Origin of the sequence: Paraglaciecola sp., assembly GCF_039943935.1 — a bacterium.
Taxonomy (GTDB): domain Bacteria; phylum Pseudomonadota; class Gammaproteobacteria; order Enterobacterales; family Alteromonadaceae; genus Paraglaciecola.
Genome location: NZ_JBDUZQ010000020.1, coordinates 230,687 through 288,357, shown reverse-complemented (window position 1 = coordinate 288,357; position 57,671 = coordinate 230,687). Strand labels below are relative to the sequence as shown.

At 38.5% G+C, this 57,671-nt stretch carries 52 protein-coding genes and 5 tRNA genes (2 of these 57 running past the window's edge); 30 read left to right on the top strand and 27 right to left on the bottom strand.

The annotated features are described in order from the left end of the window. The 5 genes from ABJD71_RS11805 to hemA all read right to left on the bottom strand — a co-directional run. Nucleotide 1: a 1-nt sliver of a SirB2 family protein gene (locus tag ABJD71_RS11805; RefSeq protein WP_348169239.1), read on the bottom strand. It extends 374 nt beyond the left edge of the window; just 1 of its 375 coding nucleotides falls inside the window; its start codon straddles the left edge of the window (only 1 of its three bases is visible, at nt 1); the stop codon falls past the left edge of the window. A 75-nt stretch (nt 2-76) separates the two neighbouring features. Continuing rightward, nucleotides 77-1,624 carry a DUF3369 domain-containing protein gene (locus ABJD71_RS11800; protein ID WP_348169237.1) on the bottom strand — a complete coding sequence of 516 codons (1,548 nt, stop codon included), beginning with the start codon at nt 1,622-1,624 and terminating at the stop codon, nt 77-79. A gap of 104 nt (nt 1,625-1,728) precedes the next feature. Beyond that, complete coding sequence (prmC, locus tag ABJD71_RS11795) at nt 1,729-2,613, bottom strand: peptide chain release factor N(5)-glutamine methyltransferase (protein ID WP_348169234.1); 885 nt, start codon at nt 2,611-2,613, stop codon at nt 1,729-1,731. A 3-nt stretch (nt 2,614-2,616) separates the two neighbouring features. Further along, nucleotides 2,617-3,702 carry a peptide chain release factor 1 gene (gene prfA, locus ABJD71_RS11790; protein WP_348169230.1) on the bottom strand — a complete coding sequence of 362 codons (1,086 nt, stop codon included), beginning with the start codon at nt 3,700-3,702 and terminating at the stop codon, nt 2,617-2,619. A gap of 34 nt (nt 3,703-3,736) precedes the next feature. Next, a complete protein-coding gene (hemA, locus tag ABJD71_RS11785) occupies nt 3,737-4,996 on the bottom strand; it encodes a glutamyl-tRNA reductase (protein WP_348169227.1) in 1,260 nt (419 codons plus the stop codon). 246 nt (nt 4,997-5,242) lie between these two features. Here hemA and lolB point away from each other — a divergent pair, with 246 nt between their 5' ends. The 7 genes from lolB to ychF all read left to right on the top strand — a co-directional run bounded on the left by lolB (nt 5,243) and on the right by ychF (nt 10,411). Then, complete coding sequence (lolB, locus tag ABJD71_RS11780) at nt 5,243-5,761, top strand: lipoprotein insertase outer membrane protein LolB (RefSeq protein WP_348169224.1); 519 nt, start codon at nt 5,243-5,245, stop codon at nt 5,759-5,761. After that, nucleotides 5,746-6,633 carry a 4-(cytidine 5'-diphospho)-2-C-methyl-D-erythritol kinase gene (gene ispE, locus ABJD71_RS11775; protein ID WP_348169221.1) on the top strand — a complete coding sequence of 296 codons (888 nt, stop codon included), beginning with the start codon at nt 5,746-5,748 and terminating at the stop codon, nt 6,631-6,633. The genes lolB and ispE overlap by 16 nt, the downstream gene beginning before the upstream one ends. Nucleotide 6,634: 1 nt before the next feature. Next, nucleotides 6,635-6,709: transfer RNA gene (locus ABJD71_RS11770), tRNA-Gln, on the top strand. Between the two features lie 52 nt (nt 6,710-6,761). Further along, nucleotides 6,762-7,709, top strand: coding sequence for a ribose-phosphate pyrophosphokinase (locus ABJD71_RS11765; protein WP_348169218.1), 948 nt, complete (start codon nt 6,762-6,764; stop codon nt 7,707-7,709). Between the two features lie 284 nt (nt 7,710-7,993). Continuing rightward, a complete protein-coding gene (locus tag ABJD71_RS11760) occupies nt 7,994-8,626 on the top strand; it encodes a 50S ribosomal protein L25/general stress protein Ctc (protein WP_348169215.1) in 633 nt (210 codons plus the stop codon). A gap of 6 nt (nt 8,627-8,632) precedes the next feature. Next, nucleotides 8,633-9,232, top strand: a complete 600-nt coding sequence (gene pth, locus ABJD71_RS11755) for an aminoacyl-tRNA hydrolase (RefSeq protein ID WP_348169212.1) — start codon at nt 8,633-8,635, stop codon at nt 9,230-9,232. Nucleotides 9,233-9,319: 87 nt separating this feature from the next. Next, on the top strand, nt 9,320-10,411 hold the full coding sequence (gene ychF, locus ABJD71_RS11750; protein ID WP_348169209.1) for a redox-regulated ATPase YchF: 1,092 nt from the start codon (nt 9,320-9,322) through the stop codon (nt 10,409-10,411). Between the two features lie 60 nt (nt 10,412-10,471). On the opposite strand, the gene ABJD71_RS11745 is transcribed toward ychF, so the two are convergent. Further along, entirely contained in the window at nt 10,472-11,482 is a 1,011-nt protein-coding gene (locus ABJD71_RS11745) for an alpha/beta hydrolase (protein ID WP_348169206.1), read from the bottom strand. A 254-nt stretch (nt 11,483-11,736) separates the two neighbouring features. On the opposite strand from ABJD71_RS11745, the gene ABJD71_RS11740 reads away from it, so the two are divergent. The 5 genes from ABJD71_RS11740 (at nt 11,737) to ABJD71_RS11720 (ending at nt 13,746) form a co-directional block, all read left to right on the top strand. After that, nucleotides 11,737-11,813: transfer RNA gene (locus ABJD71_RS11740), tRNA-Met, on the top strand. Between the two features lie 27 nt (nt 11,814-11,840). Continuing rightward, a tRNA-Leu gene (locus ABJD71_RS11735) sits at nt 11,841-11,925 on the top strand. A gap of 16 nt (nt 11,926-11,941) precedes the next feature. After that, nucleotides 11,942-12,016 (top strand) — tRNA-Gln (locus ABJD71_RS11730). A gap of 41 nt (nt 12,017-12,057) precedes the next feature. Continuing rightward, nucleotides 12,058-12,132, top strand: a tRNA-Gln gene (locus ABJD71_RS11725). Nucleotides 12,133-12,339: 207 nt separating this feature from the next. Then, nucleotides 12,340-13,746: an alanine/glycine:cation symporter family protein gene (locus ABJD71_RS11720; protein ID WP_348112377.1), complete on the top strand. Its 1,407-nt coding sequence runs from the start codon at nt 12,340-12,342 to the stop codon at nt 13,744-13,746. Nucleotides 13,747-13,765: 19 nt separating this feature from the next. Here the strand turns inward: ABJD71_RS11720 and ABJD71_RS11715 are convergent, their stop codons facing one another. From ABJD71_RS11715 to ABJD71_RS11700, 4 genes are read right to left on the bottom strand one after another with little or no spacing between them, the layout of a single operon-like run. After that, nucleotides 13,766-14,164, bottom strand: a complete 399-nt coding sequence (locus ABJD71_RS11715; RefSeq protein WP_348112376.1) for a YkgJ family cysteine cluster protein — start codon at nt 14,162-14,164, stop codon at nt 13,766-13,768. 40 nt (nt 14,165-14,204) lie between these two features. Next, a complete protein-coding gene (ylqF, locus tag ABJD71_RS11710) occupies nt 14,205-15,215 on the bottom strand; it encodes a ribosome biogenesis GTPase YlqF (RefSeq protein WP_348169203.1) in 1,011 nt (336 codons plus the stop codon). Nucleotides 15,216-15,243: 28 nt separating this feature from the next. After that, the gene (locus ABJD71_RS11705) at nt 15,244-15,420 is read right to left on the bottom strand and encodes a hypothetical protein (protein ID WP_166638760.1); all 177 of its coding nucleotides are present in this window, start codon (nt 15,418-15,420) and stop codon (nt 15,244-15,246) included. A gap of 50 nt (nt 15,421-15,470) precedes the next feature. Continuing rightward, nucleotides 15,471-16,646: an FAD-dependent monooxygenase gene (locus tag ABJD71_RS11700; protein WP_348169200.1), complete on the bottom strand. Its 1,176-nt coding sequence runs from the start codon at nt 16,644-16,646 to the stop codon at nt 15,471-15,473. 185 nt (nt 16,647-16,831) lie between these two features. Here ABJD71_RS11700 and ABJD71_RS11695 point away from each other — a divergent pair, with 185 nt between their 5' ends. Further along, nucleotides 16,832-17,815: an ATP-dependent 6-phosphofructokinase gene (locus ABJD71_RS11695; RefSeq protein ID WP_348169197.1), complete on the top strand. Its 984-nt coding sequence runs from the start codon at nt 16,832-16,834 to the stop codon at nt 17,813-17,815. On the opposite strand, the gene ABJD71_RS11690 is transcribed toward ABJD71_RS11695, so the two are convergent. From ABJD71_RS11690 to ABJD71_RS11675, 4 genes are all read right to left on the bottom strand, one after another. Further along, nucleotides 17,816-18,634, bottom strand: coding sequence for a LytTR family DNA-binding domain-containing protein (locus ABJD71_RS11690; protein WP_348169194.1), 819 nt, complete (start codon nt 18,632-18,634; stop codon nt 17,816-17,818). Beyond that, nucleotides 18,624-19,727 (bottom strand): histidine kinase, encoded by a 1,104-nt coding sequence (locus ABJD71_RS11685; protein ID WP_348169191.1) that lies wholly within the window; start codon nt 19,725-19,727, stop codon nt 18,624-18,626. The genes ABJD71_RS11690 and ABJD71_RS11685 overlap by 11 nt, the downstream gene beginning before the upstream one ends. A 99-nt stretch (nt 19,728-19,826) precedes the next feature. After that, entirely contained in the window at nt 19,827-20,288 is a 462-nt protein-coding gene (locus tag ABJD71_RS11680; protein ID WP_348169188.1) for an Mpo1-like protein, read from the bottom strand. A gap of 104 nt (nt 20,289-20,392) precedes the next feature. Further along, entirely contained in the window at nt 20,393-21,079 is a 687-nt protein-coding gene (locus tag ABJD71_RS11675; RefSeq protein WP_348169185.1) for a flagellar brake protein, read from the bottom strand. A 107-nt stretch (nt 21,080-21,186) separates the two neighbouring features. On the opposite strand from ABJD71_RS11675, the gene ABJD71_RS11670 reads away from it, so the two are divergent. After that, complete coding sequence (locus ABJD71_RS11670; RefSeq protein ID WP_348169182.1) at nt 21,187-22,989, top strand: PDZ domain-containing protein; 1,803 nt, start codon at nt 21,187-21,189, stop codon at nt 22,987-22,989. 87 nt (nt 22,990-23,076) lie between these two features. Here ABJD71_RS11670 and ABJD71_RS11665 read toward each other — a convergent pair whose 3' ends face one another. From ABJD71_RS11665 to ABJD71_RS11640, 6 genes are all read right to left on the bottom strand, one after another. Next, nucleotides 23,077-23,802 carry a DUF6445 family protein gene (locus ABJD71_RS11665; protein ID WP_348169179.1) on the bottom strand — a complete coding sequence of 242 codons (726 nt, stop codon included), beginning with the start codon at nt 23,800-23,802 and terminating at the stop codon, nt 23,077-23,079. Nucleotides 23,803-23,819: 17 nt separating this feature from the next. Beyond that, nucleotides 23,820-25,319 (bottom strand): tryptophan halogenase family protein, encoded by a 1,500-nt coding sequence (locus ABJD71_RS11660; RefSeq protein ID WP_348169176.1) that lies wholly within the window; start codon nt 25,317-25,319, stop codon nt 23,820-23,822. Nucleotides 25,320-25,338: 19 nt separating this feature from the next. Continuing rightward, entirely contained in the window at nt 25,339-26,343 is a 1,005-nt protein-coding gene (locus ABJD71_RS11655) for a cupin-like domain-containing protein (protein ID WP_348169173.1), read from the bottom strand. Between the two features lie 39 nt (nt 26,344-26,382). Next, a complete protein-coding gene (locus tag ABJD71_RS11650) occupies nt 26,383-27,117 on the bottom strand; it encodes a SapC family protein (RefSeq protein WP_348169169.1) in 735 nt (244 codons plus the stop codon). A gap of 37 nt (nt 27,118-27,154) precedes the next feature. Then, nucleotides 27,155-28,702, bottom strand: a complete 1,548-nt coding sequence (locus ABJD71_RS11645; RefSeq protein ID WP_348169382.1) for a tryptophan halogenase family protein — start codon at nt 28,700-28,702, stop codon at nt 27,155-27,157. Nucleotides 28,703-28,884: 182 nt separating this feature from the next. Continuing rightward, complete coding sequence (locus ABJD71_RS11640) at nt 28,885-31,875, bottom strand: TonB-dependent receptor (protein ID WP_348169166.1); 2,991 nt, start codon at nt 31,873-31,875, stop codon at nt 28,885-28,887. 706 nt (nt 31,876-32,581) lie between these two features. Here ABJD71_RS11640 and ABJD71_RS11635 point away from each other — a divergent pair. The 3 genes from ABJD71_RS11635 (at nt 32,582) to ABJD71_RS11625 (ending at nt 37,782) form a co-directional block, all read left to right on the top strand. Further along, nucleotides 32,582-34,135, top strand: coding sequence for an MFS transporter (locus tag ABJD71_RS11635; RefSeq protein ID WP_348169163.1), 1,554 nt, complete (start codon nt 32,582-32,584; stop codon nt 34,133-34,135). A gap of 71 nt (nt 34,136-34,206) precedes the next feature. Then, complete coding sequence (locus ABJD71_RS11630) at nt 34,207-36,672, top strand: glycosyl transferase (protein ID WP_348169160.1); 2,466 nt, start codon at nt 34,207-34,209, stop codon at nt 36,670-36,672. 15 nt (nt 36,673-36,687) lie between these two features. Further along, the gene (locus ABJD71_RS11625; RefSeq protein ID WP_348169157.1) at nt 36,688-37,782 is read left to right on the top strand and encodes a glycoside hydrolase family 5 protein; all 1,095 of its coding nucleotides are present in this window, start codon (nt 36,688-36,690) and stop codon (nt 37,780-37,782) included. A gap of 91 nt (nt 37,783-37,873) precedes the next feature. Here ABJD71_RS11625 and ABJD71_RS11620 read toward each other — a convergent pair whose 3' ends face one another. The 3 genes from ABJD71_RS11620 to ABJD71_RS11610 all read right to left on the bottom strand — a co-directional run bounded on the left by ABJD71_RS11620 (nt 37,874) and on the right by ABJD71_RS11610 (nt 42,096). Continuing rightward, a complete protein-coding gene (locus tag ABJD71_RS11620) occupies nt 37,874-38,890 on the bottom strand; it encodes a LacI family DNA-binding transcriptional regulator (RefSeq protein ID WP_348169154.1) in 1,017 nt (338 codons plus the stop codon). Between the two features lie 136 nt (nt 38,891-39,026). Continuing rightward, entirely contained in the window at nt 39,027-40,496 is a 1,470-nt protein-coding gene (gene rmuC / locus ABJD71_RS11615) for a DNA recombination protein RmuC (protein ID WP_348169151.1), read from the bottom strand. Between the two features lie 82 nt (nt 40,497-40,578). Continuing rightward, on the bottom strand, nt 40,579-42,096 hold the full coding sequence (locus ABJD71_RS11610) for a fumarate hydratase (protein ID WP_348169148.1): 1,518 nt from the start codon (nt 42,094-42,096) through the stop codon (nt 40,579-40,581). Between the two features lie 123 nt (nt 42,097-42,219). Here ABJD71_RS11610 and pabB point away from each other — a divergent pair, with 123 nt between their 5' ends. The 3 genes from pabB (at nt 42,220) to ABJD71_RS11595 (ending at nt 45,753) form a co-directional block, all read left to right on the top strand. After that, nucleotides 42,220-43,632 carry an aminodeoxychorismate synthase component I gene (pabB, locus tag ABJD71_RS11605; protein WP_348169145.1) on the top strand — a complete coding sequence of 471 codons (1,413 nt, stop codon included), beginning with the start codon at nt 42,220-42,222 and terminating at the stop codon, nt 43,630-43,632. Between the two features lie 17 nt (nt 43,633-43,649). Then, nucleotides 43,650-44,219 (top strand): CoA pyrophosphatase, encoded by a 570-nt coding sequence (locus ABJD71_RS11600; RefSeq protein ID WP_348169142.1) that lies wholly within the window; start codon nt 43,650-43,652, stop codon nt 44,217-44,219. Nucleotides 44,220-44,379: 160 nt separating this feature from the next. Next, nucleotides 44,380-45,753, top strand: coding sequence for an L-serine ammonia-lyase (locus ABJD71_RS11595; RefSeq protein WP_348169139.1), 1,374 nt, complete (start codon nt 44,380-44,382; stop codon nt 45,751-45,753). 59 nt (nt 45,754-45,812) lie between these two features. Here ABJD71_RS11595 and cysB read toward each other — a convergent pair whose 3' ends face one another. Further along, nucleotides 45,813-46,787 (bottom strand): HTH-type transcriptional regulator CysB, encoded by a 975-nt coding sequence (gene cysB / locus ABJD71_RS11590; RefSeq protein ID WP_348169136.1) that lies wholly within the window; start codon nt 46,785-46,787, stop codon nt 45,813-45,815. Between the two features lie 240 nt (nt 46,788-47,027). On the opposite strand from cysB, the gene ABJD71_RS11585 reads away from it, so the two are divergent. Together ABJD71_RS11585 and ABJD71_RS11580 are read left to right on the top strand one after the other, a co-directional pair. Beyond that, nucleotides 47,028-47,720, top strand: a complete 693-nt coding sequence (locus ABJD71_RS11585; RefSeq protein WP_348169133.1) for an ATP-binding protein — start codon at nt 47,028-47,030, stop codon at nt 47,718-47,720. Between the two features lie 51 nt (nt 47,721-47,771). Continuing rightward, nucleotides 47,772-48,539, top strand: a complete 768-nt coding sequence (locus ABJD71_RS11580; RefSeq protein WP_348169130.1) for a hypothetical protein — start codon at nt 47,772-47,774, stop codon at nt 48,537-48,539. 30 nt (nt 48,540-48,569) lie between these two features. On the opposite strand, the gene ABJD71_RS11575 is transcribed toward ABJD71_RS11580, so the two are convergent. Next, nucleotides 48,570-49,481, bottom strand: a complete 912-nt coding sequence (locus ABJD71_RS11575; protein ID WP_348169127.1) for a LysR family transcriptional regulator — start codon at nt 49,479-49,481, stop codon at nt 48,570-48,572. 108 nt (nt 49,482-49,589) lie between these two features. Between ABJD71_RS11575 and ABJD71_RS11570 the strand changes: the two genes are divergently transcribed. The 4 genes from ABJD71_RS11570 to ABJD71_RS11555 all read left to right on the top strand — a co-directional run bounded on the left by ABJD71_RS11570 (nt 49,590) and on the right by ABJD71_RS11555 (nt 53,587). Next, nucleotides 49,590-50,303, top strand: a complete 714-nt coding sequence (locus ABJD71_RS11570) for a CoA transferase subunit A (protein WP_348169125.1) — start codon at nt 49,590-49,592, stop codon at nt 50,301-50,303. 9 nt (nt 50,304-50,312) lie between these two features. After that, nucleotides 50,313-50,969, top strand: coding sequence for a 3-oxoacid CoA-transferase subunit B (locus tag ABJD71_RS11565; RefSeq protein ID WP_348169122.1), 657 nt, complete (start codon nt 50,313-50,315; stop codon nt 50,967-50,969). Nucleotides 50,970-51,082: 113 nt separating this feature from the next. Then, complete coding sequence (locus tag ABJD71_RS11560) at nt 51,083-52,417, top strand: DEAD/DEAH box helicase (protein ID WP_348169119.1); 1,335 nt, start codon at nt 51,083-51,085, stop codon at nt 52,415-52,417. A gap of 138 nt (nt 52,418-52,555) precedes the next feature. Continuing rightward, on the top strand, nt 52,556-53,587 hold the full coding sequence (locus tag ABJD71_RS11555) for a GGDEF domain-containing protein (protein ID WP_348169116.1): 1,032 nt from the start codon (nt 52,556-52,558) through the stop codon (nt 53,585-53,587). A 15-nt stretch (nt 53,588-53,602) separates the two neighbouring features. Here ABJD71_RS11555 and ABJD71_RS11550 read toward each other — a convergent pair whose 3' ends face one another. Beyond that, nucleotides 53,603-54,154 (bottom strand): NAD(P)H nitroreductase, encoded by a 552-nt coding sequence (locus ABJD71_RS11550; protein WP_348169113.1) that lies wholly within the window; start codon nt 54,152-54,154, stop codon nt 53,603-53,605. Nucleotides 54,155-54,375: 221 nt separating this feature from the next. On the opposite strand from ABJD71_RS11550, the gene ABJD71_RS11545 reads away from it, so the two are divergent. Then, nucleotides 54,376-54,972 carry a FlgO family outer membrane protein gene (locus ABJD71_RS11545; RefSeq protein ID WP_348169110.1) on the top strand — a complete coding sequence of 199 codons (597 nt, stop codon included), beginning with the start codon at nt 54,376-54,378 and terminating at the stop codon, nt 54,970-54,972. Nucleotides 54,973-54,982: 10 nt separating this feature from the next. Then, on the top strand, nt 54,983-55,747 hold the full coding sequence (locus ABJD71_RS11540; RefSeq protein WP_348169107.1) for a FlgO family outer membrane protein: 765 nt from the start codon (nt 54,983-54,985) through the stop codon (nt 55,745-55,747). Between the two features lie 13 nt (nt 55,748-55,760). Here ABJD71_RS11540 and miaE read toward each other — a convergent pair whose 3' ends face one another. Continuing rightward, nucleotides 55,761-56,525 carry a tRNA isopentenyl-2-thiomethyl-A-37 hydroxylase MiaE gene (gene miaE, locus ABJD71_RS11535; RefSeq protein WP_348169104.1) on the bottom strand — a complete coding sequence of 255 codons (765 nt, stop codon included), beginning with the start codon at nt 56,523-56,525 and terminating at the stop codon, nt 55,761-55,763. A 559-nt stretch (nt 56,526-57,084) separates the two neighbouring features. Between miaE and ABJD71_RS11530 the strand changes: the two genes are divergently transcribed. Both ABJD71_RS11530 and ABJD71_RS11525 read left to right on the top strand, forming a co-directional pair. Beyond that, nucleotides 57,085-57,384, top strand: a complete 300-nt coding sequence (locus tag ABJD71_RS11530) for a hypothetical protein (protein WP_348169101.1) — start codon at nt 57,085-57,087, stop codon at nt 57,382-57,384. A 22-nt stretch (nt 57,385-57,406) separates the two neighbouring features. After that, on the top strand, nt 57,407-57,671 hold the beginning of the coding sequence (locus ABJD71_RS11525) for a response regulator (protein WP_348169098.1). 2,933 nt of this gene lie beyond the right edge of the window; 265 of the gene's 3,198 nt are visible here — the first part of the coding sequence; the start codon lies at nt 57,407-57,409; its stop codon lies off the right edge, out of view.

Sequence of the window (57,671 nt, the reverse complement as noted above, 5' to 3'; positions counted from 1 at the left end):
TAGTGGAACCTTTTTAGGTATTGAATGACTGTGTTAAATCAAACACAGTCAATAGTTTTAATTATGTTGGAGTAGGTTATTCGAAATCAGGGTAGGAAGTAATAATTTCTTCTATTTTTCTAATGTTTTCTTGAAAAATATCTACTAAGTGAGGATCGAATTGCTTCCCTTTTTGTTGTAAAACTACTTCCATAGATTGCTCAGTAGTCCAAGCATTCTTATAGCTATGCTTATGCCTCATAACATCATAAGCATCAACTAAAGCTGTTATACGGCAATAGATATGAATGCTTTCACCAGATTTACCTCTAGGATATCCCCTTCCATCCCAAAACTCGTGGTGATCCCGCGCAATGATAGCTGCTGCTTTTATTAGTGGACGCTTTGAGTCTTTCAGTAAATTGTAGCCGAAGTCTGCATGCCTTCTAATCAGTTGAATGTCGTCAGTACTTAACTGTTCCTTCTTGAAGATAACTGCATCAGGGATCTTTATTTTACCTATATCATGCAATGGTACAGATAAACCCAATGTGTCAACTTCTTGTTGAGATAGTCCTAACTCTTTTGCCAGTAATTGAGAAATTTTTACCATTCTCAAAATATGCCGACCATGCTCATTCTGCTGTTCCATAGCTTGGCCAAGTCGCTCAATAATCTCTCTTTGTGTATCTTCAAGCTCCTTTGTCAAAAGTACATTATCAAAAGCAATTTGCACATTCCGAGCAAAGATTTCAACTAGCTTTTTATCATTTTCGTTTAATTTCTTAGGTAAGCCAGACAAGTATAATAATGATCCCTTTTTAGATTTACTGTCGCAATAAGCAACTAAGTATTCGTCCTCGTAGATAAGTGATTTATTAGTATAGGCTAGCATACATGATTTTAATTGTGGCCCACTAAGAACCTGCTCTAGTTTTTTACCTGCTTTATTTTCATATTCACCCTTTCCTGTAAAAACAAATAGTTCATTAGAGTTATATTGATTAAGAGGTGTTGCCCCCATTACGGCTGACGTCAAATACGCGGCATCTTCAGTGCCACCTAATATAGAGGCCAACTGCTGCACAATACCTTCAATAAAGCATTCAAAAGATTGCAAACTAAAAATGTCTGCAGATGCAGCAATAATTTTTTCAAGGCCTTTTCTATTTTCTTCGATTGCAGATATGTCGCGATAAGAACGTAATGCAGAAATTAACACAGAGAATAATTTTTGAGCCGTGAGCTCTGTTTTTGATTTATAATCGTTAATATCATAGTTAACAATAACGTCTCGCTCAGGTGCTTGACCTGGCTGACCCGTACGCAAAATAATACGAGTAAAATGATTACTTAATTCATTTCTAATGAAGTCAGCTACAAGCAAACCTGCGTCATCAGTTTCCATCACAACATCAAGTAAAACTGCCGCTATATCATGATTATCTATAAACGCTTGTTTTGCTTCAGCCCCACTATATGCACTAAGAAACTCTATTTTCTTATCTTGAAAAACAAAATCACCAAGGGCAAGTTTAGTTACCGCATGGATTTCAGGTTCGTCATCTACGATTAAAACTTTCCATGATCCGTGAAACTGCACTTCTTCTTCGTCGTCTTCCGCGAAAAAAATTTCGTCTGACATTATATTTACTCTTAAAAACAGATGCTTAAATACAATAGTAAACTAAAGACTAATAAACAATGCCTGCTCTACAAATTGTTACATTTAACCAACTTTTCACAAAGTTAAATTAATTGGCCCATGGTAACTCTTGGGTGGTTATTTAAATCACACTCTGTTCGTATTTGGGAAAATCCATTTGCTTTAAACAACTCAGCTATAACTTCACCTTGTCGATTTCCATGCTCTATTAGCAACCAACCTCCACTCATTAAAAACCCCTCACTATTACCTATAATATAGCGAATATCGTCTAAGCCATCTTCACCAGACGTCAAAGCTGTCGACGGTTCAAAACGAACGTCTCCTTGGGTTAAATGGTGATTATTAATTTCAATATAAGGAGGGTTACTGATGATTAAGTCAAATCTTTGCTCTTCGATAGATGAAAACCAGTCACTTTGAATAAATTCAATATCTGATAGTTGATTATTCTTGGCGTTCTGCCTTGCCAAACTCACCGCTTCTGAATTTTTGTCTAAACCAATGATAGACCAATGCTTATTTTCGGTGGCTAATGACAATGCTATTGCGCCAGTGCCTGTACCTAAATCGAGCACTCGTGAGCTACTATGTAAAGATAATCCTAAAGCTAGCTCTACAAGAAGTTCTGTTTCGGGACGAGGAATAAGTGTCGCCTCAGACACAGCTAAACGTAATGACCAAAAATCCCGATAACCTATAATATATGCAACAGGATGCCCTAAAATCCGCTTTTCAACCATACTTTCAAAAGTATCAAGCTGCTTTTTAGTTAATTGTTTATCAGGCCATGTATGTAAATAAACTTGTTCGCAATGTAGACAACCGCAAAGCAAAGCTTTGCTATCAATGGCTGCAGAGTCGTATATACCGTCATCACTAATTTGGTTTTTAGCAAACCTATCATGTGCCCATTTCAGGGCCTGCTCAATAGTCGAATTAGGCTCTAACAAATCTAGTAAACTCAACACTTATTCGTCTGAAAGTGAGGCTAGTAAGTCAGCTTGATGCTCTTGTCTTATAGGTTCTAAAATTGCGCCAAGTTCACCAGCAATAACATCGTCTAAACGATACAAAGTAAGGTTTATTCTGTGGTCAGTAACACGACCTTGTGGGAAGTTATAGGTACGAATACGCTCAGAACGGTCACCACTTGCAACCAAGTTGCGGCGAGTAGAAGTTTCTTCAGCCATACGCTTTTCATCTTCTAACTGATTCAAACGAGACTGCAGTATCGCCATAGCCTGTGCTCTATTTTTATGTTGAGAGCGCTGATCCTGACACTCAACAACAAGACCTGTAGGATTGTGGGTAATACGTATAGCTGAATCCGTTTTGTTAACATGCTGACCACCTGCACCAGATGCTCTGAAAGTATCTATTTTTAGGTCCGCTTTATTAATTTCAATTGCTTCTGATTCAGGCACAACTGGCATTACTACCACTGTACAGGCAGAGGTATGAATTCTGCCTTGGGATTCGGTCTCGGGTACCCGTTGCACTCGATGACCACCTGACTCAAACTTCATAATTCCGTATGCGCCATCACCTAAAATATTAGCAATGACTTCTTTATAACCACCATGTTCACCTTCATTAGTTGTAACAAGTTCAACTTTCCAACCTTGTTTTTCAGCATAACGACTATACATACGAAATAAGTCTCCAGCAAAAATGGCAGCTTCATCTCCCCCCGCCCCTGCACGAATTTCCACAAAACAATTACTATCATCGTTTGGATCTTTTGGTAGCAACAATATTTGTAACGCTTGAGTGTATTCTTCTATATCCTGTTTTGCAGTCTTGTACTCTTCTTGAGCCATCTCTCGCATTTCAGCGTCGTCTTCTTGCATCATTTCTTGTGCAGATTCAAAATCTTGTTGTGCCTGCTGATAGTCACGAAAACACTTAACTACACCTTCTAGTTGTGAATATTCTTTTGTTAAACCACGATATCTGTCTTGATCTGCAATGACCTCTGCTTCACCAAGTAAAGCTTGAACTTCTTCAAAGCGTTCGATTAGAGATTCTAATTTTCGTTGTACCGATTCTTTCATTATTTTCCTGTGAGCGGGAATTTTCTACCGCTAATTATTCCAGCTTATTTAACGCCAAAGCGTCTTTTAAGAGAGAAAGTTGTTCTAAGTCCTGTTCGCTTGCCGCTTTCTGGATTGCTTTAGTAGGGGCATGAATAAGACTGTTCGTTAATTTGTTTGCTAGCTCTAGGACAACATCCTCAGAATTTTTACCATCCGCTAACTGATTTAAAGCCTTATCAACTAGAGTCTTTTTCTGTAACTCACTTTGCTGTCTAAAACTCTTTAATACATCAATAGAAGTTTGGCTTTGTTGCCAACGCATAAACTGCAGTGCTTGTTCTTCTACCATTTGGTGAGCCAGCTCTGCTGCATCCTGCCTATTCGCTAGATTTTGTTCTACAATTTGCTGCAAATCGTCAACTGTATATAAATATGCATCATCCAGTGATGAGACTTCAGACTCTACATCTCTTGGTACAGCTAAATCCACCAAAAACATAGGTTTATGCCTACGTTCTTTTAGCGCTCGTTGTACCAAGCCTTTGCCTAGGATAGGCAACTGACTGGCAGTTGAGCTAAATACAATATCGGCTTCTTTCAAATGCTGCGGAATTTGTGCCAACGTTAAAACAGAAGCCCCTAGAGGTTCAGCTACGGCTTGTGCTCTGGCTATAGTACGATTCGCCACAGTCAAGGATTTTACGTTTTGTTCGCTTAGATGTTTAGCGACTAACTCTATAGTTTCACCTGCCCCGATTAGCAATACCCGACTATTTTCTAAAGAAGAAAAAATATGCTTTGCCAATTGCACCGATGCATAGGCTACAGAGATTGCATTAGCACCAATTTCTGTTTCACTCCGCACTTTTTTTGCAACGGAAAAAGTATATTGGAAAAGCCGATCAAAACTGCTTTTTATAACGCCAATATTTTTAGAGTGAGTAACAGCCTGTTTAATCTGTCCCAAAATTTGCGGCTCACCCAGCATTAAAGAGTCGAGGCCACAAGCTACACGCATAATATGTACCGCAGCATCTTGGTCTATATAAAAATAACTATTATTATCTACATCTAATTCACTCACAGCATGGAATTCAGCTAACCATGTTGAGATAAGAGACTTATTAGGATCTTCAACTTGTGCATATATTTCGGTGCGATTACAAGTAGAGACTATAACCGATTCAGCCGTCCCACTTCGCACTCCCAATGAAGTTAAAGCCTGCACAATAGCGTCGGGAGAAAACGCAATTTTCTCCCGCAATTCAATGGGTGCTGTTTTGTGATTGATACCAAAAGCAATAAGGGTCATTAAGTGTTCAGATAAACTACAAGATAAATTCAATTAAATTAGGGCGGCATTGTACGCAAAAGGTAAATGTATTGAAAGGTGTGTACTTTGTATGTTCCTATTAGTTATCGTATACGCTAATCAAACCCAACTTAAATTGTGCAAATTTTATTAAATTCACCCCAATCTATTTTCAAATACAGTATTACTATCGTGTTTATCTTGATTATATCGAGTTGTGCCACTAGGCAAATTCCCGAGGAAAAATTGAAGATAGAAACCCACCAATTGAAGTTAGCAGAACAGCAAAGTTGGTCGATAAAAGGTAAAATTGGATTTAAAAGCAATAAAAAGAAACAGAGTGCAAACCTGCATTGGCAGCAAGATAGTAGCGAATACCAATTGAATTTGACCACAATTATAGGTACATCAATTCTAAAAATGTATGGTGATAAGCATTTTTCTACGCTCATTACTGAAAATGATACATACAAAGATAATAAGGCAAGTAGATTAATATCACGCATTACAGGGTGGGAGCTTCCGGTCGAGAATTTACAATTTTGGGTAAAAGGCCAATACAATGCAAACGACCAAACTGTTGTTAGTGAACAAGGTCTGGTAACGCAACTTACTCCAGAATGTAGTTATTGTGAAAATTGGACAATTGACTATAGCGATTACCAAAAAATACAGGATATTTGGCTACCCCATAGAATCATCTTAAACAATCATTCAAATAGCAGCCAACTGCTAATTAAGGTCAACACATGGTCACTAAACTAAAACCAAGCAATCTAACTTGGTGGTCAAGCCCAGCTAAATTAAACTTGTTCTTACATATTAATGGTCAATACGAGAATGGTTATCATCAATTACAAAGCTTATTTCAATTATTAGATTACGGAGATGAGTTAGCCTTTGAAATAAATGAGTCCGGTTTGATTACTTTGGCCGACCCAATTATGGGCGTTCCAGAAGAAGATAACTTGATAATTAAAGCTGCAAAATTATTACGTCAAAAAGCACACAACCCAAATTCAAACAAACTAGGGTGCACTATACATTTAAAGAAAAAACTGCCCATGGGGGGAGGAATTGGAGGTGGCTCATCTAACGCTGCCACTACTTTATTGATTTTAAATCACCTTTGGAAATGTGGACTGCCAAATGATGCGATTGCAGAGCTAGGCTTATCTCTTGGTGCAGACGTTCCTATATTTGTTCATGGTAATAGTGCATTTGCAGAGGGTGTTGGAGAAAAACTGACCTATACATCACTTCCAAGCACTTGTTATTTAGTTGTATTTCCTAATTGCCACATTTCAACGGCTGAAATATTCAAAGATCCAAAATTACCCAGGAACACACCCAAAATAGATTTTTCAGAATATCAATTTTCAAACACAAAAAATGATTGCGAAAAATTGGTTTGTGAAAGGCATGCGGATGTTGCAATGGTATTAAAGTGGTTGTTAGAATACGCGCCGTCGAGGATGACCGGTACTGGAGCATGTGTATTTGCCATGTTTGAACAAAGAAAGGAAGCATTAGATGTTCAAGCTTTGTTGCCAAATAATATGACAAGTTTCGTTGCAAATGGGGTGGATTCATCCCCTTTACATAACCAAATCCAAGCACAAAATTTAATCGTTTAATTGGGGTATAGCCAAGTGGTAAGGCAGCGGGTTTTGATCCCGCCATTCGTAGGTTCAAGTCCTGCTACCCCAGCCAATTTTAATATTAATAGGTAACTAACCTATTAATACGCACCGAGGGTTTTATCGTGCCGGATATGAAGATTTTCTCTGGAAATGCAGTACCTGAATTAGCTCAAAAAGTTGCTGACAGATTATATACTAAGCTAGGACATATGAGTGTTGGACGTTTTAGCGACGGAGAAATAAGCGTCGAAGTACATGAAAATGTGCGAGGTTCTGATGTATTTATCGTTCAGTCAACTTGTGCTCCTACTAATGACAATCTAATGGAACTGATTGTTATGATTGACGCGTTTCGCCGTGCATCTGCTGGACGTATCACAGCTGTAATTCCTTATTTTGGTTATGCCCGTCAAGATAGACGAGTTCGCTCTGCCCGGGTGCCAATTACTGCAAAGGTAGTCGCTGATTTTTTATCTAATGTAGGCGTTGACCGAGTGTTAACTATTGATTTACACGCAGAGCAGATACAAGGCTTCTTTGATGTTCCGGTAGACAATGCCTTTGGAACACCCATTTTATTAGACGACATGCGCCAACGAGATTTTCACAATCCAGTTGTTGTGTCTCCAGACATCGGTGGCGTAGTTCGAGCCCGAGCACTTGCCAAATTAATGAATGACACAGATTTAGCCATTATTGATAAACGTCGCCCTAAAGCAAACGTTGCTCAAGTAATGCACATTATTGGTGATGTTCAAGACAGAGACTGTATTATCGTTGACGACATGATTGATACCGGCGGGACGTTAGCAAAAGCTGCGGAAGCATTAAAGGCCCATGGTGCAAAAAACGTTTATGCTTATGCAACACACGCTATTTTCTCAGGTAATGCTGCGCAAAACCTCAGAGATTCTGTTATCGATGAAATTATCATCACTGACAGTATTCCTTTATGTGACGAAATTAAAGCTATACCCAAAGTAAAACAACTTACTTTATCAAACATGTTAGCAGAAGCTATCCGCCGCGTTAGTAATGAGGAGTCAATCTCTGCGATGTTTGAGTACTAACATTTTAGTAGGTATTACAGACAATCCAAAGCCACAGTTATTCTGCGGCTTTTTGCTTTTTAACAACGTAAGTTTGAGAAAATGCCCTATTCCGGACTAAATCAATTCAATCTATTGATAGTTGTTTTAATTTCTTGTCTGAGTTCTCCCCTAGTGGTAACATTCGCCGCCCTATTTTTAGGGGGTAGTAATTTTTTAACTGATTAAAGTTTTAAATTTGTTACATAAACGTAGATTTTGGTCGCAAAAATCTACACACATTTACTTATTTTGGAGTTATCACAATGTCTGATGGAATTTTTACACTAGACGCAGAAATCCGTACTGATCTAGGGAAAGGTGCGAGCCGCCGCCTACGTCACGCTGGTAAAGTACCTGCAGTCTTATACGGAGCGGATAAAGAAGCCGTTTCTTTAACACTTACTCATAACAAAGTATTTCAAGCTCAAGCATTTGAAGCGTTTTACTCTCATGTTCTTACCTTAAACATCGGTGACGAGAAAGTAGAAGTATTAGTTAAAGATATGCAACGTCACGCTTTCAAGCCTCTTGTTATGCACCTTGACTTTTTACGTGTTGATGCAAACAAAGAACTACATACTAATGTACCGCTTCATTTCATTAATGAAGCAACTGCAGAAGCAGTTAAAGTTCAAGGCGGTCACGCAGAAACGCACATGGCTGACGTAGAAATCACTTGTTTACCAGCTAATTTACCTGAGTTTATTGAAGTAGATTTACAAAACATAGAACTAGGTCAAACTCTTCACATTAGTGATTTAGTTTTCCCTGAAGGCGTTTCTTCAGTAGAACTTAACAAAGGTGAAGATCATGATTTAGCTGTTGTTACAGTTAAAATTGCTAAAGGTCCTAAAGTTGAAGATGATTCAGCTGAAGAAGAAGCACCTGCGGAATAACTAGATTTGACTGATAAACAATTAGCGCCTATTCGCCTAATTGTGGGCCTGGGTAATCCAGGCCCTGAATATCAGCATACTCGTCATAATGCTGGATCATGGTTCGTAGAATCTCTAGCAAAAATTTATAATTGCCCCCTAAAGCTTGAAAACAAGTTTTATGGTTACACAGGTCGAATCTCGATCGGTGGACAGGATATCCGTCTTCTCATTCCCACTACTTATATGAACAAAAGCGGTCAAGCTGTTGCAGCTATGGCTAAGTTTTATCGTGTTCCACTCTCAGAAATACTAGTAGCATTTGATGAGTTAGATATGCCGCCGGGTGTCGTTAAATTTAAAACTGGTGGTAGTTCAAGTCAAAACGGGATCCGTGATATCGTCAGTAAAATGGGAAATCAGAAAGATTTTTTACGGTTGCGTATTGGTATAGGCCATCCAGGTGACAAAAGCCGAGTTACAGGTCACGTATTAGGAAAAGCACCACAGAAAGAACAACAGCAAATTGAAGATGCTATTGACGAAGCTACACGTTGTCTAGACATATTAATAAAAGATGACTTAAAAAAGGCCATGAATCGTCTGCACTCTTTCAAAGCAGAATAGCGTTACCAATAATCGTTATACACAAACAAATTTTAATTAGTTGGTAGACCATCCCAGCTAAATCATACACTTTACGAGGAAATCAAAATGGGTTTTAAATGCGGCATAGTCGGTTTACCAAACGTTGGCAAGTCTACACTTTTTAACGCCTTAACTAAGGCTGGCATCGAAGCCGCTAACTTCCCATTTTGTACAATTGAACCAAATACTGGAGTCGTTCCAGTTCCTGATTTACGTTTAGATAAACTAGCGGCTATTGTTAACCCCAAACGTACAATCCCCACAACAATGGAATTTGTTGATATAGCAGGGTTAGTAGAAGGTGCATCTAAAGGGGAAGGCCTAGGTAATAAGTTCTTAGCCAATATTCGTGAAACTGACGCTATAGGGCATGTGGTGCGTTGTTTTGATAACGAAAATATCGTTCATGTGGCAGGAAAAGTAAGCCCTCAAGACGATATCGAAATCATCAACACAGAGCTCGCCTTATCAGACTTAGATACTACAGAAAAAGCGCTACATCGCGTTGCTAAGCGTGCTAAAGGTGGTGATGCAGATGCCAAAGCTGAGCTCAAAGTACTAGAAAAAATCAAACCTCACTTAGATGAGGGCGAGTTATTACGCTCTTTAGATCTAGATAAAGATGAACTAAAGCTCATTAGCTATATGAACTACCTCACACTAAAACCTACTATGTACATTGCCAATGTTAATGACGATGGTTTTGAAAATAACCCTTATCTAGATAAAGTACGTGAAATTGCTTCTGCTGAAGGTGCAGTGGTAGTGGCTGTATGTGCTGAAATTGAAGCCGAAATTGGCGAGCTAGACGAAGAAGAGAAAGCGGAATTTATGGCTGATATGGGTTTAGAAGAGCCAGGCTTAAATCGCGTAATTCGCAGTGGTTACGAACTCTTAGCACTAAACACCTACTTTACCGCTGGGGTCCAAGAAGTGCGAGCTTGGACGTATAAAGAGGGTTCTACTGCACCTCAAACTGCAGGTGTTATTCATACTGATTTCGAAAAAGGGTTTATCCGAGCAGAAATCATAGGCTATGAGCACTTTGTAGAGTTTAATGGCGAGCAAGGAGCGAAAGACGCTGGAAAATGGCGTTTAGAAGGTAAAGAATACATAGTTAAAGATGGTGATGTTATCCACTTTAGATTTAACGTTTAAGTAATATTTAGCCAAAACCCAATATGGGTTTTGGCTAAAATTTAATTATATAAATAGCGACTAAGTCTCTTTAAGCGCTTTATTCAATACTTTAATAAACCTTTCAAAATCCTCAATATGAGGTAAATGCCCTACCCCCTCCATTTCATATAACGTTCCATTTGGAATAACTTCCATAACCGTTTTACCCAACTTGTCGTAGCGACCTAGTTGATATTTGATACCTTGTTTCTTCCAATTTCGGCCCGGGCCAGTTCTGTCTCTTGTGCCCATAATTAAGCTAACGTGCATGCTAAAATCACCAAACTCAGTTACCACAGGCTGAGTAAAAATCATGTCATATGTCTTGGCATTTACCCAAGCAACATCTTTGTAATCATTATGATGGATTTGCCCTACTATAAAATCAGTTAATGACTCATATTGCTCATTCCACTGGTCATCATAATAAAACCTTTGCTGATAGCTCTTTACGCTCTGAGCTGTCTTTTTTAATTCATTTTGATAGAAAAAGTTTGTGTCTTTATATTCAACGTAGCGAAGATAATTCTCTAACCCTATAGGGTTAAGCAAGATTAGACTTTCAACAGTGTCTGAGAACATGAGAGCAAAACGGCTAGCTAACATGCCCCCCATAGAGTGACCTAAAATAATAGACTTTTTGATATCGAGAGAGTCAAGTAGGGTTTTAGTGTGGCGAGCTAGGCCAGGAAATGAATATTGATAATTTTTCGGCTTAGATGATTTACCAAACCCAATTTGATCTGGCATTAATACCCCGTAACCTAGCTTACTTAAATAATGTGCAGTGCTAGCCCAATAATTGGCAATAAAGTTTTTCCCATGCAGCAGTGTTACAACAGGTTTATCTCCTTTAGCGGGTATATAACTATATGACATTGACAAGGTAAGTCCTTGTGACTCTATCTCTATAGTTTTCACTGACAGTGTGTATTGATAATTGCTAAGAAAAGCGTCGTAGCTTTTAGGAGTGTCCAGATTCTTAGCTGCAGCAGAAAAATTAAATATGGCTAAACTCAGCCAAGTTGCTATTGCATATATTTTAAGCATTACATTTTACTAATTCTTAAAAATGTCTAAAAAATTATGTATGATTACCTCACTTTTAGTGTGTTACTTATTTCGAAAGTCATTTTAAATAATATTATTTTGATTTTTTTCACTGATTTTGAGCAACAAATACGCTTAAAACCACTTAGTTGCTTAGTATCTAGCCAAACAGACATTTTATTGCAATAAAACTGTTGACGACAAAAAGCTAGATCAGCATAATACGCGCCACTTCGGAGACGGAGTGATTAAGTGGCTACATAGCTCAGCTGGTTAGAGCACATCACTCATAATGATGGGGTCGCAGGTTCGAGTCCCGCTGTAGCCACCACTTTTACCTTGTTTAGGATAAAAGTATGCGGGAGTGGTGGAATTGGTAGACACGCTGGATTTAGGTTCCAGTGCTTCACGGCGTGAGAGTTCGAGTCTCTCCTTCCGCACCAATTTGTAAAGTATTGTTGGGGTATAGCCAAGTGGTAAGGCAGCGGGTTTTGATCCCGCCATTCGTAGGTTCAAGTCCTGCTACCCCAGCCATTTTTTAAGTAAATGGTATAATTTTTATTCATTTACTCTCTTGGGGTATAGCCAAGTGGTAAGGCAGCGGGTTTTGATCCCGCCATTCGTAGGTTCAAGTCCTGCTACCCCAGCCATATTTAAAAAGCCTGCGTATTATACGCAGGCTTTTTTGTTTCTATTTTCTGTATGCTATTTTACAACTCTTTACATCTATTTAACCCAAAGGTAATGACTTCACTTGTAAAGAGCTTTTTATTCATAGCTTCTTCAGTTCACCCTAGACATAAATGCTATTAAGCGGCAGACTTCTCATATAATTATAATAACCTGTGAGTATTATCTTGATTAACGAAATTGTCGCTTTTATTAATAACATCCTTTGGGGAAACGGGCAGATCCTGATTTATATGTTATTAGCAGCTGGGGTCTGGTTCTCAGTCAAGTTAGGTTTTATTCAAATTCGACACTTCGGTCACATGTTTTCTGTAATGAAAGGCAGTAATAAAAGTGATAAAGCGGGTATCAGCTCCTTTCAAGCATTATGTACTAGCCTTTCTGCCCGAGTGGGTACTGGTAATCTAGCGGGTGTCGCAGTAGCTATTTCCCTAGGAGGCTCTGGGGCAATATTTTGGATGTGGGTCATAGCAATCCTAGGAATGGCAACGGGATTTGCAGAGAGTGTTTTAGGTCAGTTATATAAAGTAAAAGATGCTAATGGCGAATTTCGTGGTGGGCCTGCATATTATATACAGCAAGGACTAAATAAGCGCTGGCTAGCTGTTATATTTTCATTATTTTTATTCTTAGGGTATGGATTCATATTTAGCGCCGTACAAGCAAACACTATAACCGACGCACTGAACCACGCATACGACATCCCCACCCTATACTCTGGATTGGTCATTATTGTACTAGCGGGTTTAATCGTTATCGGTGGCCTACGTGCCATAGCAAGGTTTGCTGAGTGGGTCGTGCCGTTTATGGCCGTGACCTACGTATTTGTGACGTTAGTTATTACTATTCTTAACCTTGATTTAGTGCCAGCAATGCTATGGGACATTGTATCGTCAGCTTTTGGATTACAAGAAGCTGGCGCAGGAGCATTAGGAGCTGCATTTAAGCACGGAGTGCAGAGAGGCCTTTATTCAAACGAAGCAGGCTCTGGTAGTGTGCCTCACGCTGCAGCAAGTGCCAGCCCTAATCCTGATCACCCCGTATCTCAAGGTTATGTACAAATGTTAGGGGTATTTATCGATACAATGATTTTATGTACCTGTTCTGCCGTTGTGATCTTATTGGCCGGAGGCGCATCAGGTGAAGGCATGGAAGGCATTCGTTTAACACAAAATGCCATGAGCACACATCTAGGAGCCGGTGGCGGAGACTTTGTTGCCGCGGCTATAAGTCTATTTGCGTTTACGTCAGTTGTCGCTAATTATGCCTATGGTGAAAGTAATCTACATATGTTCAAATTAGATAATAAAATTGGCCGAACGGTTTATACTACTGGTTATTTATTGATGATACTTTGGGGCTCAATGGCAGCATTACCAGAGGTTTGGGCCGCAGCAGATATGGCACTGGGTCTAATGACAGTAATCAATATTACAGCCATTGTATGGATGACTCCAACCATAGTGTCTATCAGTAAAGATTACTTTAGGAAGCGAGAAAATGGAGAAGAGATCACCTATAAATCTGGTGATTGCGAAATCCAAGGTAAATCTGAAAAAGGAATTTGGGACTAAAATCAGGATACATGTCGCTCTAATCGAAGCTAGGGCGACTATCTTCTAGTAATTTATCTAACGTTTTTTGCGCCTGCTTAGGATTGGCTAAGTCTTTAGCCTCTAGCATTTCGCATTCATCACTGATCATTTGCTTAACGGTGACCGGATAAAAACGGCAATCTTCAGGCCTGTCATAGTAAATATCACAAGTGTACATAACTTTATTTGATTGTTTAGGGTTTTGAGTTTTACGAAGAAATGGACACAAGTGAAGTTGCTTACCCGTTTGCGGTGAAAACCAAATCAAGCCATTTTTTACATACTCAGCAATATCAGGCTGAAATAAATTCCACATTTCTAGATCTTCATCTGACGCAGACAAATCACCATCACTATATTTAATGCAGCATTTACCGCAGGAGTTACACTCTTGCACAGGCTACTCCTTGTAAGTCACATTTAGTTAATTTATGTTATTACTTTCTACGGTTCTGCTTTTTCATTCGTGCAGATTGAGCAGCCCTATCAATTTCTCGCTTTTCCTTACGATCTTTCTTGTCAGGTGTTAACGAACCTGTTTTAAAACGCTCTTTACGCTTTTCTTTATCAGCCGCTTTCTTAGCTTCAACCTCAGCCATTTGTTGAACTTCTGCCGTAATCATTTTTGGTGTTTCAAGGCTAATTCGACCAATTTGTCCCGAACGTAGTTCATTAATTAGCACTTCACAAATTTTATGAAAATTAACCCGAGCACCTTTTCGTAAAGCTCCTCGACTTGCAGCTGCAAGCTCAAGAAATTCAATTTCAGTATCGGGTATATCATCTAACTTATAGCGCTCTTTAAGCAATTCTGGGTAGGCTTTTATCAAGTAATCTGCTGCGAAAAACCCCACATCATCATATTCCATTGCAGTATCTTTAATCGCGCCAGTAGAGGCTAAACGATACCCACTATTAGGGTTTTCTAGCTTGGGCCATAAGATACCAGGAGTATCAAATAAGGTAATTCCATTTCCAAGATTAATTCTTTGCTGATTTTTTGTAACGGCTGCCTCATTACCTGTTTTAGCAATAACTCTATCAGCCAAGATATTAATTAGAGTAGATTTACCTACATTTGGAATGCCCACTATCATAGTATTAATCGTTTTTACGCTGGCATCTTTTTCTGGCAACATTTTTCGGCATAGCTCGATAATTTGCTTCATCTTTGCTGGCTCATCGGTAGTAGACGCGAACGTTTTCACTGCCCTTTCTTTTTCTAAATGAACTTGCCAGTCTGCGGTTACACTAGGGTCAGCCAAATCTGTTTTACTTAACACTTTGATGCAAGGCTTATCACCACGGAGCTCCGCAATCATAGGGTTTTCACTAGAGTAAGGTATTCGAGCATCCAGTACTTCAATCAATACATCAACTTGAGGCAATACCTCTTTTATTTCTTTCTGGGCTTTGTGCATGTGCCCTGGATACCAATGAACTGCCATTAAATTTGCCTTTTTAAATATTTACTTTCTAATTCGCGTAGTACATCACTAGTTGAACAATCCCTAAAATTACCAATAAAGGTAAAACCCAGCGCCCCCACTGCCCCATTTGTTCTGAGCTCATTCTGAATCCTGAACGCTCAATTAGGGGAATGACAACCAACAAGGCAATAAACAAACAACCTAAAATAATGAGTATAGTCATACTGAACCTGTTACTTGATACACTTTATTTACAATAAAAATGAGATGCACTTAACGTAAACCCATTGCATATTTCATCGCTTGATTTTTCAATGGCCCAGACGCATTGGCTAACTTTAATCCAAGGTTCCGAAGCACTTTAAACGGCATATAACTATTGCTAAACGCGGCATAAAGTACATCCATGGCACTCATCATAACGAGGTTGTCTTTACGACGACATTTTTCATACTCTTTAAGCCAACTTTCAGGGCTTAAAAGCCATACGTCTGATGCTGCCTCTGCTTGCTGTTTTTCAATAATATCTAAAAGAACTGAGACATCTTTAAAACCTAAATTCACGCCTTGCCCAGCTAAAGGATTAATCGTGTGTGCCGCATCTCCAACAAGCACGGTATTCCCTTTAAAATATTGATTTGCATGCATACGGGTTAAACCAAAGCTTGCAACATCTAAAACTTCAAAATCGACTAAATCACTGGGAAAATGTTGTTGTATTTGTTGTTTTAACTTGGTTTTTGATAAGCCTTTTAATAACGTAATTTGCTCGACACTTTGATACCAAACTAGTGAGCCATATCCATCAAACAAAGGTAGATAAGCCATGGGGCCGTCTGGCGTGAACTGTTGCCATGTAATATCTTGTTGGGGTCCATTAGTTTTTATCTTGATACCCAAGGCTTGCTGCGTGTATTGCCAACCCTGAACACCAATATTTGCCGCTTCTCTAACCTTTGACTGGGCGCCATCGGCACCCACAATTAACTTTGCCTCTATGGTTTTACCACAGGACAGCGTTATTTTAGATTTTGAGCCTAACTGCACTGTAGTCGCGTCTTCATTAGCAAATACATGAATATTGGAATAATCAGATAATGTCTGTTGCAAGCCTAATTGCACAATACGGTTTTCAATAATATGTCCTAAATAGGGCTGCCCTAAGCTAGTACTTTCAAAGTCTGTTCGACATCTGGGATCATCCCAAACAGAGAGCCTAGCGTAAGGACACAAACGCATCGCTTCAATATTATCCCAAGCCCCAAGCTCTGTAATCAACTTACCAGAGGTCAAACTAATAGCCGAAACACGCATATCAGGTAACTGAGACTCATTAAAAGCTTTGGGCATATGAGGTTCAATCAAAGCAACGTTTAGGCCTAACTTCCCTAAACCAATAGCGAGGGCCGAACCTACCATTCCACCGCCTACCACACATATATCAAACAAAAGCTTTATCCTATGTCATCCTCTTAGGAATTTTACCAAATTTCGAACCTAGTTAATATTGATACTAGACAAGCAAGGTAATTTAATAGTTATTGATATAAATTAGGTTTTAATTAAATTTTACTTGAGAGAATAAAATCAACCCTCTACTTTTGCTAACAATAACTACTGAGTAGGTGTTGTAAATGAAAAAGCTTGCGATATTAACCTCTGGTGGCGATGCTCCAGGAATGAATGCATGTATACGTTCAATCGTTTTAACCGCTGAACACTATGATATTTACGTGATTGGATATAAGCACGGATATAATGGCTTAGTTGAACAAGACTACACACTAATTGAAGCTGAAGATGTGGTTAATATTATTCAAAGAGGCGGTACCATTTTAAAAAGTGGCCGCTGCGTGGAGTTTCATACTGAAACCACCGCACGTATTGCAGCTAAGAATCTTGAAGAATTACAAATAGATGCCTTAATAATCATCGGAGGTGACGGATCTTTTAAAGGTGCCGATCATTTGTCACAGTTTTACAAAGGGCAAGTGATTGGGTTACCTGGCACGATAGACAATGATATAGGAGGTACAGACGCCACTATAGGGTATTACACAGCCATAGAAACAGCATTAGAGTCTATAGACAAAGTACGTGATACCGCCGATGCTTTTGAGAGAATATTTTTAATAGAAGTGATGGGCAGACATGCTGGGTTCATCGCATTAAACGCAGCGATAGCCTCAGCCGCAGATAGAGTTTTACTGCCTGAGCTATGTGTAAATATCCAAGATGAAATCGACAAAACCATTGAGCACTTAAAACACGTTTATAACAACCGAGGCGTCTCAAGTTATATAATTGTTGCTTCTGAAAACTTAATCGCAGGCGGTGCGGTAACGTTAGCGAAAATGATTGCCGACCAAACTAAAATAGAATGTCGCCCAGTGATTTTAGGACATGTACAAAGAGGAGGCTCCCCTGTAAGCCAAGATAGAGTCTTAGCCACTAAGCTAGGTGCTTATGGGGTTGAACAAGCAATCAATGGCGAAAATGGCATCATGATTGGGGAGCAAAACAGCCAAGCTGTCAAACATAAACTAGCGGTTAGCTGGCAAGACAAGAAACCAGTTGACGAGTATTTACTTAAAATTCAACAGCAGCTGTTTAAATAATTAGAGCTTTATCATCTCTTTAACGGTATCTCTGTGACTGCGACTTACTTTTAACTCATCACCTGTACTTAGAATAAGATGATATTCGCCACTAATATGGCTCACTAACTTCTCTACATACCTGATATTTACAATAGCTGAACGATGCACTCTAACAAACTTTTTGGGATCTAATTCATTTTGTAACTCTTTCATGGTACGGCGCATAATATGAGTTTTTCCGCCCGTATGAACACACATATAATCACCGGCAGCATCAATCCATTGTATTTCAGAAATCGCTACACGAGTGACTTCTGAACCATCTTTAATAGCTAATACATCGGGATAAGAGGTAGTAGCAATACTTTCTCCATTTGCTAGTCGCTTTAAAATGACTTCACAATCATCACCCGTAAAATCAGCCACTAATTGTACTAATTTCTGGTTACTGCCACCAAGTTGTTGTTGTTTACGAGTCAACACAACCTTATCAATAGTTTCTTTCAGGCGTTTCTCGTCTACAGGTTTTAACATGTAATCCAGAGCATGAACTTCAAACGCTTTAATTGCATAGGAATCAAAGGCTGTAACAAACACAATCAAGGGAATAGCTTGCTTTAACTCTTGTAATTTATGAATGACTTGAAAGCCATTCAAGCCAGGCATTTGTATGTCTAAAAACACTAGGTCAGGCTGCAATTTGGGTATCATAGCAACGGCCTCAAGGCCATTTTTACATTCGCCAAGTAAATTTATATTTTCGAACTCAGCAAGGCGCATTGATAATCCTTTGCGAGCTAAAGGCTCGTCATCGATTATCATAGTATTAATCTTCATCTAATAAACCATCCGACTTTTGACTCAACTCATAGGGAATTCGAATATTAACTTTAACACCGGACGGATAGTTATGCGAAATAGCAAAAGCATAATTACTTAAGTAGAGTGCTTGAAGTCGCTCCTGAATATTTTGTAAACCCACTCCACCACCTTCACTAGGGGGCAAATTTCCATCAATAATTTCAGCACTGGGGCCATTATCACTCACGTTTAGCATGAGGTCTCGACCAAAACTCTTAGCTGAAATACATATTTGCCCGCCTTCCGACACTTTAGAAATTGCGTATTTAATAGAATTTTCAATCAATGGTTGTAATATCAAACTAGGCACCAAAGCGTCTTTAGTTTTCTCCTCAATATCCCAAACAACACTCAACCGGTCTTCAAATCGTACTTTTTCTATCTCTAAGTAAAGCTCGAGCACTTTCACTTCTTGCATCAAAGGGACTTTACGTATGGGATCTTTGTCTAATGAGTATCTCAAAAAATCACTTAATCTACTTACCATTGCATCAGCGGTTTTATTCTCTTTCATGAGAATAAGAGTGGAAATGGCGTTCAAGGTATTGAACAAAAAGTGAGGATTAAGTTGATACCTGAGCATTTTAATTTGTGCTTGGTGTGCCATGGTAGAGGCTCTCAATACGTTTTGCTTTTCTTTCAAAAGCATCTGATAATTCTTAATACCGAAGTAGCCCCCCGTCCAACAACTCACCATAATTAATGAATTGATAGTATTAGTGAAATACATGTACCACTCTTCAGGCCGATAACCCTTTTTGTATATCTCCCAATAATTAAGATTTTTAACGAATGCCCAAACCAGCGCTGTTAGGTACAAGCATATCCCCACCATAGCAATCATTTTTAAAGGACTAAATGCTAGAGCTTTTCGGTAGATGTATCTCAACGGAATAGTTAGCAACCAACCAGCGTAGGCGTTTAGCATAATAATTAACAGCCAAATACTGCGCATATCATGAAGAAATGAGCCGATGTAATAGATAATTGCAAAGCCTACCCACCCCGCAGTGTGCAATGTCCAAAAAAGTCGTTCACGACTATCTACTAGTTTTTCCCAATTAGGCACAATTTTTTCCGAGTAGTGAAATCACATGCAGTATACAAAAAGAAAGACCAAGTGTTTAAAACTTGGTCTTAGAATCAGGGGATTTTATCGCAATCAAGACTAATAATTAATATTTAGACGCTTCAACCAATGTACCCACCACCAAGCTGGACCCACTAACAAAAATTGTAAATCTTTAATAAAGCTGGGCTTTTTACCCTCAATATGATGTCCAACAAATTGTAAAATCCACATTATAATAAAAAGCGCCACACTAAACTGCCATACGACGACACCCAGCCCTTCTAATATTTGAATACCTAAAAATGACAAGATTGAAAGCAAAGTCATGGCAGCACCAATTGGGCCAGATAATTTAAAGTAGTAATACAAAGTAGGGACAAGTAACACATGCGCCCAGCTCACATTAAAATAAGCTAAAAACGCTGGAACCGGCGCCGACCAGAGTAACGCTATAGAGACAAAATATATTGCGGGTACCGCAACAGCATGAATACAGATATTCGTTCTATTGGTATGGCTTTCACCATATTCATTTAATAAAGTCTCTATTTGGCGCATTTCATTCTCCATCATTGAAATTAACAATAATTTAACAAGTTAATCTTTAACCATCAATTGAAAACTACTCTACGAACTCTATTGTTTTTTTATACAAACTTGTATTAGATTGTCGGTAACATTAAATTTTTAAGTAATTGATCGACAATATCTTCTTTTGTTTCAAACTTAACACCACAATAAAAGTTAACTTCGTCAAACTTAAAATTCATAATTGTCCCCATTAGCTGAACTTTATTATCAGCGGAAAGTGTGAACTCTAAGTTGATAGCTTCTTTTGACTTTAGCTTACTTGACAGATGTTTCTTATCAATTTTAATACGACAACCGTGAACTGAAATATCGATCACAATGGCCCCACAGATATCCTCACCTAGTTTAGAATCCGATAATTTAGTTGCAATTCTAGTTTGAGAACGAGCTTCTGAGCGCAAATCATGGCTTTGAATCGCCAATGGGAAACTAGTAAAAATTAAATGGCTGGGTTTAGTCAAAACCAAGACAATATTCACCTTAAACGCAATAATTTCTCCAGTTTCATCTTCCAGAATGTAACGCATAATTAAAGATTTATCTTTAAATATAGCATCTCCTAACCCACCCCATTTGGATTCATCAGGATACTTTATGATCAATGAGCGCGTCCCATCTATACCCACAAATTCTGTTCTCACGCGTTTTGTAGTACTTGCTGTCGTAACTTGTAAATCAATAGGTTCGCCAGGACGCATAGAACGGAGCTTTATAAGATCTTCGTTAGTTATTCCAACTTTTTCCGTTAATATTGCCATTAAATGCTAACTCCTTAAAACCTTTTGTTATTATCTATTTACAAGCATACACCTGCCAGATGCAATAAATAAAGTACATAAAAGCAATAACTTACTAGAGAAACATAATGCAAACGATAGCACCGCTACTTAATTACCAAGTTAAATTAACTTCAACTACTGGGCATTTACTTACTGTTAGCCTAACAATTGAGGACCCAGCCACAGAAGGCCAAGCTTTATCGCTCCCCGCATGGATACCAGGCAGTTATATGGTGCGTGATTTTGCCAAAAATATTATATGGCTAAAGGCTTCTAATAAACATAACAAAGAGCTAAAGGTTATAAAACTTGATAAACAAAGATGGCAAGTAGCACCATGTGAAGGTCCTTTATCTATCGAATACCAAATCTACGCTTTTGACCTTTCAGTTAGAGGGGCTTATGTTAATGATGAGATGGCTTTTTTTAACGGTACCAATGTATTTCTTGCTGTTGAAGGCCAGACTCAACAGCCTATTTCTGTCACATTAGAAAAGCCTAATGATAAAGTACTTTCACACTGGAAAGTGGCAACAACATTAGATAACGAACCAAACAGTAGACACAAATTTGGTGAATACACAGCGATTGATTATGACAACCTCATCGACCACCCAGTATTATTTGGTGAATTTGATATCATTCCATTTAAGGCCAGTGGTGTCGAGTTTGAACTGGTTCTTGCTGGCGGACATCAAGCAGATACAGATAGAATAGCAAGTGACTTAACTAAAATATGCGACCATCATTTAAAGTTTTTCAATGGACCTTCTCCAGTTTCACGCTACCTATTTATTACGTTGTTGACTGATAATGCCTTTGGAGGTTTAGAGCATATTAGTTCAACAGCTCTCATGTATAGTAGAAAAGACCTCCCTAGCCTTTCAGACAAAAACTCAATGACAGAAGGATACCAAGTTTTCTTAAGTCTATGTAGTCACGAGTTTTTCCATACATGGCATGTCAAACGCACTAAACCCATCGAGTTATTTGACGCTCTTTTAGATTCAGAAAAATACACCGAGCAATTGTGGATTTATGAGGGTTTTACTAGTTATTACGACGATTTAAGCTTACTAAAAGCAGGGCTGATCACCCAAGAAGCATACTTAAAAGTTGTTGCTCAAAACCTAACCCGATTATTACGAAATAAAGGGCGACTTAAGCAAAGTATTACAGAGTCAAGTTTTGATGCTTGGACAAAATTTTACAAGCAAGACGAAGGCTCAATTAATCATATTGTAAGTTACTATAATAAAGGCGCAGTGGTTGCACTTTGTTTAGATTTAATCATTAGAAAACAAAGCAGTAATATTTATAGTTTAGATCATGTTTTAAAAGAACTATGGACGCAGTATGGACAGGTAAACCAGCCTACAGAGCCGAATTGTGTGCATCAAATAATTGAAAAAAGCTTAGGTCTAGATGTATCAGCGTTTCTTAATTTAGCGCTTTATTCCACCGAAGAGCTCCCCACATTGGAATTATTAAATCAATTTGGAGTGAATGTGGAGAAATTTTCTCGAAACAGCCTACAAGACAAAGGAGGCATGCCAAGTGACGCCCCTTTTATCATTGAGTTTGGAGCAATGGCAAAACAGCGAGATATAGGTATTGAGCTAACTCAAGTGACAGAACATACAGCAGCGTATGACTCTGGTTTACAAGTTGGAGATGTGTTAATTGCTGTAGACAAGTGGCAAATATCAATGGGTAACTTAAAATCCCAATTAAATAATTTAGTGCTTGGCCAAAAAGTAACGCTGAGCATTTTGAGGGACAAAAAACTTAAACAATTAGACTTTGTCGCACAAGCTGCAGCAATGGATACACTAGCCCTAAGTATCGCAGAACAGGCATTATGTGACACTTGGTTGCTAAGCCGTTAAGCAGTTTACTTAACACGGCTCTGAAATGCTCTAAACTGTCATAGTTTTTCAATAAAAGTCTTTTTACAGTGAAGAGAACAAAGTGGCTTAGCAAAATTCTAAAAATATATTAGCGGTTAACCGACCTGTTTGTGGGTTTGGATCAATATCAGTATCTGTATTGATTAAAATTGAATGCAATAAGTTACCAGGATAAAGGACTAATCGATTCTTCTTATATTCTATCTTGTCGTAACATTCAAAGTGCTCAGTTGATGTTACACAGTATTCTTGGGGTGGCTCACCATAGTCACGCACAAACTGTTTAGCCGATTGGTAATAACCCTGCTCTCTACTTGCTGTTATTCTTTCATATCCGGTTGGCTTATGACGAAAGAAAGCAGTGTCACCATATGGCCCATCATTTAAATAATGAAGCGCAGCGAAATAATAAGGTCTGACAGTATCAAAGTGAGGCATCCGCTGTAGCAAACTTAAGTCTTGCGGTTGGGTCGAAACCAAAGAGTAAACATACAAGCGAGGTTTCATTTGCAGTGGAGCTGGTAGTTTGTAGGTTTGTCGCAATAGGCCTTGTAAAGGAGCAAGTACATCAACAACATAGCCTTTAGGGAGCTTAACTCTCACACCGGGGTACATTGACTGTCCCCGCTCAACACTCGTAAACTCTTCTGATTCAAAGGCAAAAGATTTAATCCCTGTTATGTCTAATGCAAAATCATCAATAATAATAACTGGTGTCTGCTCCATACCAATTTTTCTAATAATTGGTTCTGCGTGAGGATTAACCTGAATAATTGATTGAGGTACAGACAACTTTTTAAGCCTATAATTTATACAATGTTTGATTTACAATAATGATTAATAAAATCATTATGCTTAGGTAAAGCTGAAACTCTTGCCCTTACTGACTTTCTGATTCCTTCTAAAAAGCTTTCTAGTTCTTTGTCATCCATCATATCTACTATTGGATGATACTGCTCAGATTCTAGCCCCTGCCCTAACATGACTTGTAGCCAAGAACTATCACCAAATAACTCATCTAACTCTTTGAATACTTTTCCTGTTTGTTTAAATAAATCAATTCGATGTTGTAGAGAATCAGGAATAGGCATAGTACGGCAATAGTTCCAAAAGGCAGAGTCTCGTCTCTCGGTCACATGGTAGTGCAAAATAATAAAGTCTCGGATCCCTTCCGTCTCAAACTCAGTAAGCTTATTGAAGTGATCGATATCTGGTTGTCGTATTCCTTTAGACGGGAAGTTTTGCAATAAACGTATAATTCCCCGTTGAATCAGGTGAATACTCGTCGACTCTAAAGGCTCAATAAACCCACTAGAAAGCCCGATAGCCACACAGTTTTTATTCCAATGTTTCCGGCGTGTTCCTGTTCTAAATTTAATCACTCTAGGGTCTGTTAATAATTCACCCTCGACATTATCTAGTAATAATTGTTTTCCTTCTTCATCAGACATGTAGCGACTACAGAATACATGGCCATTTCCAGTACGACTTTGCAAAGGGATACGCCATTGCCAACCAGCGGATCTTGCAATAGAACGAGTATAAGGGATAGCCGGTTGTACATTTTTAGTTTGCACAGCAACCGCTCTGTCACATGGTAACCAGTGTGACCAATCATCGAACCCTGTATGTAGAGCCTCTTCAATTAATAGCCCTTTAAAGCCGCTACAATCAATAAATAAATCTCCTTCAACTACAGTTTGGTCAGCCATATTCAAAGACGTGATAAAGCCACTTTCAGGATCGACATTCACTTTTTCGATCTTACCTTCTTTTCGCTTAACACCGTGTTCTTCAGCTATTTTTCGCAGAAATTTAGCATACAAACCCGCATCTAAATGATATGCATGATTAAATTCTTGATTAGCTAGCACTGCAAATTTGTTTTCTCTGGCGGCTAAATGCTCGGCGCAATAGTCACCAATTTCGTCACTGCTTATTCCTTTTTGAAGGCCTTTTAACCAAAAGTGCTGAAAGCCACCTGCCCAACAATCTTTTCCTAGGTAGCCAAAGGAGTGCATATATTTATGATCCACCTGTCGCCAATTCTCAAAAGAAATCCCAAGTTTAAAGGTAGCATTAGTTGCAGCCATCAACTCAGCGGGCTTAATGCCCAATAAACGATGAAAAATATGCAATGTAGGAATCGTCGCCTCACCTACACCAACCGTTCCGATTTCATCAGACTCAATTAGCGTGATATCAATAGTTTTACCTATCAATTTCCCCATTGCAGCAGCCGTCATCCAACCAGCAGTACCTCCACCAGCTATGACTATTCGTTTAATATCGGTTGCTTGATTTATCATTATATAGTTCCTAGCTTCGCTAATATTTGAGCTTATTAATTACATTTCTTCTAATGTTTATCGCGGCACTTTCAGTAAGCGGGCGATGCAACATTCCTTGGGCCTTTTCAGGAATATGATCATGACTATGTGTTTCATTTTCAAAAACATAATAGTCAAATTGATTTTTCCACGCCTCACGCTGCTCTTTGGGTAAATCTCTAATACTCATGATGGCAAGTTGTAAAGCGTCTATTGGCCTGCCACCAAAAACTGGATCAGGACGCCACCAATGAGTCATTAATACATTAAAAGATTGAAAAGCTTCAACATGATGCCACCACATTCCCGGTAAAATTAAGGCGTCGCCGGGGTCTAAATCGGCAATAGAGGCTTCATTTAATGCAAGCTTAAACTTTGGAAAAGCCTCAAAATCAGGATTTGCAAAATCCACCATACTGATTTCTTGACCACCAGGGGATAACTCTAAAGGCCCAACATATAGATTTTCTAATTGCTCTGGAGGAAACAAGGTAAAACGGCGTTTTCCATATAAACAACATGCCAAATTGGCAGGGAAGTCATAATGAGCTGCAATACGCGATTGATTACCCATCCAAATATTTACTACTGCTTTTTGTTTCTCTAGGTTTACAAAGTGTAAATCTCTAAAGCCTGGAAACAACGTTTCTACCTTAGTAGACCCTATGTAAATGGTAGGTGGATTATCATCCTCACTATGTTTCAATATGCGCTCGAACACTTTACTTATATGTGCATTACCCGCTTTGAAATTAAACCCTTGAATAGACTCATTATAAAAAATTCTACCCTTATTTTCAGGGTCTCCAAGCCCGGCTGAAACAGGCATGCCTTGATAAAAGCCGTTTAGATATTCCATGGCCGTACTAATGTTTTGATTTTCAAGCTGTGGTAATGGCCACTCTTTACCAAAGTTTTTTAGCACCAAAGGTTCATTAGAGTTCAATAACTCATCAGTTATAGTATCAGGAGTAACACCTTCAATAACTCTAACCGTTTTCATGTTTATCCCAACTCAAGCAATGTGATGTTCACGTTGAAATTATCCTATTAACTCATTACGTTTATTTTTCATATCTATAAGATTACGAAGGTTAGACTGTGATGCAACCATCATATATGCCGCTTCTAAGTATCCAGCCTGGTGTAGCTCAGCTAACGCTTCTCTATCTAGGTTTCTTAGGTTGTCTTCCTGAATAGTATAAAAACCAATCATATTATGGTTTGAACCATCATTAAGTTCGATATCTAAGGTAAATGATTCGATTAAGTCAAACTTTAATAAATGTTGAATAAAGGCTTGATTGGCCTCCATTCCATGATGAATTGTTTCTAACATATCTGCCATTTCGACTAAAAAAGGACTATTCGCACCAAATTCAGCGAATAGTTGCTGGCCTTCATTTGAACTGACTCTTGGACTATCCAAATCGATATGAATAACACGATGTTCAGTAGTTTTACCCTCTTCTATTTTATCTTGCTTACCAATAAAAAAAGGTTGGCGCTTAATCATCAAAGGAACATAGCCTGCATTCCATGTATCTCCCTTAAGAAATAGGTTTTCATTGTCTTGAAAACCCGTCATTGCAACGGGGTAAAAACCACCTGTATTAGGATCTTTTTGGAAAAATATCGGGTAGTGAGCTTGAATACTTCTAAACTCTAAAGGAAAAGTAGGTGTATACCAGACATTATCCCCATATTGATCCCCAAAAGAGGTTACAACTTTTAAGTCTTTATGTTCGATGCTATTGAGTAATACTGTATTAGTCATAAGGCTTATTTATCTCCAACTGACCGATTAATTATATTTATATACGGGGTAACCCATATTGGTTAATTTTACTAAGTAACTCACGATTAGTAGGCAAAGCCTTATGTAACCGAGATAAATGTTGTTGATTTTGTTCAAATAAACGACGGCTTTCTTGAATATCTTGAGGTTTAAAAGCCGAACCTGTGGCCTTAGGCTGATAACCCATGCCATATAAAACATACTGAAAACTAGCAAAAGGAAATAGCTCTTCTGCATGTTGGTTATCTTGTTTAGAAGGACTTTGAAACTGCCAGATATCCATTAGTTCTTTTAATGAATCAGATACCGAGTCTAGACCACGCATGTCTTTCCAATAATCAGAATCATCTCTATGACTAAGTACGTAGTGTAACTTCAAAAAATCGACAATACGTTGCCAGCGGTAACTAAAAGTTTTATTAAACCTTTTCGCTACAAGAGCCATATGCTCTCTGCTTTGAGGTAACTGTTCTGCAACCATACGAGCTGACAGCTCAATTAGTACTAGTGCAGACGCCTCAAGGGGCTCAATAAACCCTGCTGAGATCCCAATAGCCACCACGTTTTTATGCCAAAACTCTTTTCTATGGCCGGGGGTAAATGATATTTTTCGAGGTGTCAGATTATCTTTAATATCAGCAGATACACCTGTTTTAGTTAGATAATCATAAAGTGTTTGCTCTGCCACAGAGTCATCACAATGGGCACTTGAATACACATAACCGATACCCCGCCTTGTCGGCAATCCAATATCCCATGCCCAACCAGCCTGTTGCGCCGTAGAAATTGTACAAGAAGCAATCGGGCTTGACTCATTCTCATAAGGTACTTGCACAGCCATAGCCGTATCATTCATCAATATATGTTGTTTAGAATCAAAAGGAACCTGGTAATGCTGTCCTAATAATAGTGATGAAAATCCAGTGCAATCAATAAATAAATCGCCCAGTACTTGTTGTTTGGTGTCTAAGTCTAAAGAATAAATAAAACCTTCTTGGTCGTTGTTGATCTTAGTCACTTTACCTTGAATATGGTTAACGCCTAATTGTTTGGTACAATGTTGTTTTAAAAACTCACCAAATTTCCCCGCATTGAGGTGATAACCATAATTTAAGTTAAAAGCGTACTCTGGCGTTGAAATTTGTTTAGGGGCTAAGCTTTGTTCTGACAATATTCCCTGCGCACAAACTGCGTTAGTAAAGCTAACTTGTTCTCTGAGAGGCAACCAATAAGGAGCAATATTAAACTCAGGCAAACCAACAGGCAGTGTAAATGGGTGATAGTAAGCATCACTTGCTCCACTTTGCCAATTTACAAACTTAGAACCTTGCTTGAAACTTACATCACACTGCTTAATGAACTCTGTTTCAGAAATCCCCATATCTTTTAGCGTATTACGCATTGAAGGCCATGTTCCCTCACCGACCCCAACAGTAGCGATATCTGGAGCCTCAACCACATACACCTGAACAGATGTTGAGTCTTTGCAGTTGTGCTTTGCAGCCAATAACCCTGCCGAAATCCACCCAGCTGAGCCACCACCCACTATCACAATTTTAGTCATTTGTTGTTGCACTCACTTTCTCAACTACAATACCAAGAGAATATACCAAATTATTAGGATAGTAGGGGCTGTTAATCTTATTCATCTAAACTTTGTTCAAACCAAAAATCAACAGCCCTTAATACCTATAAAAAACAAAAAAGGAGCCATGTAAGTGGCTCCTTCTTAAGTTAAGTTAGACTCTAGAAGCGATATCTAGCACCTACGTTGTAACGTGCGCCAGTTTGCGTCAAGTTCAACACTTGTTCAGTTGCTCGTCCACTAATGCGAGTATATTCATCAGTGATGTTTAAGGCTTCAACAAATACCGATAAGCCTTCAACTGATGGAATTTCATAACTCGCGTTAAGATCCCATTGTGAATATTCTTCAGTATATTGAGGCGCTGATTGACCTGTATCTTGACCTCGTGAGTTCAAGAACTGATCACGCCAGTTATAAGCTAAACGTACCGATAAACCATCTTTTTCATAAACACCAATTAGGTTAGCGGTATCACTTAATCCTAAGATAGCAGCCTGATCTTCAAGAATAAAATTATCATACTCTAGGTCAGAGTTAACGTAAGTATAGTTTGCCATTACACCAAACCCAGACTCACCAAAGAAATGCTGAACTGCTACTTCAAGACCATCAACCGTTCTACTCTCACTCGAGTTAGTAGGTGTACCAATAGTAAATACTAGGGTGTTATCAGTAGCAGGGTCACCAGTAATGGTTTGCGCAGCTACATCAACAAAAGGGCTATCCGCAAAATTAGCAAAAATATATTCTCTAATTTCTCCACCAGTCGCACCAGAGTCTAGTGCAGCTATTGCTGCATTATATTTTTCACCATCTGCAGGGTTGGCTATATTAAATACTTCTGAGTCGACATTAACACTAGAAATAAAGTTAACAACATCTTTAGTAAAATAACCGACAGATACATAACTTACATCGTCATAATACCATTCAAAAGATAGATCGAAATTAGTAGACTCAAGAGGCAGTAAAGAAGGGTTACCTGCACTACCGCTACCGCCAGCTTGATTCGCTATACTAGCAGCTGATGTTCCGCCTAATAAGTTAGCGTAATCAGCTCGACTGAGGGTTTCACTGTAAGCTGCACGAACCACGATATCTTCTGTGACTTCTAATGAAACATTTAAACTAGGTAGTAAATAATCGTAATCACCTTTTTGGTCTAAGAAAGCACGACCATTATCACTCAATATAATCTCAGTATCTGCAACCCAAGCAGCACTGTCATATGCAACTACCGCTGACGTTGAAGTGACTTCAGTTTTTTCGTAACGTAAACCACCATCAAGTCTAAGGTACATTTCACCGATATCGGTTTCCCAATTAACTTTCACATATGCAGATGTGCTTTTCTCGTTGGTAGTTCGGTCTTCTTCTGCATCAAATTGCGTAGATGGGCAGAAAGAGTTGCCACAATCACCAATAATTGATGATGTATTAGCATATAACTCTGCTGATCTTGCTCTAATTGCTTCAAAATCCCAGAAAAAGATAGTATCCAATATAGTGAAGTCGGTAAGAGTAGGGTCATTTAACTGATTAGCAACGCTGAAGTCACCACCACTTACATCAAACTTGTCATGAATGGTGTCCTGAGCAAACCACTCTTCTTCAAAGTCACCTTCTTCACCTACACCACCCCAATCGTTACGCTGTACGTTAACGTTTTGAACGCGATTGCTCACTTCATTTACCGCCACACCAAAATCAATGCTGGTAGTGTCATTTAGGTTATATTCGAAGTCTAGTTGAGTTTGTTGAATGTCCTGAGTATTCACACCATTACCAAAAACACTACCGGTAACACGCATATCTGACCATTCAACGTCATTTCCGCCGCCTACCGATAAGATCGGTAAATCACCAGTAAAATCGGTTGCTGCACTAGTACGTACAAACCCTGCCATTGATAAGTTTGAGCTAGTACCCCAAGGACCATCAGCGCCCCAATCAGAATCTGAATTATGGTGATCTAATGTAACTTTAAGGTCGTCTGTTGCTTCCCACTCAATATTTAAACCAATTGAGTTGGTTGTAGATTTCGCTGAAGAATGACCTGCAGCCATTGATAAATCGGCAGGAGTGCTGAAAGTTTCAGAATATAAAAGAGGTGAAGCAATCGGTCCATCAGTCCAAACATTTTCAGAAGGACCAAAGTTGTACCAAGCTGATACATCTTGATGTTGAGTCGCAGTAGCATTTTCAAAGAAAGTATAATCTAGAGTAGCAGTCAAAGTATCAACAGGTCGGTATTGTAATACTAACTGAGCATTTTTACGGGTTCTTTGCTGCTCTTCAAAACGATAAACCGTAGTTTGAGGAACAGAGTAAATGTCATCAGCACCAGGACGATTAATCTGAGAATCATCATTAGGCACGCCACCCCAATCAGCTACTCCATCAGACCAATCATTGTCGATTTCACCTTCAAAATTTCTCCAACCAGTACTCACGCTCGCTTGTTGATTACCACTTTCACGCTTTTGAATACTACCAGTAATTGATACACCAAACTTGCCATCATCGAACTTAGTAGAGTAAATACCCGCAATTTCAGGGGTAACACTACCTTTATCTGTAGAGGTATCATTTACCAATTTGCCAGACAACACAGCAACCGTACCAGCATTATTCAAAGGTCTATTAGTTAAGATATTAACTGTTGCACCAATACCGCCTGTTGCGATAGCTGCATTACCTGTTTTTTGAACTTCAACGCCAGAAACACCTTCAGATGCAATATTAGCAAAATCAAATGAACGACTACCTGTTGAGCTAGGCATTTGACGGCCATTGAATAAAACTAAGTTTTGCTGAGGACCCCAACCACGAACTGTGATTTCACTACCCTCTCCATTGCTTCTATCTATAGCAACACCCGTGATACGCTGCATAGACTCAGCAAGGTTAGTGTCAGGGAATTTCCCCATATCTTCAGCAGATATAACATCTACTATTCCGTCACTACTGCGCTTTACGTCCATGGAGCGTATTAAGCTACCACGAACACCTTTGACATTGATGACTTCAACATCATCAGAGCTCACTTCTTGCGCCATAGCAACAGGAGCAACCGAGCTAACACCTAAAGCGATAGATAAACTAGCGGCTAAACGTGTTTTAGTAAATGAAGTACCTTGTTTCTGCATTGTCTTTCCTTTCATTGAGTTTTTGTAACATCCAATGATTTGTTAATGTGTGTGTTTGTTCCACTATGTAATTACTCAGCATTTACATCTAATACTTACGTAACGTAAGTTAAGGATCTAACCTCAATGAAAACGCTTTCATTAAATTAAAGAACACTTACCTGCAGGTCAATAAAAATTTACATTTTTTTTACAGACTGCGTATTTGTCAATGATTTAACTCAACAAATTTTACATTTAAAAAATAAGATCATCAATAACAACTACCAATTAGTAACGCACACATGTAGATAAAAGCCTACAAAAATAAAATTAAACACATAAATATCAATTAGTTAAAAACAAATAACTATTAAAATAAATATATAAATTCACATTAATAAATTAACAAAATCACTACAATTCTTGTAAAAACCAACCTTCTGCACCCACATTATAGACTCGATGAGTCAAGCGTAACTCGACAAGATGGACCAATAAATCGGCAAAATGAACTCGCAAACGTTACTAAAAACTAACATTTATTTACAAGATCTACTTTTTTTTCACAACAAATCATTGAAAACGTTTTCATTAATAATTAGACTACTCCACCGTAGATATGCACCAGAAATTTATTTAGACCCAAGCTTGGTATATTCTGCTAAAAATTGAAATCAACATATGCAACTGCATATATAAACGATGAAGTGTCGGAGTTTTTAGAATGACAAAATTGCCACTGTTCGAAAAAGTAGGTTATGCCATGGGAGATGCCGCTGCTAATCTAGTGTGGCGAGGGGCTTTAGCCTACCTAGCTGTATTTTATACAGATACTTTTGGATTGGCAGCTTCTGCAGCGGCCCTATTATTTTTAGTCGTTAGGCTATCAGACGGGGTCACAGATATCATTATGGGAATGATAGCAGACCGCACCAATACTTCCTGGGGCAAATTCAGACCTTGGATATTCTGGTCGACTCCCTTTTTATGCTTATTCATGGTTCTTTGCTTTACTTCTCCCGATTTTAGCGACAACGGTAAACTAATTTATGCATATGTCACTTATATTGGATTAACACTAGCTTACACAGTTAACAACGTCCCCTACTCTGCCTTAATGGGTGTAATGACCGAAGACGACAACGAACGAACCAGTTTAAGTGGTTTCAGATTTGCTGGTGCTTTTTTAGGTGGTTTATTTGTGATGGGCTTCTTACCCACTCTTGTTAGCAAGTTCGGCGGTGGAAATGACGCGCTAGGCTATCAGTACACTATGTATTTTTTTGCAGGGCTGTTAATGGCGCTAATGGTTATTTCTGTCGCGACCACCAAAGAACGCGTAACACCAGTTTTAAAACAACAAAAGAGTTTGGGTAGTGAATTAAAGGACCTCAGCAAACAGCTTCCTTTTATCTTGCTTCCTCTAGGTTTTATGAGTGCTTTTTTTCACTACCGAAATTGGATTACCGGTATTCTTTTTGTGCTAGTTATTGGTTTAATGACATGGTTTATAAAACGTTTACTTAAACAAAATCAACAAAGTAATGCGGCTGCTAAATCTGGCGTACAACAAGATATGTTGGACCTAATTACCAATAAGCCTTGGTTAATTTTGTTAGGAATTGGTTTTCTAACCATGATGTTCAACGGCATTAAATACGGTGTTATTGCATATTACTTCAAATATTACGTGGGCGACGAGGTTATGGCTGGCCAATACTTTATTGCCCTACTTGTGGTGTCAATATTAGGCGCTTTATGCACTAGTTTCATTGCCCAAAAAATAGGCCGTAAAACCTTACTAATCATTGCTTTGGTTATGAGCAGTTTATTAACTTGTGGCTTCTTCTGGTTACCCGGAAGTAGTGTCACTCAGATATTTATTTTAGGGTGTTCAGCGGAGTTTTTTGCAGCCATGATGCCTACGCTATTTTTCTCTATGTTAGGAGACTCAGCTGATTACAACGAATGGCGTAATGGCCGCCGTGCGACTGGCTTAATATACTCAGCCGGAACCTTTGTTCAAAAAACAGGAAGCGGCTTTGCAGGTGCTTTAATGTTGCTTGTACTTGCTAGTTATGGCTACGACGGCATGGACCCAGCTACAATTGCTGACTCTTTACCGGCCATGGCACTACTTATGAGTTTTATACCCGCAGGATTTGGCTTTGCCGCCGCTGTGTTAATGCTCTTTTATCCCATTACAGAGCAGAAACAACGTCAAATGACAAATGAGCTAATAGCGCGTCGCCAAAAAGCAACGCCTATCATCGAATAACTAACACTCAATACTGGTGACAATTGAGTACTTAAATTTCAAACAATTAAATATATAAGGGATTGAAAAAGATGCAAAACCCAGCCACTGAAACAAACGAAAAATTCGGTTATTTCGATGATGAAAACTATGAATATGTGATTACGACACCTTATACCCCCACACCTTGGATTAATTACCTAGGAAATGACGGGTTTTATGGATTGGTTTCGAATACAGCCGGGGGTTATTGTTTTTATCGTGACCCTAAGTTTCGCCGCTTAACACGTTACCGCTACAATAATGTACCTGTAGATAATGGCGGCCGTTATTTTTACCTAAAGTGTGATGACCAATATTGGTCAGCCACAGGTCTACCAGTCGATACAGAACTCGATGAATATTCATGTCGCCACGGTATGGGTTATAGTCGCTTTAACGCTAGCAAAAATGACATAGCGTCTGAAGTCACTACTTTCATCCCGTTGGATACTAAAGCTGAAGTTCACACATTAAAACTTACAAACAATAGCTCTGAAACAAAAACAGTTGATGTGTTTTCTTTCATTGAGTGGTGTTTGTGGAATGCGGAAGACGATGGCGCTAACTTCCAAAGAAATCTATCTACTGGTGAAGTAGAAGTTCAAGACAGCACGATTTTCCACAAAACCGAATACCGAGAAAGAAGAAATCACTACTCTTTCTATTCTGTAAACCGAAAAATGGAAGGATTTGAAACAGATCGCGAGACGTTCTTAGGAGCATATAGAGGATTTGATCGCCCAGCAGCTGTTGAGTCAGGTAAAACTAAAAACTCTTTAGCTCGTGGTTGGTCTCCCATTGCTTCTCATCATTTAAAAATTGAATTAGCACCAGGCGAAAGTCAATCTCTAGTTTTTGTATTAGGTTATTGTGAAGTAGAACCTGAAGATAAGTGGGACGGCCTGAACATCATTAACAAAGCACCTGCACAAGCCCTTAACGCTAGATTTGATAGTGATGAAAAAGTTGCTGCTGAGCTTAAAAAACTTAACGATTACTGGTTTAATTTATTAGGTAAATTTACAGTTGAAACACCTGATGACAAATTTAACCGTGCCGTTAATATTTGGAATCAATACCAAAATATGGTTACCTTTAACCTTTCTCGTAGTGCTTCTTTCTACGAATCTGGCATTGGTCGTGGTATGGGATTCAGAGACTCAAACCAAGATACCATAGGGTTTGCTCACATGGTGCCTGAAAAAGTAAAAGAACGTATTCTAGATTTATCTGCTACCCAAAAAACGGATGGTTCTGCGTATCACCAATATCAACCTTTAACTAAAAAAGGGAATGCTAATATAGGTGGTAATTTTAACGATGACCCTATGTGGATGGTATTGTCTACTGCTAACTATATTAAAGAAACTGGTGATTTTACTATTTTAGATGAAGTGGTTCCTTTTGATAGTGACCTGGATAATACCGCTACTCACTTTGAACACTTAAACCGTGCATTTAACCACGTTGTAAATAATTTAGGCCCTCATGGGTTGCCATTGATAGGCAGAGCAGATTGGAATGATTGTTTAAACCTTAACTGTTTCTCTGAAGATCCAAATGAGTCATATCAAACCACCCAGAGAGGTGCGTCTGACATAGCAGAGTCAGTAATGATCGCAGGGCAATTTGTTTTGTATGGTCAAGAGTTTGTCGATCTATGTATAAAAATTGGAAAGAATGATTTAGCTGCAAGTTGCCAAAAGCACGTAGAGTTAATGCGTGAAACAGTTAAACAACATGCCTGGGACGGCGAGTGGTTTATTCGAGCTTATAATGCTAAAGGTGAAAAAATAGGAAGCAATGAAAATACTGAAGGTAAGATTTTCATTGAGTCTCAAGGGTTTTGTGCCATGGCTGGAATTGGTTTTGACGATGGCAAAGCATTACAAGCTATGGACTCTGTTGAAGAGCACTTATCAACTGATTTCGGCATCATGCTCAACCAACCTGCTTATACTAAGTATGATAAATATATAGGTGAAATCACCTCTTATCCTCCTGGCTATAAAGAAAATGCAGGGATTTTCTGTCATAACAACCCTTGGATAACCATATCTGAAGCTATGCTTGGCCGTGGTGAAAAAGCTTATGAATATTACAGTAAAATCACACCTGCATTTTTGCAAGATGTTCAAGATCTTCATAAAACGGAACCGTATGTATACAGTCAAATGATCGCAGGAGCAGATGCAGAACATCCTGGGGAAGCTAAAAACTCTTGGTTAACAGGCACTGCGGCTTGGAACTATTATGCTGCAACTCAATACATACTAGGTATTAAACCCACCTACGAAGGATTGAGTATTGAACCATGTATTCTGCCAAGTTGGGATAACGTTAAGATTAATCGTGAATTCCGCGGCGCTCGATATGAGATTACCTTACGCAATCCTCAAGGAATAAGTAAGGGTGCTATATCTTTGACAATTGATGGGCAGGAAATAGTTGGTAATGTGATTGATCCCACAATTTACCCTGGAAGTCACAGAATTGTCGCAACCATAAGAAAATAACCCCTTGGACCTATGATGAAAAAACTTATTACTACTTCAGCATTATTGATTTTATTTTTTAATCTAAGTGTTTTTGCAGCAAGTAATAGTTCTAGTAAAACTAAAGGTTGGTGGAACGTGCCCTACCCGGGCACGTTTGACACCAGTCAATTAGTCAATGAACAAGCGTTTATTCGAGTGAAAGGAAATAAACTCGTCGATGAAAAAGGTACAACCTTTATTTTTAGAGGCGTAAATATTGCTGATCCGGATAAGTTACGCACTGAAAATCAATGGTCATTATCGTTATTTGAAGAACTAAAAGATTGGGGAGCTAATGTAGTAAGGCTACCAATCCACCCCATATCTTGGCAGAAAAATGGTAAAGAAGAGTACTTTAAAATCATTGACCAGGCCGTAATTTGGGCGAATTCATTGGATATGTACCTCATAATAGATTGGCATTCTATAGGTTATTTACCTGATGAGTTGTTTCAACATCCTATGTATGACACGACTAAAAAAGAAACATTTGCCTTCTGGAAAGATGTGTCATTCCGTTACGCTGGGGTAGCGACCATAGCGGTTTATGAGCTTTTCAATGAACCAACAGATCAAGGTGGCCGAGCAGGGAAAGCAAACTGGCATGATTGGAAAACAATAAATGAGCAGTTAATCGATGTTATTTATGCCCATGACAAGAACGTTATTCCTTTAATTGCAGGTTTCAATTGGGCATATGATTTACGTCCCATAAAACAACACCCTGTTGCACGTAAAGGTATTGCTTATGCTGTGCACCCTTATCCTCAAAAAGCCAAACCCAAGGTAAAATCTAAACAAAACTTTTTTGACCTATGGGAATCAGTGTGGGGCTTTGCAGCGAAAGATTACCCGGTTATAGCAACTGAATTAGGTTGGGTCAGTGCTGATGGCCTGGGGGCTCACATTCCAGTTATCAATGATGGCAGTTATGGCCCTCAAATTATGGAATTTATGCAAGAAAGGAACATTTCATGGGTGGTTTGGGCATTTGACCCTTTGTGGTCACCCACCATGATAAAAGATTGGAATTTCACACCAACAGAACAAGGAAGTTTCTTTAAGAAACAACTTCAACAACATAAATAACCTTTTAGCCCATGAAGAATGGGGACTAGAGTAACTTGTAGGGGGTTACTCTAGTTTTTTATTTTAACCCGCAAAGGGATCTATAAATAATCTATCTTGGGGCAAGTCCAGTGCTCCCTCTCACTTTCAACTCAAATTGTAGAAAACGTCTTCCTGGCTCTACATATTCGCCTTTAAGTTGCTTAAGCAATAAATCAATACACAAACCGCCAATTTCTTCTAGCGGCTGGTGGACTGTAGTAAGTCCAGGTGAAACCAGTTGGGCATAATTAATATCATCAAACCCCATCACAGAAATATCTTCTGGTACTGAGAAACCTTGCTTTTGCACAAACTTCATGACCCCAATCGCCATATCATCACTAAAGCAAAAAATAGCAGTAGGTCGCTGCCGCAATAACAGTAACTGCCCCGCGCATTTCATACCTGACTCAACATCGTACTCGCCCTGAATACATAGTCCGTCATCTAAAGGTATATTTGCTTCCTCAAGGGCTAATTTATATCCTTTGAGACGTTCATTTGAGCTGGCAATATCATCGGGCCCGGTTACCGCTGCAATATGTTTATGGCCTAAATCAATTAGATGCTTTACCGCTGTTTTAGCAGCCGCAATATTGTCAACAGCAACTTGAACTACTTCATCAGAGTCAATTCTTTCGTTACCGTTAACCATAGGAGGCAATTGCTGTGCAAGATTTAAAGTAGCGTCTGTTTTAAAAGGTATACGAGAACAAAACAGCAATACACCATCAGCCTGGCCATCGGTGACTAAATCTGCATAATGCTGTTCACGCTCTTGTAAACCTTGGGTATCTCCAAGTAACACTGAATAACCTGCTGTATGAGCTTTTTGCTCAATAGCACGGATAATACCAGCATTTACCGGGTTGGTTATATCTGGAATTATAGCCACAATATTGCCACTTTTACGCGTTCTTAAGCTAGCTCCAATACGATTGGGCCTATATCCAGACTCATCTATGACTTTTTGTACCTTTTCTAACGTCTTTTTAGATACCATTTCAGGAGCACTAAATACCCTAGAAACAGTGGCTGGTGACACACTAGCCAAGGCCGCTATATCTTTTATACCCAGAGCTGCCACAGGTTTTCCTTTCTTAACTAAATTTAAATTAGATTAACATGTAAATCATTTTCAATTAACTAATTACATACAAAATAGAGTTGTTTAATCAATTATTTTTTACAATAAAAAAATAAGTAAAACAACAACTTGATAATCAATCATCTCCCTCGGAACGATCTAGAAGTTGGCCATCTAAATTTTTATTCGTTTGCACACCTAACTGCCGGAACTGCTCCACTTGGCGAACAATATTCCCTTTTCCTGTAGACAGTTTATTCATGGCATTATCGTAACTCCTCTGGCTGGCATCGATAGCTTTACCTACTTTATCCATATCACTTACAAAGCCATGAAACTTGTCATATAACTTAGCTGCATTACTAGCAATTTTTTGCGCATTTTGGTTTTGATATTCGTACTGCCAAATATTGTTAATAGTTCGCAGGGCCACCAGTAAATTTGTCGGGCTCACCAACATAATATTATGATCAAAGGCTAGCTTCAGTAAATCTGGGGCTTGGTCTGCAGCAAGTAAAAAAGCAGATTCAATTGGAATAAACATCAACACATAATCTAAACTACGAATGCCAGTGAGGTCTTGATAATCCTTTTTACCTAACTCTTTAATATGACTCCGAATAGAGGTAATGTGGTCTCGTAAATGGGCCGCTCTGGCAACCTCATCTTCTTGCTCATTGAAGTAACGCTCATAGGCAGCCAAAGACACTTTAGAGTCAACAACTACATCTTTGTTACCAGGTAAATGCACCACTACATCTGGTTGATAGCTTTTACCGGCTTCATTCTTTAAGTTTATCTGAGTTTCAAATTCATGCCCTTCCCGTAGTCCCGACTCTTTAAGTACACGCTCTAAAATCACTTCACCCCAGCTCCCTTGAGCTTTGTTATCTCCTTTTAACGCTCTCGTTAAGGCTGCTGCGTCTTGAGTTATCTGTTGGTTAAGTTCTTTCAGGCCAAGTATTTCAGTTTTAAGGGACGCCCTCTCCTGCCCTTCTTTTACATATTGATCTGAAACTTGTTTCTTAAAACCTTCTATCTGTTCTTTAAGTGGTGATAAAATAGTATCTAAACCTGCTTTACTGGACTCTGCAAAGCTATCTTGTTTCTGTTGAAAAATCTTATTCGCCGTATTTTCAAACTGATTTTGTAGCCTTTTTTCGGCAGTTTCTAATAATGCTAACTTTTCAGTACTTGCGAGTTGTTCTTGCTCAAACCTTGCAGCTTGAGCTTCAAGCTTTATTCGTAGCTCCGAGGCATACTCATTTGCTTGTTTATATTGATATTGCCACTGATTTTTTTCTATTTCTAACTCTGGAATACGTTGAATTCTTTGGTTTAACTGCCCCAATCGATTTTGTGTTTGTAGTTGCTCTTCCAATACATACTTTTGTTCCGCGCTCATTTCTTTAATCAAGATATCTTGCTTGGCAACTTGATCACGTAACTGTTTTTCTTGCCCTTGATAAACACTCGTCATCTGTAACTTTGCATTTTTTAGTGTTTGTCGAGATTTAACTGTAATTAATCCAGCTCCCAAAATTACACCTAGAAGAAATAAACCTGCAAATATAGATAACGTAAGAGGATCGTTAAACTGACTCATAAAAATACCTCACAACTTAAAAACAAAAACGGCGGTAAAAACCGCCGTTAAATAGTAAAGTTTAATGGTAAGTAAACGTTAATTACTTTTCCATTTCTGCAATTTTAACTTTCCAAATTGCCGGTCCTGTTTCATGAGCATTAGCGCCACTACTATCAACAGCAACGGTCACGGGCATATCAACCACATCAAATTCATAAATAGCTTCCATACCTAAGTCTTCAAATGCGACTACTCGAGCATTTTTTATTGCTTTTGACACTAGATAAGCAGCGCCACCTACGGCCATCAAATACACGGATTTGTGCTTGGCAATACTTTGCACAGTTGCAGGACCTCGCTCTGCTTTTCCAATCATGCCACTGATACCAGTCTTCTCTAGCATCATGTCAGTAAACTTATCCATACGAGTAGCCGTAGTGGGGCCTGCTGGGCCTACTGCCTCATCACCCACTGCATCAACTGGGCCCACGTAATAAATAAATTTATTATCAAAATCAACACCTTCAGGTAAGCCTTCTCCATTCGCTAACATAGTTTGTATGCGCTTGTGGGCAGCATCTCGACCGGTCAACATTTTCCCAGTGAGCAGTACTGTTTCACCTACTTTCCATTCTTGAATATCTTCTTTACTGACTGAGTCTAAGTTAACACGGCGTGTACCTTCTGCTACTTCCCATGTAACCTCAGGCCAATCTTCAAGTTTAGGAGGTGTAAAATCAGCTGGGCCAGAACCATCTAGGTGAAAGTGAGCATGCCGGGTTGCAGCACAATTAGGGATCATAGCAACTGGTTTAGAGGCTGCATGAGTAGGTAATGATTTGATTTTAATATCAACCACTGTTGTTAACCCTCCTAGCCCTTGTGCGCCAATACCTAAATCGTTTACCTTCTTAAATATATCTAAACGTAACTTTTCTTCTGTAGTTTCAGCGCCTCTATCCATCAACTCTTGAATATCAACGGGGTCCATTAAACTTTCTTTAGCCAAAACGGCTGCCTTTTCTGCCGTCCCACCAATACCTATGCCTAACATACCTGGTGGGCACCACCCCGCTCCCATAGTCGGTAGAGTTTTCACCACCCAATCTGCGATATCATCGCTAGGGTTTAACATCACCATTTTAGATTTATTTTCAGAGCCGCCACCTTTTGCCGCAATCATAACTTCAATATGATCGCCGGCAACCGTATCAATATGTACTACGGCAGGTGTATTATCTTTGGTGTTTTTACGAGTACCTGCAGGATCAGCAACAATAGAAGCCCTAAGTGGATTATCAGGATTTAGATATGCACGCCTTGTTCCTTCATCAACCATTTGCTGCACAGTTAAGTCAGTTTTGTCCCACTGGACTCCCATACCAATCTTAACGAAACATGTAACAATACCTGTGTCTTGACATAAGGGACGCTTGCCCTCAGCAGACATTCTTGAATTTATTAGAATCTGAGCCATAGCATCTTTCGCAGCCTGACTTTGTTCCTTGTTATACGCTTTTTCGACCGCTTTTATGTAGTCAAGAGGGTGATAGTATGAAATAAACTGTAAAGAATCTTCAATACTGTCGATGAAGTCTTTTTGGCGAATAGTGGTCATAGGTGCTCTCTTAGATATTCTTAGGTTACATTTTACCTAGTTATGATAACCTGCAAACCAAAATTGCTCCATTATAAATCAGCAGCATTTCATTAAACATTTTTCCAAATATATAAAATTTTCATGATGATACCCAAAAAACCTAAAGTCACTATTGTTCCTATAAATATTGAAGCAAAGACTTGCATCACTCAGATATTTCAACATTTTTCCCATGAAAATTGGGCAATGATGCTTGATTCTTCGAACAGTGAACATGAAAATGGTCAATTTGACATTTTTGTTGCAAACCCTCTAGCCACTATTACAACCACAGATAACAAGTCTGAAATAAGCCACGAGGATAAACGCAAAGAATATAGTTGTGAAAACCCATTACACTTACTTCAACAGCTAATCAATCAGTATTTATCAGGTAACAACCTAATTGAGCCCGTTGATATCCCTTTTATTGCAGGCGCTTTGGGGTACTTTGGCTATGACCTTGGACGTTGCTTCGAACATCTACCAAGTAAAAATAAACGCGAATACCATACCCCTGATATGGCAGTTGGTATATACACCTGGAGTGTGGTTAAAGATAATCACAATGGACATTTTTACCTTTGTTATATTGACTGCTACCCCCACCCAACTGTTGATGAGATAGAAAGCCTAATTCTAAAGAAAACTAGCAAGCACACATTTACCTTAACGTCTTCTTGGCAGGCAAATATGTCTAAAACTGAATATGAGCAGAAAATCGCTAAGATCAAGTCGTACTTAAACGCTGGAGATTGTTATCAAACTAATTTAGCTCAGCGATTTACCGCAACATACACAGGTGATGAGTGGCAGGCATATTTAACATTGAGGAATGAAAATAAAGCGCCTTTCTCCGCTTTTATACGATTACCAACAACAAATATTTTGAGTATTTCACCCGAACGATTTCTATTGATTAGGGATACAGAGGTAGAAACAAAGCCTATTAAAGGTACGAGACCTAGGCAAAAAGACTCTGACGCTGACGCGCTACAAGTTCAATCATTACTGTCTTCAGCAAAAGATAAAGCTGAGAACTTAATGATTGTCGACTTATTACGTAATGACCTAAGCAAGCATTGTAAACCGGGCAGCATCTCTGTACCTGAGTTATTCAAAATAGAAACGTTTACTGCCGTGCATCACTTAGTCAGTAAAGTAACCGGTAAGTTACAATCTGATAAAACAGCCATCGATTTATTACATGGGGCTTTTCCTGGAGGTTCTATTACTGGCGCCCCCAAAATTAGAGCCATGCAAATTATTGACGAACTGGAACCTAATAATCGTAATATTTACTGTGGCAGCATTGGTTATATAGGTATTAAAGGCGATATGGATACCAATATTTGTATCCGCACCTTGTTGTGTGAACAAGATGCAGTGGATAATAAAGTCCACTGTTGGGCAGGGGGGGGGATTGTAATTGATTCAAAAGCTTCTGATGAATATCAGGAAAGCTTAGATAAAGTATCAAAGATATTGCCTATACTTGATATTGACATGACCTGATGTAGCTAATTTTATATATGAATAAATCTGAGTTCTTAATCAAATATCATCATCTACGACAAGTAGAAAACGAACCAGACTTTCCACTGAAGAGTTCGGGAAAGCCCGCGGCTGTTCTCATACCTATCGTGCAGTACCCTGATGAACTGAGAGTAGTTTTTACAGTAAGAGCAAAACACCTAAAACATCACGGAGGACAAATAAGTTTTCCTGGTGGCAAAAAAGAAGTATCAGACTTATCTTTAGCTCGCACTGCATTGCGTGAAACCTTTGAGGAAATAGGTATAGCACCAGATAAAGTAGAAATAATTGGACATTTACCAGTATACCGAACGATCAGCGGTTTTGAAGTTACCCCATATATTGGTTTTATATCTGCTCCTTTGAAGATAGAGGTAGATAAAAATGAAGTCGATGAAACCTTTGAAGTCCCTTTAACCTTTTTACTTAACACTAATAATCATTACACCCACTGGATGAAACGCAAAAACTATCAAACACCTGTCTACTTTATCCAATGGCACAAATACAGTATATGGGGAGCAACGGCCGCATTTATTAGAAATTTGTCACACCATTTTAAATAACCTACAACTCACATAAAATAATTAGTTAATTTTTTAATTTGTACATTAGTGCATTTATCGTTACATCCCACAGAACATTATTATTTCTATAAACTATTGTTCAACGCACTGTTAAGACGCACAATAAAACTTACAGCTTAATAACTAAAAGAGCCAATAAATGATCAGTGTATTTGATATGTTCAGTGTCGGTATTGGACCGTCTAGCTCCCATACAGTTGGACCAATGAGGGCAACTAAAGCGTTTAGTGATCAGCTAGTTACAACGGGCATGATTACACAAGTAGATAAAGTCATAATTGAGCTATTTGGATCATTAGGTCAAACAGGCAAAGGACATGGAACAGGGAAAGCCGTAATTCTAGGCTTGCTTGGCCATGAGCCTGAGACAATTAACAGCAAATCAATAAGTCACATACTTGATGAAATACGCAATAAGCAATGTTTGTCTATTAATGCTCAAAAAGAAATTCAATTTCCGAATCAGGGCAGCATAATTTTTCATCGTCGTAAAAGCCTGGCTCAACATGCAAATGCGCTGACAGTTCACGCTCTAAATAATGAAAAAATAGTTCTTTCCCAAACTTATTTTTCTATTGGTGGAGGATTTATCATCACAGAAGAAGACTTCGCTGCCAAGAAAACAACTGCTAATTCGGAGGAGTTACCTAGCCTTCCTTATAATTTTTCAAGTGCTAAACAATTATTGCAAATGTGCAAAGACAATGGTTTTAGCATTAGTTCACTCATGTTACAAAACGAACAACTTATGCAGCCACCAGAACTAATAACAGATAAATTATGGAAAATTTGGCAAGTCATGCAAGAAAGTGTGCAAACAGGCATACAATCTGAAGGAATACTTCCTGGAGGACTAAAGGTAGCCCGCAGGGCTCCGGCCTTATATAGAAGACTTCAAACTGAACAAACAAAAGATCCAATGGCAGCCATGGATTGGGTTAACCTATTTGCACTAGCAGTTAACGAAGAAAATGCAGCAGGTGGACGAGTAGTAACAGCACCAACTAATGGGGCAGCAGGAATTGTTCCAGCAGTGTTATGTTACGTTGATAAGTTCGTTAAACCCATTGATAAGAATACAGCAAGCCGGTTTCTTTTGACGGCAGCAGCCATTGGTATTTTATATAAAAAGAACGCTTCAATATCTGGAGCTGAAGTAGGATGTCAGGGAGAGGTAGGTGTGGCGTGCTCGATGGCAGCAGGTGCACTTACAGAGCTTATGGGTGGAACAATAGAGTCTGTAGAAAATGCGGCCGAAATAGGAATGGAGCATAATTTAGGACTGACATGTGACCCGGTGGGAGGTTTGGTACAAGTACCTTGTATAGAAAGGAACGCCATGGGCGCTATTAAAGCAATCAACGCATCAAGACTCGCACTTAGAGGAACAGGCCAACACAAGGTTTCATTAGATAAAGTAATCAAAACAATGTGGGATACAGGCAACGACATGAAATCTAAATACAAAGAAACTGCTAGAGGTGGGTTAGCAGTCAATATAATAGAATGTTAATAAACCAATTAGTTACTACATAAATAGTAACTAATTGAATAGGCCACTCAAGAGTTAATTTACTTAACGGGTAAAGTTAACCCTTTAAACATTTTTTCAACTTCTTCATTATTTTTCAACATCATGGCTTTTTCTACAACAGATTTAGTCAAGTGTGGTGCAAAGCGTTCAATAAACTCATACATATAACTACGTAAAAAAGAACCTTTACGGAAACCAATCTTAGTTGTGCTGTACTCAAACAAATGACTTGCATCAATTTTTACTAAATCAGAGTCTAACTTATCGTCAATAGCCATTGACGCAATTACACCAACCCCAACTCCTAAACGAACATAGGTTTTTATTACATCTGCATCTGTGGCAGTAAATACAATTTTAGGTTCAATGCCTGCTGAGCTAAAAGCTTGGTCAAGGGATGAGCGACCAGTAAAGCCAAATACATAGGTCACTAGGTTATATTCTGCTAAATCTTCAATTGTAATTGAAGTTTTCTTAGATAGAGGGTGATCCCTATTCACTATAATACTGCGATTCCAATGATAACAAGGCAACATAACCAAGTCGTTATAAAGGTGCAAAGCTTCTGTTGCAATGGCAAAATCAGCTTCTCCTTTTGCAGCTAAATCGCTAATTTGAGAAGGCGTACCTTGATGCATATGTAAAGACACCTTAGAGTATTTATTCATAAAGCCTTTAATTACATCCGGTAAAGCGTAGCGAGCTTGCGTATGAGTTGTAGCAATATTTAATTTACCTTGGTCAGGTAAGGTATGCTCACGAGATACGGCTTTAATACTCTCAACCTTGGCCAAAATCTCTCGGGATATGTTGATAACGTCTTGCCCAGCATCAGTAACATGAGTGAGATGCTTTCCACTACGGCCAAAAATTTGCACCCCCAACTCATCTTCCAACATACGCACTTGTTTACTGATTCCTGGTTGCGATGTATACAAACTTTCTGCAGTAGCAGATACGTTTAAATTATTGTTAAGAACCTCAACAATATACCGAAGTTGTTGTAATTTCATTTTTTGACCTTGTTAGTTAACAGGCACACACCCTATATATTTAAATGTTATATAACTTTAACAAAATGAATTCCATAAAATTTTTAAAAAAAATTCTAGTTATATGTATTATTGACTGTCTCGATTGACAGAAATCAAAGCCAAAAGGTTTCTAAAAATTTGATAAGATACTAAAAACTATAAATAAAATTTTAAAATATGGCATATTCTGAGTACAAAGCTAAATAATGGGAAGGACAGATGCCAAATAACAATGACGTTATTGATTTTTCAACCGTACTCGGCGCTGCAGTACATGATATGAAAAATTCACTGTGCCTCTTAAGCAAAAGTATCGAAGACATTAGCCAGTCTATAAGCACCCCAGATGTAGTGACTAGCGAACATCTAGCATCAGCTCATTATGAAGCAGCTAGATTGAACACTGGGTTGGTTCAGTTATTATCGCTCTATAGAGCTAGACTGGATAATTTACCTGTAAATATTGATGAACATTATATTGAAGATATGGTTGAGGAAATTATCACATCAAATAAAAGTTATCTTAGCCACAAAAATATGAGTTTAGAAGTTATTAAATCTGCCGATTTATTATGGTATCTAGATTCAGATTTGATTTATATCTTATTAAATGATGTATTAATTAATGCCTTACGTTATGGCAAACATAAAATTCTGCTAAGTGTCTATGAAGAAGCAGAAAAGCTTATATTTAAAATAGAAGATGATGGTCCAGGCTACCCTCAAAATATGCTAGAGGCAACCTTAGTTAATGTGCAAGAATATGACATTAGTCAAGGACGTACTGGGTTAGGCTTATTTTTCGCTAGACTTATAGCGCAAGCACATACTAGGGGGAACAGGTCGGGTTCTATATCACTTACAAATGGTGGCGCACTAGGTGGCAGTGTATTTGTTTTAGCAATACCTTAATCGTTTCATTTAAATTAGTTGTTACTTTAATTTTGGAATAAAAATACTTTTATGATTTTCACAGTAATTATAGTGTTAATCGTTTCATTGGTGCTAATAGGTGTCATTGTTAACGCTATGCAACAGCATAAAAACAAAGTTGAAACTGAACGTAGAGCTGAAGTATCAAAGCAAAAAGCAATCATTGAGAATACAGAAGCTGCCCTAAAAGCAGCAGATGGTATCCCTTTTACTCAAAGGTTTTTGTTCATAATGAGACGCAGGGTTCTAATAGCAACCAAGGCGTTGCAAACTGTGAGTGATGGAACCACTATTTATACACAACAAATAACAAGCCTTGAAGAAGAGCTAAAAACCATTGATATTACGAAGCCAGCACCTCCGGAAGATAACTTTAAACTTCCCCAAGCTGATAAACAAGTTATTCAATTTATAAAGGGGATAAAAACGTTAAGGGCCTTATTAAGGGCAGAGTTTAAAAAAGGTAGACTTGAGAGCCGCGTGTTTTTAGCTGAAGATAAACTGCTTGAACGATTACAGTTGAGAGCAAATGTTGACACTTTAATTCGTCGTGGCGAGGTAGCGTTAAAAAATAATCAGTTAGGTTCAGCTCGCCAATGTCTAGAAAAAGCCATTGGAGCCCTCTCCTCTCAACCTAATCAAGATGAATACATCACTTCTCGAAAAAATCAACTTCAACAACAGTTGTCAGATATAGAAAGTAATCTTAAAAAGGTTAACAGCAAAGACGTCGCCGAGAAACAAGAGTCTGAGCGTAATGAGTTAGATGAACTTTTTGCTGAAAAGAAAAAGTGGTAACCCATCAAAGCAAGTAACGTAGCTCTCACCTTATTCAGCCAGAAACTCTGCATTAACGTTATCTGTTACCCACTCCCAAAATTCTTGAGCCACTGAAGACAACGTACTTTTTCTGAGCCTAATAATCCCAACCTGTTTATTTAAATGGTTGTTGGTAATCGGCAAACATGTCAATCCTTTACTTAACATTTCTTCACGACATAAAACAGGTATCACGGAAAGACCTAGTTCATAATTCACGAATTGTCCCAAAGTTGCTAACTGGCTAGCTTCTGCGACGATATTTAATGAAACGGTTTGAGTGTCTATATAAGCATCAATCCAACGCCGAATAGCGGAGCCCTGATTCATAGCTACATAGGGATAAGATGCCAACTGCGCCCAAGTTACACTTTTATATTGAGCCAACGGATGAGATCTAGGTAACACTACCATAAAGCAATCTTCAAATAATGGCTGGAACTCCAGACCTTCCATTTTTTCAGTCTCAAATGAAAATCCAACCTCCACACGACCTTCTTTTACATTTTGTATCACACGTTCCATTACCACATCATTTACCGCTAACTTAATATTTGGGTACAACCCAGTAAACTTATGAAGAATACTGGGTAGTAAACCAGCAGCAAAAGAAGGCATCGCTGCGATGGACAAATTGCCTTGTCCTAGCGAGAATAAATTATGAAGGTCAGAAAATGCCTGTTGCCAATCGTAAATTAAGCGTTTGGCGATAGGCAAAAATAACTTTCCCTCAGGTGTTAACTCCACCTTACGAGTGGTTCGAGAAAATAGTTCCCCACCGACTTGAGACTCCATTTTTTTTAAAGCTGATGATAAAGCTGGTTGCGATAAACAGATTTTTTCAGCTGCTTCTGCAAAAGTATGAGAGTTTGCGATACACACAAATATATTTAACTGTTTAAAAGAAACATTACTAGTCATATCCAACCCCATTAATAAATTATATTTATTAATACACACATTAATTCAATTTTACTATTAAATTTAATCTCCTAAACTGAAATAGATGACCTAAGAAAGGAGCAGAACATGGCAGGTTTTAATAAAGTTGTAGAACACTATGATGCAGCGATGGCAGGTTTGACTGACAATATGACAATTATTGCAGGAGGATTTGGCTTATGCGGTATCCCTGAAGGCCTAATTTCACAAATTCGTAAAATGGCAACAACAAACCTAACAGTGGTATCCAACAACTGTGGCGTAGATGGGTTTGGGTTAGGCTTGTTATTACAGCAAAACCAAATCAAAAAGATGATTTCCTCATACGTAGGTGAAAATGCGTTATTTGAACAGCAACTCCTTAGTGGAGAATTAGAAGTAGAGCTAACTCCTCAAGGAACATTAGCAGAAAAAATGAGAGCAGGCGGAGCAGGTATTCCTGCTTTTTATACTGCTACAGGATTCGGCACGCCAGTAGGTGAAGGAAAAGAAACCAGAAAGTTCGATGGCCGAGATTACATAATGGAGGAATCGATCACTGGCGACTTTGCAATAGTTAAGGCATGGAAGGCTGATAAATACGGTAATTGTATTTACCGACATACTGCGCAAAACTTTAACCCTATGGCTGCAACAGCAGGAAAAGTAACGGTAGTCGAGGTTGAAGAGCTTGTGGAAACAGGTGAATTAAACCCCAGTGAAATCCATACTCCTGGTATTTATGTAGATAGAGTTATTGTTGGCAAATTTGAAAAGCGAATTGAATGCAAAATAATCACTCCCACAACAGAAAATATTTAGGAGATATCGATGTCATTAAGTAGAGAACAAATTGCCATGAGAGTGGCACAAGAATTCAGTGATGGTGATTACGTCAATTTAGGGATTGGTATCCCTACACTGGCAGCAAACTATGTCAATAAAGATATTGAAGTTATGTTGCAATCAGAAAATGGTCTATTAGGAATGGGCCCCTATCCTACTGCAGAGCAAGTCGATGCGGATATGATTAACGCAGGTAAAGAAACAGTTACAGCGAGCACAGGTGCATCAATATTTAGCTCAGCTGAGAGCTTTGCCATGATCAGAGGTGGTCATGTTGACTTAACTGTTCTTGGCGCATTTGAAGTAGATATTTCTGGAAGTATCGCCTCTTGGATGATACCCGGTAAGCTTATTAAAGGAATGGGTGGAGCAATGGATTTAGTTGCTGGAGCCAGAAATATAATTGTCACCATGACCCATGCAGATAAACATGGTAACTCAAAACTATTAGACTCATGTACTTTACCGTTAACAGGCGTAAATTGTATAAATAGAATAATCACCGACCTCGCAGTCATTGAAGTCAAAGAGAAAGCATTTCATTTAAAGGAAAAAGCTCCTGGCGTTACAGTAGAAGAAATAAAATCAAAAACGGCCGGTAAATTGATTGTCGCTGAAAACATACCTGATATGGTCTTTTAATTCTGTATCTTAATCAAAAAGCCCTTAAGTCACTTAAGCAATGTAATCCTTTGATGGTATAAAATGCTGCAACTTGTATAATTGTGCCAATTTCCGTTTTAAGAGCACATGCATTGCAATTTAGTGACTTAGGTATTCATCACAATCTATTAAAAGCCCTTGAAGTTAAAGGGCTATACTCGCCAACAAAAATACAACAAAAGTCCATACCTTATGGCATGTTAGGTAGAGACCTAATTGCGTCGTCTAAAACAGGGTCAGGTAAAACTCTGGCTTTTTTACTACCTGCTGTACATAGAGTATTAACCAAGCACCCATTGAGTAAAAGAGATCCAAGAGTATTGATTTTAGCTCCTACTCGGGAGCTTGCAAAACAAGTATTTTTACAGTTGAAATGGTTAATCGCTAAACAACCTCTCAAAGCAGCATTAGTATTAGGCGGTGAAAACTTTAATGATCAAGTAAAAGCGTTAAAACACAATCCACATTTTGTAGTAGGCACGGCAGGTCGCGTAGCTGACCATTTAGCTGGAAAATCATTATTTCTAAACGGCTTAGAATTATTAATTTTAGACGAAGCAGACCGCATGTTGGATTTAGGTTTTGCTTCTCAACTTACACAGATTAATCAAATGGCAGATCACCGAAAACGACAAACTATGATGTTTTCAGCCACTTTAGATACTGCAGCCATGCATGAATTAACTCACTCATTACTTAAAGCGCCACAACGTATTAGTGTTGGATCTTCAAGTGAAGAACATAAAGATATCCAACAAGCATTTTATCTAGCAGACAACGTCACCCACAAAGAAGCTCTACTTCTTAACTTAATTAATCAACAAGAGCATAGACAAATTATTGTCTTTACTGCCACCCGAGCCGATACAGAACGTTTATCTCTGTTGCTTAATGAATTGCAATATCACGCAATTGCACTAAGTGGAGATTTAACTCAGGGTCAACGAAATAATATAATGAGTGAGTTTGGCCGTGGGCAACAACACATTTTGGTAACTACTGACATTGCATCCCGTGGCCTAGACCTACTTAATGTCTCTTTAGTGATTAATTTTGATCTACCTAAACTAGCCGACGAATATGTCCATAGAGTCGGAAGAACAGGTAGGGCAGGTAACAAAGGTCAGGCCGCATCCTTAGTCGGCCCAAAAGATTGGTATAGTTTTTTAGCGATTAAGAGCTTTTTGAACCAAAACATTGAACTAGATGTGGTTAAAGGTTTGGAAGCTAAATTTAAAGGATTAAAACCAGTTAGAAAAGTAACCTCTAAAAATAGAAATGAAAAAACCCCTAACAAAGAACAGCAAAACAAAACGCACTCAACGGCTAGCCGAGTAAATACGATGCAAGGTAAAGAGGTTGGTGACATGCCGATGAAACGTAAACCAAGACCTTCGGCACCATCAGAGCCAACCGAAGAAGAGTAAAATGACTCACATAAACCAGTCGTGTATAGTTTTATGCGGCTCTTAATTACTTTAGAAACACTTTAAAGTAGGATATCAGTAATTAAAAGGGTGTATTGTAGTAAGAGTACATAACCTAGTTTAGGAGACGATAGACAAATGAATTTTTTAGAAAATTCAGAGCAAGCAGCAGATTACTTACGCCAGGCAGTTCCTACTATGGTTAAGTATAATATCGTCCCAAACCCCTTGAATTATACACTATGGTATAGCTACTACTCCAAAGCATTCCCCTTATTAAACAAAGAGTTAGATGAAACCATACAACGTTACGGCACTTGCCCACCCTCATCAAGCCAGTCTCTATTTTTAGAGCATATTGAAAGATTAGACGGAGATAATAAAGAGCAACTAGCCTCTTTTCAAAAATCCCTGTCTAACGTGATGGGCACTTTATCTGAATCTATAGACCTAACTAGCCAACAAACAACATCGTACTCTGAAGCATTAAAAAGCAACCTGTTAGAGCTAGATGAGCAAGGTATAACTGAAACAGTTGCGCCTGTACTTGACAAGCTTAATCAGAATGCCAATGCAATATGCAATGCAAATGAAGAGTTTCAAGGGAAGTTACAAGCAGCTCAAGCTGAAATAGACTTTTTAAAACAAGAACTTGAAAATAGTAGAAAAGAAGCAAAAACCGACCCACTAACAGGTTTATATAATAGAAGAATGCTTGAGTCTATTTACAATCAATTTGTAACTGAAAACGTCAATGACGACTTGTCTTTGGTCATTATGGACATCGACAAATTTAAATTATTTAACGATACCCATGGACATTTGTTAGGGGACCAAATTCTTAAGTTTGTAGGGCAGCTTTTACAGAAAGAGTGTAAAGAAGCTATAACTCCAATACGATTTGGTGGAGAAGAGTTTGCTTTACTTTGTCCAAATTATGACCTCAAACAAGCTCAAGAGTTTGCTGAAACAGTTAGAGTTAAATTATCTTCGGTGCTTTTTCACAACAAGCGAACAGGAGAGTCTATCCCCCCTGTTACCGCTTCATTTGGTGTAGCAACAAAACAAAAAGCAGATTTACTCACGCAAGTTATAGACAGAGCAGATAAAGCACTTTACGCCGCCAAAAACGCTGGTAGAAACCAAGTAAAGGCTTCTTTTGACGTATAGGCTACCAGTAAATGACTAATTCCAGCCCTTAAAAAAGTCATTGCTATCCAAGTTAACTTTTTGCGATGGTTGAGATACTGATGTACCTAAATATAAAAAGCCTACAATTTCATCTTTTTCACTCAAACCGAACGCATCTTTCACACATTCGTCCTGAGCGTAACTGCCCGTTCGCCAAACTCCAGCAAAGCCTTGAGTAATAGCTGCTAAATGCATAGCATGAACCGCACAAGATGCCGATGCAACTTGCTCTACCCAAGGAACCTTTGCGTGCTCGGCGTATTTGGCAATAGCCACGATGACCATAGGTGCCCGTAGAGGTAACTGTGTCGCTCTGATAATGTCAGCTTCTGATTTACTAGATGCTATTGCAGCTTTCTTATAAACCTCACCTAAGCGCAGTAACCCTTCACCCTCACATACGATAAACTGCCAAGGCTTTAAAGCAGCATGATCGGGTGCTTTTAAAGCTGCTTGCTTAATATTCTCTAACACCTCACCTGAAGGTGCTGGCGCCCGCAATCTCGGTTGTGACCGTCTATTTAGTAATAACTCTAGCGCTTTCATTTAAGTCCATGATTCTCAATAAATATGCAGATATTGTATTATCTCGTTACGATAAGAGATAGAGCTTCGATGATTTTATTAATGGACAAGTGAATACATAGCATAATAAATATTCTTAATATTACTCCACTGTTGTTAACTGGGGTTGCAACTAATCGTTAATGCCTTGGCTCAGTTATTGCTTTTACTGAAATAGAATGTACTGCGAAAATGTGAATCAAATGCAAAACCTATATTTAATGGTTGTGATTTGTGCATCACTCTTAGGGTGTAGCGCAACCAATGAAAACGAAAATCGAGACAAAGATGAAGACCTTGCCAAGCTATATCAGTCTAATACCCTTCATGGACACGTCGAAAAGCTTGTCAGGCAGCTACTTAGTACTTCACAACCTTTTGACTCATCTGCCAATATTGCAGTGGGCACTATTTTACCAGCTAAGCACAATAGCGGCCAACAATTGCCAGCTCACGCTAGTCTTGGCTTACAAATCCAAGAAAGCGTTATGACATTTGTTACACAAGCAGGGTTAAGTGTTGTCGAATACAAAACTATGCCGTCTATCAACATCAATAACCAAGCTGACGAAATGTTGAGCAGAAATATTAAAGAGCTAGCTGACAGTATATCCGTAGACTATTTTTTAACAGGTACCTACACTCTGCAAGAAAGCAGTACATTAGTTAATATTCGACTAATTAAAATACCAGAAAATACCGTTTTAGCCGCTGCAACAGATTATGTTCCAAATGACGCTATGTGGAGCGCAACCAAAGTCACGATTAAAAATAATCAAATATATCGAAATGGTTATTAGGAAGCACGTTATGAAATACTCTCTCTTAATTTTATTAATCAGTTTTACTAGTAGTTGTTCTAACTTCAATTTTGGTGAAGACATTGATCACAATGCTTATACAACTGAAATGGGACAAGATGTGCCAAGTACTGTGCCATTGCAATCCAGCTTACAATTTCAAAAACATTTTAAGAATAAGCTTATAAACGACAAAACCGAGAGTTCAATAGAACCTAAGTTAAAGGCCGAACACCCACAAGTATCGGACTTAGCTCCATCTCAACACAACATTAACCACTATATTAAGAATCTAACAAACCAATTAATGTCTAACCTTAAAAAGGTTAACACCAATACCCCTGTCGCCGTTGTTAGCTTTGTGATGTTAGATAGCGACTACAATCAATCAAGCTTACTTGGAAACCAAATCTCAGAAAGCTTAATACATGAAATCCATACCCACGGCATTCCTGTGATTGATTTTAAAACCACAGGTTATGTTCGAGTGACTGAAAAGGGAGACTTTGCTTTTAGTAAAGATTACGAAGATTTTGATAGCAAGCTTCCTGCAGACTTTGTTGTGGGAGGCACACTGCTAAAACACAAAGATGGCTATTTAATTAACGCGAGAATAGTTGATTTCATTTCAAAATCTGTCATGGCAACAGCGCAAAATTTTATCCCGAATGAAATAGCTGATTCGTTACTAGTCAATTCTTATAAACCTAAAGTAGAGCCAGAAATGCCTCGACAAACGCCAAAGGGCAACAAAGTTTCATTAACTAGTAACTAACTTTACAAGCCATTTAACCCTCATTTGGCGGTGGCCCACTGTGAAATCTAAATTCCCCATCGTCTAATTGAATCAAAGATTTTTCTTTTTCACCAAAATACTCAATCCTATCAGTTAGGTCTTGGGCTGCGATGGTTTCGGCTAAAGATAAATAGTCTTTAAAATGTCTAGCTTCAGAGCGTAATAATGAAACGTAAAATTTATTTAACTCATCATCTAAATAAGGGGCTAACTTAGCAAACCGCTCACAAGAGCGAGCTTCTATGTATGCTCCGCAAATTAAGGTGTCAGTTAACTTTACAGGATCATGGGTACGGACATACTTCATCAAACCACGAGCATAACGAGCTGCTGTCAGGTTTTCATATTCGACTCCCCTACTTTGCATAATTTCTAAAACTTGTTGAAAATGGTGCAGTTCTTCTTTTATAAGTAACACCATCCTACTAATTAACTCATCACCATGCTCAAAATTAGATTTGCTTATCAATTTTTTTGATAAGTTAACATGCTGACTAAAATTACCCACACCTATTTTACGGTAAACAAAGTCTTCAAAAGGTTTGAGCCAAGCTAATAATGCTTCACCACTTTCTTTATCTACTGCATATCGTCTTAACAGTAACATAGCTGTTTGCGCCGCCTTCAACTCACAGTTGGCATGATCAACTAATAAAACCGACAAATTCTCTGGCCTAATGGCTTCATCGATCCAAGCTTGAGGTGTTCTACATTGTAAAAAGGCGTTTATTGGATCTAATAACTCAAGGTTACTCAATTAAATTCTCACTTAAAAACCATCGGTTAATAACAATAAGCTTAATACGCTCTTTGCTATTTCAAATAGCCACTAATTATTTTGGTATTTGTTACGCTATGATTAGCACTTTACCAGATTTTGTTTAAAAACTAATTCTAAAGTAGCGACTCGAATACTGTCGGTGCCATAAATTAGTTAAATTATCCGTTTACTGCATAATTTTCACATACATACAAGGCAACTAAACTCACCAACATATTATTTTACCAAAGAAGTCACCTACAGCATCAATTTTAGAATGATGCAACCTATCAACTCGTTTAGATTTGCTGTACTTAAAGTAAAGTTTTTTGAAGTCAATGGTTTCCGGTAACAGTTCACAACCAATGTATGCGCCAGAGGTATATTTGTTCCCTTTCCCGCAACTTACAATTCAATCGATACCTATATTAACAAGCCACTGAAAATGAAGGCCTTTAGGTTAAGTTTATTTGACTACAATGTATTGCATTCACACTACTTAATTGATTATATAGGTAAATTAAGAACTCAAATCAGATCATAAGGGCAACGGTAGATGCTTGGCAACACTGAGAGTAAAGGTTCGTTGACGGTTGTGGGTACTGGAATTAGTGTATCTGGACAAATGACACTAGTCACAGAGAGTGTCCTCAAAAATGCTGATGTGGTTTTGGCGGTTGTTACTCAATCTGCTTTTGTGAACTTAAAAAATATTAATAGCAACACCATCTCATTACGAAATTTGTATGACGTAAATACTTCTCGTTTAGCAACTTATCAGAAAATGAAACGGCGTATTATCGATGAAGTAGAAGCGGAAGGAGCCGATCTGATTACTATTTCCCACTCAAACTAACATAAACGTAGGCATTAAGCTTATGAGTAAAATGAACAACAGGCTTAAATTTTGTATTTTAGGGTTGATATTAGCCAGCATGTCAGCTTTTGCTAATGATGCAAAAATTAAAGATTTGTTAGATAAAGCTGAAACCAACCTGCTCATTAATACTGATTTAGCAGCGAAGTTAGTCGCCCATGCAGAAGTGTTAACAGAAAAAGTCGATGAATCCACTCAAAATGAACGACTTTTAAACCTTCAGGCACATCTAGCTCTGTTAAACCACAAACTGAATGATGCCTATG

What these genes read in the sequence shown, in the direction of transcription:
- ABJD71_RS11650 (WP_348169169.1), bottom strand. Translation starts at nt 27,117, where the DNA reads ATGACTAATACAGTATTACTCAATAGCATCGAACATAAAGACTTAAAA.
- ABJD71_RS11675 (WP_348169185.1), bottom strand. Translation starts at nt 21,079, where the DNA reads ATGGCAATATTAACGGAAAAAGTTGGAATAACTAACGAAGATCTTATA.
- ABJD71_RS11640 (WP_348169166.1), bottom strand. Translation starts at nt 31,875, where the DNA reads ATGCAGAAACAAGGTACTTCATTTACTAAAACACGTTTAGCCGCTAGT.
- ABJD71_RS11635 (WP_348169163.1), top strand. Translation starts at nt 32,582, where the DNA reads ATGACAAAATTGCCACTGTTCGAAAAAGTAGGTTATGCCATGGGAGAT.
- ABJD71_RS11580 (WP_348169130.1), top strand. Translation starts at nt 47,772, where the DNA reads ATGATTTTCACAGTAATTATAGTGTTAATCGTTTCATTGGTGCTAATA.
- ABJD71_RS11550 (WP_348169113.1), bottom strand. Translation starts at nt 54,154, where the DNA reads ATGAAAGCGCTAGAGTTATTACTAAATAGACGGTCACAACCGAGATTG.
- ABJD71_RS11575 (WP_348169127.1), bottom strand. Translation starts at nt 49,481, where the DNA reads ATGACTAGTAATGTTTCTTTTAAACAGTTAAATATATTTGTGTGTATC.
- ABJD71_RS11625 (WP_348169157.1), top strand. Translation starts at nt 36,688, where the DNA reads ATGAAAAAACTTATTACTACTTCAGCATTATTGATTTTATTTTTTAAT.
- ABJD71_RS11695 (WP_348169197.1), top strand. Translation starts at nt 16,832, where the DNA reads ATGAAAAAGCTTGCGATATTAACCTCTGGTGGCGATGCTCCAGGAATG.
- ABJD71_RS11800 (WP_348169237.1), bottom strand. Translation starts at nt 1,624, where the DNA reads ATGTCAGACGAAATTTTTTTCGCGGAAGACGACGAAGAAGAAGTGCAG.
- cysB (WP_348169136.1), bottom strand. Translation starts at nt 46,787, where the DNA reads ATGAAATTACAACAACTTCGGTATATTGTTGAGGTTCTTAACAATAAT.
- ABJD71_RS11660 (WP_348169176.1), bottom strand. Translation starts at nt 25,319, where the DNA reads ATGATAAATCAAGCAACCGATATTAAACGAATAGTCATAGCTGGTGGA.
- ylqF (WP_348169203.1), bottom strand. Translation starts at nt 15,215, where the DNA reads ATGGCAGTTCATTGGTATCCAGGGCACATGCACAAAGCCCAGAAAGAA.
- ABJD71_RS11585 (WP_348169133.1), top strand. Translation starts at nt 47,028, where the DNA reads ATGCCAAATAACAATGACGTTATTGATTTTTCAACCGTACTCGGCGCT.
- ABJD71_RS11760 (WP_348169215.1), top strand. Translation starts at nt 7,994, where the DNA reads ATGTCTGATGGAATTTTTACACTAGACGCAGAAATCCGTACTGATCTA.
- ispE (WP_348169221.1), top strand. Translation starts at nt 5,746, where the DNA reads ATGGTCACTAAACTAAAACCAAGCAATCTAACTTGGTGGTCAAGCCCA.
- ABJD71_RS11555 (WP_348169116.1), top strand. Translation starts at nt 52,556, where the DNA reads ATGAATTTTTTAGAAAATTCAGAGCAAGCAGCAGATTACTTACGCCAG.
- ABJD71_RS11680 (WP_348169188.1), bottom strand. Translation starts at nt 20,288, where the DNA reads ATGCGCCAAATAGAGACTTTATTAAATGAATATGGTGAAAGCCATACC.
- ABJD71_RS11670 (WP_348169182.1), top strand. Translation starts at nt 21,187, where the DNA reads ATGCAAACGATAGCACCGCTACTTAATTACCAAGTTAAATTAACTTCA.
- pabB (WP_348169145.1), top strand. Translation starts at nt 42,220, where the DNA reads ATGATGATACCCAAAAAACCTAAAGTCACTATTGTTCCTATAAATATT.
- ABJD71_RS11570 (WP_348169125.1), top strand. Translation starts at nt 49,590, where the DNA reads ATGGCAGGTTTTAATAAAGTTGTAGAACACTATGATGCAGCGATGGCA.
- ABJD71_RS11690 (WP_348169194.1), bottom strand. Translation starts at nt 18,634, where the DNA reads ATGAAGATTAATACTATGATAATCGATGACGAGCCTTTAGCTCGCAAA.
- ABJD71_RS11595 (WP_348169139.1), top strand. Translation starts at nt 44,380, where the DNA reads ATGATCAGTGTATTTGATATGTTCAGTGTCGGTATTGGACCGTCTAGC.
- ABJD71_RS11745 (WP_348169206.1), bottom strand. Translation starts at nt 11,482, where the DNA reads ATGCTTAAAATATATGCAATAGCAACTTGGCTGAGTTTAGCCATATTT.
- ABJD71_RS11655 (WP_348169173.1), bottom strand. Translation starts at nt 26,343, where the DNA reads ATGAAAACGGTTAGAGTTATTGAAGGTGTTACTCCTGATACTATAACT.
- ABJD71_RS11645 (WP_348169382.1), bottom strand. Translation starts at nt 28,702, where the DNA reads ATGACTAAAATTGTGATAGTGGGTGGTGGCTCAGCTGGGTGGATTTCG.
- ABJD71_RS11705 (WP_166638760.1), bottom strand. Translation starts at nt 15,420, where the DNA reads ATGACTATACTCATTATTTTAGGTTGTTTGTTTATTGCCTTGTTGGTT.
- prfA (WP_348169230.1), bottom strand. Translation starts at nt 3,702, where the DNA reads ATGAAAGAATCGGTACAACGAAAATTAGAATCTCTAATCGAACGCTTT.
- ABJD71_RS11540 (WP_348169107.1), top strand. Translation starts at nt 54,983, where the DNA reads ATGAAATACTCTCTCTTAATTTTATTAATCAGTTTTACTAGTAGTTGT.
- ABJD71_RS11630 (WP_348169160.1), top strand. Translation starts at nt 34,207, where the DNA reads ATGCAAAACCCAGCCACTGAAACAAACGAAAAATTCGGTTATTTCGAT.
- hemA (WP_348169227.1), bottom strand. Translation starts at nt 4,996, where the DNA reads ATGACCCTTATTGCTTTTGGTATCAATCACAAAACAGCACCCATTGAA.
- ABJD71_RS11610 (WP_348169148.1), bottom strand. Translation starts at nt 42,096, where the DNA reads ATGACCACTATTCGCCAAAAAGACTTCATCGACAGTATTGAAGATTCT.
- ABJD71_RS11530 (WP_348169101.1), top strand. Translation starts at nt 57,085, where the DNA reads ATGCTTGGCAACACTGAGAGTAAAGGTTCGTTGACGGTTGTGGGTACT.
- ABJD71_RS11545 (WP_348169110.1), top strand. Translation starts at nt 54,376, where the DNA reads ATGCAAAACCTATATTTAATGGTTGTGATTTGTGCATCACTCTTAGGG.
- rmuC (WP_348169151.1), bottom strand. Translation starts at nt 40,496, where the DNA reads ATGAGTCAGTTTAACGATCCTCTTACGTTATCTATATTTGCAGGTTTA.
- ychF (WP_348169209.1), top strand. Translation starts at nt 9,320, where the DNA reads ATGGGTTTTAAATGCGGCATAGTCGGTTTACCAAACGTTGGCAAGTCT.
- ABJD71_RS11565 (WP_348169122.1), top strand. Translation starts at nt 50,313, where the DNA reads ATGTCATTAAGTAGAGAACAAATTGCCATGAGAGTGGCACAAGAATTC.
- ABJD71_RS11600 (WP_348169142.1), top strand. Translation starts at nt 43,650, where the DNA reads ATGAATAAATCTGAGTTCTTAATCAAATATCATCATCTACGACAAGTA.